This window comes from Bifidobacterium phasiani (assembly GCF_019331775.1).
Lineage (GTDB): Bacteria > Actinomycetota > Actinomycetes > Actinomycetales > Bifidobacteriaceae > Bifidobacterium > Bifidobacterium phasiani.
On record NZ_JAHBBD010000016.1, the window covers coordinates 1 to 57,671 of the forward strand.

Genomic DNA, 57,671 nt, shown 5'->3' on the forward strand with positions numbered 1-57,671 from the left:
ACTGGAACACCAAACGGCGCCAGATACGACTGGAGGGACACACCCCGGAGGAATACCGGAGCATGTCCCTCACAGCCTAGACCCTGTATCCTAATAAACAACGTCCAACAAACGGGACGCAGTTCAGTGCGGACCGGGCGGCCCCTTGATGGAGGGAGAGGGGAGGGAACGACGTGCGCGCCGCGCGTCCGGCGTGTCAGCCGGCGGTCTGCTCGACGGCCCGCTTCAGCGCCGGGGCGACCGAGACGGCCGGGTCGAGCCGCGGGATGAACGTGCACTGCAGCGCGTGGTACAGGTCGGACTTGCCCGGCCAGACCGTGCCGATGACGTGGTTGTCCTTGTCGAGCTGGTGGAACCACGAGCCGTGCTCGTGGTCGATGAGATACTCGTCGATGTACCGCCAGAAGGTGGCGTACCAGTCGCGGTACGTCTGCTTGCCGGTGACGGTGGCGAGCACGGCCGAGGTGTTCACCGACTCGGCCAGCGTCCAGTGCATGCGGTCGGTGACCACCGGGCGGCCCTGCCAGTCGGTGGTGTACGCCAGGCCGATCGTGCCGTCGGCGTTCCACGCGTCGGCCAGGGCGCGGTCGAACAGGTGATCGGCGGCGTCGACGAGCCGGGCCTTCTGCTCGTCGGTGCGGTCGCAGCTCAGCGCGTACTGCGTGATCAGGCGGGCCCACTCGATGCCGTGGCCCGGGGTGGCGCCGTACGGCTTGAACTGGTCGTCGGGCCTGTCGCGGTTGCATTCCAGATCCGGCGTCCAGTCGGCGGTGAAGTGCTCCGGGATGCGCCACTGGTTGGCCGACGCCCAGTCGACCACGTGGTCGACGATGCGACCGGCCCGGCGGCGGTAGGTCTCGTCGCCGGTCACGTCGGCCACGGCGAGGAAGGCCTCGACCGTGTGCATGTTCGCGTTGATGCCGCGGTACGGGTCGAGCTCGGTGAACGCGGTGTCCCAGGTGTCGACGGCCAGGCCGGCCCGCTCGTCCCAGAAACGGCGGTCGTAGGTCTCCAGCGCCTCGGCGAGCAGCCCGTCGGCGCCGGGGCGGCCGATCAGCGTCGCGGAGGCAGAGGCCAGGATGACGAAGGCGTGCGTGTAGCAGATCTTGCCGGGCTCCGGGGTGCCGTCGGCGGCGACGGCGGGGTGCCAGCCGCCGTTGGCGTCGTCGTGCAGCGGGCCGCGCAGGCCGTCGAGCGCCCGGTCGACGAGCTCCCCGGCGCCCGGTTCGCCGACCAGCGCGCCGAGCGTGTACACGTGGGCCATGCGGCAGGTGATCCAGGTCTGGATGCCCTGCGACGGGTCGGGCTCGCCGTTGGCGTCGAGCCAGTACGATCCGCCGTCCGGGGCGGGGAAGCGGTGGCCGAAGCGCAGCAGTTCGCGGCTTTCGGCGTCGAGCAGCGCGCGGTTCTCGGGCGAGCCGAACACATAGGATTCGGGGGAGTATGCGGCGGGCATGACGGTCCTTCCTTGGGTGCGGTGGCGTGGACGGCCACCGTCGCGTCCATCGGCAGCGATGGTAACGTAGTTAATCTATTAACTTCATTAAGTATGATAGAGCTAAAGCGGTTAAGACACGCCGTCGGCACGGTCGCGCGGTGCGGCGGCGTATGGAGGGCGATGGCCGGCTGCGGGAACGGTGTCTGGCGGCGTATGCGGAAACGGCGCGGCGCCGGGGACGCTGCGGTCCCGGCGCCGCGCCGTTCCATGCGTCCGGTCAGCGCAGCCGGATCTCGACGACCGTGTCGATCGGATCGGGCAGGCACGGATCCGGACCCAGGTCGGCGAACAGGATCTCGCCGTAGTCGCTGTGCGTCCAGCTCGTCGACACCGGCACCTCGGCGCCGGTCGCCAGATATCGCATCGACGCCACCTGGTCCCTGCCCACCTCGGGGATCGGCAGGGAGCCGACCGGCCGGTCGTACAGGTGCAGGAACAGCCGGTCGCCGTTGCGCGTCCAGCGGCCGTACTCGGGCCTGGGCAGGCCGGCGCGGCCGCAGCCGACGATGCTGTCGCGGTTCAGGCGCATCCACCGGCCGATCGCCGCGAGTCGCTCCATCGACTCCGGCGGGATCGCGCCGCGGGCGTCGGGGCCGACGTTGAGCAGCATGTTGCCGCCCTTCGACACGCATTCGACCAGCGAGCGGATCAGCATCGAGGCGGGCTTGAACAGATGGTCGTCGGCCGCATAGCCCCAGTTGCGGTTCATCGTCACGCAGGACTCCCAGGCCAGCTCCGAGCCGTCCTCGCCGTGGATGCCGTCCGGCGGGATCATCTGCTCGGGGCTGACGAAGTCGCCGTGGAACGGGGCGGGGTGCGCGGTGGCGAGCGAGCCGTAGCCCTCGCCGCTGACCTCCAGGCGGTTGTCGATGACGACGCCCGGCTGCAGCGAGCGGACCATGTCGATCAGCTCGGTGGCGCGCCATGCCTCGCCGCGCATGTCGTCGTAGGAGAAGTCGAACCACAGGATGTCGAGCGTGCCGTAGTTCGTGCACAGCTCGCGCACCTGCTCGTGCATGTAGTCGAGATAGCGGTTGAAGTCGCGGCGCTCGTTGCCGCATTCCGGGTCGTTGCGCATCGGGTGGTTGCGGTCGCCGTAGTGCGGGTAGTCGGGATGGTGCCAGTCCAGCAGCGAGTAGTACAGGCCGACGCGCAGGCCCTCGGCGCGCGCCGCGTCGACGAACTCGCGCACCACGTCGCGGCCGAGCGGGGTGTTGGTCGACTTGAAGTCGGTGGTGGCCGTGTCGAACAGGCAGAAGCCGTCGTGGTGCTTGGCGGTGAGGACCACGTACCGCATGCCGGCCTCGCGCGCGGCTCGCGCCCAGGCGCGGGCGTCGAAGTCGGGGGCCGCGAACTCGTCGAAGAACGGCAGGTATTCCTCCTCGGGCATCTGCTCGACGCTGCGCACCCACTCGCCGCGGGCGGGGATGGCGTACAGGCCCCAGTGGATGAACATGCCGAAGCGGGCCCTGCGGTACCAGGCGATGCGGCGTTCGTAGGCGGCGCGGTCGAATTGGTAGGTCATCGTTGCTCCTCTTCCTCGGTTCTGCGGGTCGGCGTGCGCGCGGCACCCCGGCCAGCTTATTGCCATCGGCGAACAACCGGAACATACACGCCGAGTTGCGTGTTGCCCTGTATGAGGTTATTCTGAAAAGTCCGGCCTGGTGCCGGGTTGCTTGACAACTGAAAAGGGGCCGATCGGTTTCGACGGTGACCTGTTCGTCGCAGGGAAGCGTGCCGAGAATGCGGGGTCCGCTCGTGGATGTCCCCCGCGAAACAATAAGTGCTAAATCTAACCGCACTGAGTTCGCTCTCGCTGCCTGAGCTTCGCGCCAGATCTAAACCAGCGAGCAGCCGCTCCGTCCACTCTCCCGTGTCTCCGGGGAGAAGCTGGGCGTCGTTGAGGAGACTCGCCTCATACGCCGCACCGCAGGGCGCGTGAGGGACTTGTTCTGCGGATATGCCTGCCACCGGTTGTCCGCGACATAGGTGGAGGCAGAACACTAGCCATCTTGGCCAGCGGACTACGCACGTAGAAGACTGAGGGTACGGTCATCGGACCGGGGTTCGATTCCCCGCGGCTCCACTCACACAGCCCGTCCGGGGTGACCCGGGCGGGCTTTTTCGTTGGCGTTCCGACGGTTCTCGGCGATTACGGTATCGCGGCGACAATGCGAAGGGCATGTGGTTGCCGGCGTTCGCATGGGAAAGCGCGGGCGCGATGCGGGCAAGAATCATGGCGCTAGATGCGAACCCGTTCGTGTCCACCTGCCGAGGCTGCCGTCCCTGACGACGGCACATGACCCGCAGCGGGTTGCGACATGCCGGTTTGCGCGGCTGGGACAAAAAGAATAGGTTAGTGCCTCTGTATAGTTGAAACCACGACGGCGGAAGGAGGATGCCATGACCGCGACCACGAGCGGGCTGAGGCCCATGACGGCATACGCACCCCCGATCGACGGGAAGCCGAGGGATGCCGTCGACGCGAAGTGGATGCGTCTGCATCGGATGCTGGCCGATCGTCCCAACCGCATCACACGCAAGAAGACCGATGGTGCACATCTGCCAGATAAGCAGTCGCGAGATTGAGCGGTCGGACCAGTTCGCGTTGAGGCGCTTTACATGCTGCGAGCGTGGGGCGCCTTCGTATGCGCTGGACGTGCAGCGATATATCCGCGGGCTGAATCTGGGGAGCACGATTCCCGGCGTGCATCGCATGGTCTTGTATTGTCGGGGTGACTCCGACCTCTATGGGTTCTGCGAGTTCGGGTATGATGATTCCCTCGGCGCGGACAGCGGTTACGCCATCTCGTTCGTGGCCACCGGATCGCGGTATCAGGGGCACGGCCTTGGACATATGATCATCGACTGCGTGCTCCGTTGGATTTCCAATGACGCCGCCGTTAGCGGGCGCCGTCCGTATGTCGCCACGCAGATAGACGCGGACAACGATGCGAGCGTGAGATTGTTCTCCGACATGGGCTTCGAGGATGAGGGGGTCGACTCCTACGACCCCGGGTACCATGTGTGGTCGAGAACGTTCGAGCCCGTCGCCCGTGATGATCTGTGGCTGTTCCAGACCGTCATGTTCTAATCGGCTGTGTTTGGGCGTGATGGGTGAATGGCGTGCGCGTTGCGTGGCGCCGGACTGCCGTCGGACGGCCTCAGTCATCCGCGGATGATGCCGCCGTTCGTGGTCGCGGCTTGGCGTCGGTTTTGGTTGATAAACGCGGTATGGACTGTGTGTTGCCCGACACTGGGCCGCGCCCGGCGTCGGCGATGATGCATCGGAATCGTCGACGCCGCTTCGATGCCGACGCTGGTGGGCGGACGGATGCTATCGGGCGTGCGTGGTCCCGGTCCAGCGCCCCGCGGGACCGGGACCACGCACATGGGGAGCCGTGGGTGCGGTCAGTCGCCGTTGATGATATGGCAGTAGTCCGGGATGCCCTCCTGCGGGTACGCCGGCCAGGCGCCCTGCTGCGTGCAGACGAACGCGGAGGTGTTGACGGCGGCGCGGTGCGCCTGGGCCAGCGTCGAGCCGGTCAGGAGCTTGCCGGTGAACGTGCCGGAGAACGAGTCGCCGGCGCCCACGGTGTCGGCGACCTCGACGCGCGGCGTGCGGATCGTGGAGCTCTCGCCGGTCCTGGAGACGACCATGCTGAAGGCCGAGCCGCCGGTGAGGATGATGTAGTCGAGGTCGTAGCGCTCGATGAACCAGCGGCACGCCGCCGCGTCGTCGTCGCCCTCGACCCCGAGCATGTCGCGCATCATGACGAGCTCCTCGTCGTTGATCTTGAACACGGTGGCCAGGCCGAGCAGCTCCTCGATGAGCTCCTTGGAGTAGTGGTCGCCGCGCAGGTTGATGTCGAAGAACTTCATCGCGCCCGGCTTGGCGTGCCTGAGCAGCTCGATGATCGTGTCGTGCGACTCGGGGGAGCGCAGCGCGAGGGTGCCGAAGCAGATGGCGTCGGCCTTCTCGACGGTCGCGATGAGCTCGCGGGTGTACAGGATGTGGTCCCAGGCCACGTTTTTGACGATCGTGTACTCGGGGATGCCGTTCTTCAGCGCGACCTCGACGGTGCTGGTCGGCCAGGCGTTGCGCTGCACCATCGAATCGATGCCGGCGGCCTTGACGGCCTCGACCAGCTCGTCGCCGAGCTCGTCCTCGCCGACGGCGCTGACGGCCACGCCCTCGGCGCCGTTCATCGAGGCGTGGTAGATGAAGTTGACGGGGGCGCCGCCCGCGCGCTTGCCGGTGGGGAGCATGTCCCAGAGCAGCTCGCCGAGGGAGACAACGATGGGCTTGGACATTGGGGTTCCTTTCTGGATGGTGTGTTGGGTTGGTTGGTTGTGGATCCGTTGGCGTCGTCGCCGCGTCCGGGCGTGGGGCCCGGGCTACGGTTGGGAGACGTCGAAGAACATCGAGGGGTGGTCCAGGAACTGGGTGATGGCGACCGCCGCGGCGCCGCTGACGGCCGCGTCCGAGGGCAGCGTCGACAGCGTGATCGTGGTCTCGCGCAGGATGTCGGGGTTGACGTGCTCGCGCGTGATCTCGACGACGCGGTCCAGCAGCCGCTGCCCGGCGCCGGCGACGATGTCGCCGATGACGATGCGCTGCGGGTTGAACAGGTTGCAGATGCTCACGCAGCCGAAGCCGATGTAGCGCGCCGCCTCGTCGAGGATGGCCGTGGCCCGGGCGTCGCCGTCCTCGACGAGGCGGAACAGCGCGTTGCACGCCTCCCGGTGGGTCATCGCCGGGCTGCCGGGGCCGAGCAGGCCCGCCTGGTCGATGGCCTGGTGGATGGCGACGGCCGAGCAGTAGCGTTCGAGGCAGCCGACGTTGCCGCAGTCGCAGGGGCGTCCGTTGATGTCGACGCTGACGTGGCCGATCTCGGTGGCGGTGCCGAGGTGGCCGTTGATCAGCGCGCCGTGGTCGATGACGCCGAGGCCGATGCCCTCGCCGAGCAGGTAGTAGGCGAGGGTGTCGCAGGTGCCGTCGGTGGAGAACAGGCGCTGCGCGAGCGCGCCGGCGCGGGCGTCCTGCTCGACGAACACCGGGACGCGGAAGGCGTGGGCGAACTCCTTGGGGAAGTTGACGTTGCGCCAGCCCTGCATCGAGGAGACGATGGCGGCGTAGCCGATGTCGCGCAGGTACGGGCCGGGCACGGCCATGCCGATGGCCACGATGGCGGGGTCGCCGTCGAGCAGGTCGTCGATGGTCAGGTGGATGGCGGCGATGGTCTGGGGGATGGTGTCGTCGCTGACGGTGGGCAGCTCCTCGATCGACAGCAGCCTGCCGTCGAGGTCGAACACGCCGATCTGGACGAGGCTGCGGGCGAATTTGACGCCGATGACGTGGAACCTGCCGCCGTCGAGGCGCAGGCCGATGGACCGGCGGTTCAGCCGGCCCTCGATGTCTCCGGTCTCCTCGATGACGCCGGCGTCGATGAGCCGGGCGGTGATCTTGGTGATGGCGGCCGGGGTCAGGCCGAGGGCCTTGGCGATCTGGGCGCGCGAGCAGACGCCGTTGTGGTAGAGGTGTTCGAGGATGCGGGAGCGGTTGGATTCCGAAACCGAGGCCTGCGACGCCGCGTGGGCGGGACTGGTCATGCGACACCTCCTCGAGCCGTTGGTTCGCCCTTGAATATGAACGTGATTCATATATTAACGGAGTTAATTTCGGCTGTCAATGCGGTGTCCCAGGCGTGTCGAACCGGTTTGATACCGCGTCGCGACGCCGGCGGATCGCATCCGGCCGTCGTCGGTCCGCAGCGGCCGTGGACGGCCGGCGATCGGCGGGCGGGGTTCCTGTCCGCATCCGCCGGCCGGCTGCCGTCCGTCGTCGTTCCGCCGCCGAGCGGGGCGGCCGCGCCGCGACGCGCCGGCGGGGAAGCCGCGGTGCGCCGGATGCTAGCGTGAATACGTCGGAAGCCATCATGAACGACGAGCATCAAAGGAGATTGCCATGACGCTGGAGATCGCCGTGCAGGACGTCGAGGGCGCGGTCATCGCCCGGGACGAGGGGGCGGACCGCGTGGAGCTGTGCGTGGCGCTCGGCGCCACCGGGGGCATGACCCCCAGCTTCGCGATGATCCAGGCGTGCGCGCACGTCGGGGTCGCCCAGGGGGTGCAGGTGCTGGTGCGGCCTCGCGCCGGCTCGTTCGTCTACGACGAGACCGAGAAGCTCGTGCAGCTGGGCGACGTGCGCTCGGCCATCCTCGCCGGCGCGACGGGCGTCGTCGTCGGCGGCCTGGACGGGCACGACCGCCTCGACGTGCCGTTCGCGCGCGACCTGGTCGAGTGCGCCCGCGACGAGGGCCGGCGCTGCAACCGCCGCGTGCAGGTGACGTTCCACCGCGCCTTCGACATGGTCCCCGACCAGTTCGAGGCGCTCGACACGCTGATCGGCCTGGGCTACGACCGCGTGCTGACCTCGGGCGGCGCGCCGTCGGCGCCGGAGGGCCTCGACCGGCTGCGTCGCCTGGTCGAGCACGCGGCGGGGCGCATCGAGATCCAGGCCGGCGGCGGCATCGCCCCGTCCTCGATCGCGGCGGTGCGCGGGGCCGGCGTGACCGCGATCCACATGTCGGCCCGGTGCGTGGTCGATTCGGAGGGCGGTCCGGGCGGCGGCGGCAGCGCCGGCATCGAGCGGACCGACCGCGCCGTGGTGCGCGAGGCGGTCCTCGCGATGCGTTAGCCGCCCGTCGCACCGCGCCGCAGGGATCGCCGGCGCGGCGCGACGGCGATCCCTGCCATGATTCCCGCAACCGCGGCGATTCACGGCGATTCACGGTGATTCATGACGATTCACGGCGCTCCGCGCGACCCGAGCGGCGCGCCTCCCGCGGCGTGGCGCCGAGCTTCTCGGCGCCCTCCGGATCAGAGCCGTTCGAGATGATCGCGCACCACGGCGATCGACTCGCCGCGCAGCGTGATGTCGCCGCCGCACTGGCAGCGCCGGACCGTGGTGGGGGCGTGGAACGACGAGCCCGTCGCCCGGTCCATGTACTCCTGCGCCGCGTCGATGAAGTCGTCGTTGACGATGTCCGGCGGCCCGTACACGCACACGTCGGCCATGTCCAGCAGGCCGACCGGCATGGCCAGCGCCTGCGCCAGATAGGCGCCCGCGCGCCGCAGCACGGTGCAGCGGCCTGCGGCGTCGAGCCCTTCCATCCGCCGGCGCAGCGCGCTTTCGGAGATCAGCGTCTCCAGGCACCCGCGCTTGCCGCACGGGCATGCGGGCCCGTCGGGATCCAGCGCGATGTGGCCGATCTCGCCGCCGGCATGGCGCTCGCCGGTCACCGGCACGTCGTTGATGAGCACCCCGGCGCCGATGCCGCGCTGCACGCGCACGAACATCAGGTTCGGCCCGCCCTGCCCGTAGAAGCGTTCGGTCAGCATGTCGCAGGTCGCGTCGTTGTCCACGCTGACCGGGATGCCGAAGCGTCGCTCGAGCGGCGTCTTGATGTCGACGTCACGCCAGTCGAGCACGGTGGAGCGCTTGACGACGCCGTCGCTGACCACGCCGGGCGCGGCGACACCGATGCCGATGACCGTGTCGTCCTCGATCAGCCCCTCGATCAGCTCGCCGATGGTCTCGATCGTGACGTGGTTGGCGTAGTCCAGCGTGCGTTCGGCGCGCCGCACCTCCGCGCCGAGCAGGTTCGTGACCGCGCCCTGCACCAGATGCGCCTGCGACAGGTCGACGCTGACGATGCGCAGCCGTTCGGTGTCCACGGCCAGCAGCGTGCCGCGCTTGCCCTTGCCGGGGGTGTGCTCGAGCCCGCTTTCGCGGATCAGCCCCTCGGCGAGCATGTCGCCGACCACGTCGGAGACCGCCACGCGCGACAGCCCGGTGCGCCGCCCGAGCTCGGCCCGGGACATGCTCCCGGAGGGGAACAGCAGGCTGAAGATCAAGGCCCTGTTGCTTCGCCGCACGTCCGAAGGGCTGGCCTTGGTCGTGCCGGGGGCGTGCAGGGACGCTGACAAAGTCGACAGATTCATGGCATGCTCTTCCGGTGGCTGGACGGTCGGTCCGGCGGACGCCGGTGTCGGCCGGACCGACCGTACTGCGGTGTGTCTGTTCCTCCTATTGTAGGGCAGCGCCCATGGACGCCAGCCTGGTGGCGAGTTCCACCGCGCCGACGTTGTACCCGCTGCACGCGTACACGCCGGTCGCCGCCTGGTCGCCCTGCCCGCACGGCGCCAGCGCGGCGGTGAGCGGCAGCTTGCCCGGATCCACGAACAGGATGCGCGCCAGGCGCTCGAAGGTGGCGGGGTCGCAGCCCCAGACGCGCGGCCGGACGGGCAGACGGTCGAGCATGCGGCGCATCGTGGCGCTCGGCTCCACGTCGGCCGGGCAGAACGCCAGCACCGGATCGGCCTGCGGCTCGGGATGGCGCTCCAGCATGTCGCGCAGCTCGTCGAGCACGTGCATGCTCGGCTCGGAGCCGTGCGCGTCGAGCACGAACAGCACCGTCGGGCGCTCGCCGACGATCCCCCTGAGCGGCACGCTCGCGCCCGTCTCGTCGATCAGCGCGCGGTTCTCCACCGGCAGGCGCTCGAGCAGCTCGCTCTCCTCGGGCTCGCGCCAGCGCAGCTCCACTTCGACGGTGCGCGGCCCGTCGGCGTCGGCGGCCGCCGAACGCGTGTCGAAGGTCGTCGTCGCGGCGAGCTGGCCGCCGTTGGGCAGGCGCGTGGTGGTGACCACGCGGTACTCGCCGTCCTCGACGGCGACGTCCATCGTCTCGCCGTCCCAGTCGCGCTCCGACAGGTCCAGCGACACGTAGTCGGGGCCGTGCGGGGTGTCCGCGAGCATGCCGATCGTGTAGTCGACGTAGTAGCGCGGCGCCTCGGCGCGCCCCGGGGCGCTCAGGCGCAGCATCGGCCCGTCCGCCGGCGCCGTGCGGCCCGCGCCGGCAGCCTCGACCCCGCGGCGCGCGACGGTGCGGAAGGCCGCGCCGCGCAGGTACTGCGGCTCGCCGGTCTCGGGGTTGAGCCGGGCCGGGATGCCCAGGGCGCGGCAGATGGAGACGAACGCGGACTCGACGTTGGCCCGCGAGGCGTGGCGGGCGCGCAGCAGCGCCGCGTCGCCGATGTGCAGGGAGTCCTTGTCGGCGTCGTCGATGCAGCGCGCCAGGCGCTCCCACAGCGCGTCCGGATCGGCGCGGAACATGTCGCGGTCGGCGTCGCCGATCATCGACTGCACCCGCATGCGGTCGCCGTTCAGCTCCTCGTAGCGCACGCGCGGGTTGAGCACGTAGCGGCGGTACAGGTCGTCGCGCTCCGGCTCGTCGACCGCGGCGAGCGCGACGCCGTGGACGTGGTCGCGCACGGCGCGGGCGCCCTCCAGCGCGTCGGTCAGCGTGGCCTCGGACGTGTCCGCGAGGTCCTTCGGCGCCAGCGCCTCCAGCAGCGCGACGCCGTCCCCGCCCGCGCCCCGAGCGAACCGCGCGATGGCCGGCCAGTTGCCGCCGGCCTGGGCGAGCAGCGCGTCGAGGCGCGGCTCGCCGGTGCGCGCCTGCTCGGCGAGGTGGGCCAGGCGCTGCGTGCGCGTCCGTTCGGCCTGCTCGGCGCGGCGCGCGCCCGTGGCCTGCTCCTGTTCGCTCAGCGCGGCGTTGCGCGCGTGGCCGCCCTCCGGGGCGGTCAGGGTGAGGGGGCGCCATCCGTCCGCGCCCGCCGGCCGCGCCGCGTCGCCGCCCGCCGGCGCCAGCGTGACCGAGGCGGCGTCGCCGGCCGCGGTGTCGACCACCGTCTCGGCCGCCATGCCGTCCAGCGTGGCGCGCACCAGCAGGCTGCCGCGGCCGACCTCCAGCGTCGCCCGGCCGTCGTCGTCGGCGATCAGCACGGCGACGGGGTAGAACTCGGCCATGTTCAGCAGCTCGAACGCGACGGTCGCGTGCCGGGCCGGGGAGCCGTCGGGGTTGGCGACCGCGACCGTGAACCGGGTGACGGGCGCGTAGGCGGCGGTCAGGTTCTCCAGCAGCATGCCGTGCTCCTCGCCGGCGGCCGCGGACACGTTCACCGAGCCGGTGGAGTAGTCGCAGAACACGCGGGCGTGGATGAGCATCGCGCGGGCCGCCGCGTGGTCGAACCAGCCGCGGTCCAGGCGCTCCTCCGGCTCGCAGGCGCCCATGAACCGCCAGGTGCCGTCGATCAGCGCCTCGACCCAGGCGTGGTTGTCGTCGCAGTGAGCCCAGCGCGGGGTGTACACCTGGCGCGCCGGGATGCCGATGGCGCGCAGGGCGCTGACCAGCAGCGTGGACTCCTCGCCGCAGCGGCCCACGCCGCGGTTCAGCGAGCCGAGCGGCGCCATCGTGCGCCCGTCGGTGGGCGTGTAGGTCATGTGCTCGGCGCACCAGTAGTTCGTCTCGACGGCGGCGCGCTCCATCGCCAGCCCGTCGACGCGGCCGGCGAGGTCGCCGGCGATGCGCGAGCGGCAGGCCTCGAGCCGCTCGTTGTTGATGCGCGGCCAGAACACGTAGTGGACGAACACGTCCTCGGGCAGCGAGGCGGTCCACGCGCGGTCGCGCCGCAGCCCCAGCGCGTGGTCGACGTAGTCGAGCAGCACGGCCGGGTCGCGGTCGAGCAGGTCGGTCAGCGGCAGCGTGCCGGCGAGCAGGCGCATCAGCGCGAGCCGGTCGCCGTCGAGTCCGTCGGGGAGGGCGTAGCCGGCGTCCTCCAGCGCGCCGCGGCGCCGGTCGAACTGCCGGGCGGCGTAGTCGTCGAGGTCGGCGGAGAGCAGACGGTCGTGTGCGGTCATGGGGGTGTTCCTTGGGGTCGTGGCCGGATGGATTACGGCAGTACTCTACGACGGCGGATGTACCGGCGGACCGTGTTGCGGGTGTGTGCGCCGCCGGCGGATGGTAAGGTGCCAAGTACCGTCTTTTCGGCGCCGGGCGATGGTGTCCGGCCGCCGTGGCGGCGGGATGGAAGGAAACCTCACAACAGGCAAGGCAAAGAGAGGACTGCCATGGACAACAGGCAATATGTCGGCATCGACATCGGCGGCACCAAGATCGAGGCGGTGCTGGTGGACGGCGAGGGCAACGTGCTGAACACGGGCCGCATCCCCGCGCGTCCCGGCGCGCAGAACGTGCTCGAGGACGTCATCGCCATCGCGCGTCGGATGGGCGGCGAGCCGGCCGCGGTCGGCGTCGGTCTGCCCGGCCAGGTCGACAGCGTCAACGGCGTGGTGCGCGACATCGTCAACCTCGACATCGTCGAGCTCGAACTGGGCAGGGAGGCCGGCGAGGCGCTCGGCGTGCCCGTGCAGGTCGAGAACGACGTCAACGCCGCCGCGCTGGGCGCCGTGGCGCTCATCGACGACGAGATCGGCGCCGACGACACCGTGGTGTTCCTGAACTTCGGCACCGGCCTGGCCGCCGGCGTGGTGCGCGACGGCAGGGTCGAGCGCGGCCACAGCGGCGCCTACGGCGAGGTCGGCCACATCCCGGTCGACCCGAACAAGTACCTGTGCAACTGCGGCCAGCGCGGCTGCCTGGAGACCGTCACCTCCGGCGGCTCGGTGGCCAAGCTGTGGCCCGAGGGCGATCCGCCGCTGCCCGATCTGATCGCCAAGGCCAAGGCCGGCGACGAGCACGCCCTGGAGGTGTTCGGCATCGTGCAGCACGGCCTGGCCGACACCGTGCAGGTGGTCGCGCAGGCGTACGACCCGCGTCTGATCGTGCTCGGCGGCGGCATGGCCAAGACCGGCCGGCCGCTGGTCGACATGATCGTCGAGGAGCTGGAGCGCCGCGAGGCCACCAGCCACTTCCTCAAGTCCCTGCACCTGCCCGACCGCCTGCGCCTGGCCCCGGTCGAGCAGCCGATCGGCGCGATCGGCGCGGCGCTCGCCGCCCCGCGCGTCTGACGGGCCCGGACGATCACGGGGGCCGCGTGTCCTTTCCGGACACGCGGCCCCCGTCGTATGCCGGCCCGGGCTGCGACACGCCGATGGGGTCCGCGGACTTCGGCCCATGGTCTGCGGGCATCGGCCGAATTTCAAGGTTCTGCGCGGACCATCGGCCGAAGCCTGCGGCGGCGGTCGGCGTGCCGCGCCGCGGCGCCACGACGGGTGGGTATGCCGGGGAGTATCTTCTTTTATGACAAGGAAGTTAACGATTTAACGACAGGTTGAATCGCGAAAAGTCAGGAAGGGCTTGAAACATGCCGGAAATCATCATTGTTAAGAACGAGGACGAAGCGGGTGCGATCTACGCCCGTTGCGTGGCCGACCTGATCAAGGCCAAGCCGGACGCGGTGCTGGGCCTGGCGACCGGCTCCAGCCCGCTGGCCGCCTACCGCGCGCTGGCGGCGACGGTGCGTCGGGAGGGGATCGACATGAGCCGCGTGCAGGGCTTCGCGCTCGACGAGTACATCGGCCTGCCGCTGGAGCACCCCGAGTCCTACCACTCGACGATCCGGCGCACCGTGGTCGAGCCGCTGGGCCTGGATCCGGCCAAGGTGCACGTCCCCGGCGACGTGCTCGACGGCGCCCCGCTGGAGGACGGCGGCCTGATCGCCGGGGCCGGCGCGGCCTACGACGCCGCCATCGAGGCCGCCGGCGGCATCGACGTGCAGATCCTGGGCATCGGCAGCGACGGCCACGTGGGGTTCAACGAGCCGGGCTCCTCGCTGGCCTCGGGCACGCGCATCAAGACGCTGGCCGAGCGCACGCGCATCGACAACGCCCGGTTCTTCGACGACGACATCGACCAGGTGCCCACGCACTGCATCACGCAGGGCATCGGCACGATCCTCAAGGCCCGCCACCTGGTGCTGCTGGCCTTCGGCGAGGGCAAGGCCGAGGCCATCGCCGAGACCTGCGAGGGCGGCGTGTCCTCGTTCTGCCCGGCGTCGGCGCTGCAGATGCACCCGCACGCCACGATCATCGTGGACGACGCGGCCGCCTCGCGCCTGCGCCACAAGGACTACTACAAGTACGCGTACGAGCACAAGCCGGCCTGGCAGGGCATCTGAGCGCGTGCGCGGCGGCGACGTGACCAGTCCGATTCGCAAAGGAGGAGCAATGGACCAGAACCGATGGGAGACGGTGAAGCAGGTGACCGCCGCCATCACGGGGGAGCCGGAGCGCATCGCGATCCGCGGCGCCCGGAAGGTCGACGCCCGGGGCGTGCAGGAGCACTTCTGGGTGACCGCGGCCGACGGGGTCATCACGGCGACCGGCACCGACGAGGAGGCCTTCGAGCACGCCTGCCGGTCGATCGCCGTCGACCCGGCGGACGGGACGGCCATCGTGGACGCCGGCGGCCGGGTGCTCACCCCGGGCTACGTGGACATCCACGCGCACGGATCGTGGGAGCGCTCGTTCGACGACGGCCCCGAGGGCATCGACGTCGCGCGCGCCGGGCACGCCGTGCACGGCACCACGCGCCAGGTGCTCTCGCTGATCACCAATCCGATCGACGTGATGTGCGAGAACCTGCGCAACGTCCGCGCGGCGATGGAGCGCCGCCCCGACGTGCTCGGCTCGCATCTGGAGGGGCCGTTCCTCGCGCTCGCGCGCAAGGGCGCCCACGACCCCGAATGCCTGCGCGACCCGGTGCCCGAGCTGGTCGAGCGGCTGCTGGACGCGGCCGGCGGCACGCTGCGCCAGATCACCATCGCGCCCGAGCTGCCGCACGGCATCGGCGCGATCCGGCGGTTCGCCGAGGCCGGCGTCGTGCCGGCGGTCGGCCACTGCGACGCCGACTACGCCACGGCCAGGCGCGGCTTCGACGCCGGCGCCGGCATCATGACGCACATGTTCAACGCGATGAACGGCCTGCACCACCGCGAGCCGGGCCCGATCCCCGCGGCGGTCGAGGATCCGCGCGTCACCATCGAGATCATCAACGACGGCTTCCACGTCCAGGACCCGATGGTGCGGCTCGGCATGCGCTTCGCCCCGCACCGCACGGCGTTCGTCACCGACGCGATGGCCGCCACGGACTGCCCGGACGGCGCCTACAAGCTCGGCGCCCTGGACGTCAACGTGGTCGACGGGCATGCGCGGCTCGTGTCGAACGGCGCGATCGCCGGCTCGACGCTGCTGCTGGAGGTCGCCGTGCGCAGGGCGGTCACCGAGCTGGGCGTCTCGCCGGTGGACGCGGTCGAGGCGGCCACGCTCACGCCGGCGCGCACCTTCGGCTTCGACCGGCCCAACGCCGTGACCGGCGCACCGCTGGGCCTGGTCTCGCCCGGCTACGCCGCCGACCTGCTGCTGACCGACCCGGCCGACTGGCTGGTGGAGCGCGTGTGGTGCGCCGGACGCGCCCTGAAATGACGCCAGCCTTCTGAGAATCCCCGCAAAGTCCGCATGGTGAGACGATTGTCGATATTGGTCTCACCATGCGGACTTTTGCCGTCATAAATCCTCCATCGTCGAGCATCGTTGGAATCTCAAGGGAACCCAAGCCCGTTCGCCGGACCCGGTCGGATCCGAGACGCCGTCGGCGCCTCCCGCCGGTCATATGACGGGGCGGTTTCCCGAGGTCCCCGGCGACGTGTGCGAGGGAGTCAAAAGCGCCCGAGCGCAGCCGGACCCCGTTGGGGCCGGACGCCGTCCCCGCGGACCGCAGTACGACAGAGAGAGGATTCATCAAGTGAACCGCAAGAAAGTTATCGCCGCCATCGCCTCCGTGGCGGCCGTGGCCTCGCTGGCCGCATGCGGCGTGCGCGACGACGCCGCCACCGACGCCACGACGAACGACTCTTCCACCATCACCATCGGCACCACCGACAAGATCACCAGCCTCGACCCGGCCGGCTCCTACGACAACGGCTCGTACGCCGTGCAGATCCAGGTGTTCCCGTTCCTGTACGCGCAGGACTACAACACCTCCGAGCTCAGCCCGGACATCGCCGCCGACGACGGCACCTGGAGCGAGGACGGCACCCAGTTCACCGTCAAGCTCAAGGAGGGCCTGACCTTCGCCAACGGCAACCCGCTGACGGCCTCCGACGTCAAGTTCTCCTTCGACCGCATCACGGCCATCAACGATCCCAACGGCCCGGTCTCCCTGCTGGCCAACATCACCTCCGTCGACGCCCCGGACGACACCACCGTGGTGTTCAACGCCGCCGTGCCGTTCGACGTGACCCTCAAGCAGGTGCTCTCCAGCCCCGCCGGCCCGATCGTCGACGAGGACGTGTTCAGCGCGGACGCGCTGACCGACGCCGACGCGATCGTCGAGGGGAACGCCTTCGCCGGCCCGTACACGCTGACCTCGTTCACGCTCAACGAGACCGCCTCCTACGCCAGGAACGACAGCTACGAAGGCCTGACCCCGGCGCAGAACGACGCCGTGCAGGTGCAGTACTTCGCCGACACCTCGAACCTGAAGATGGCCATCGAGCAGGGCCAGGTCGACATCGCGTTCCGCTCGCTGACCCCGACCGACATCGAGGACCTGTCCTCCAACGACGACATCAACATCGTCGAGGGCCCGGGCGGCGAGGAGCGCTTCCTGGCGTTCAACTTCAAGATCCAGCCCTACGGCGAGTCCCAGCCCGACGCCGACGCCGACAAGGCCAAGGCCGTCCGCCAGGCCGTCGCCGCGCTGATCGACCGCGAGGACCTCTCCGAGCGCGTGTACAAGGGCACCTACACCCCGATGTACTCCTACATCCCCGACGGCCTCGAGGGCCACGACGACACGCTGAAGGCCGCCTACGGCGACGGCGAGGGCGGTCCCGACGCCGACCAGGCCGCGCAGATCCTGGCCGACGCGGGCGTCGAGACCCCGGTGGCCCTGAACCTGCAGTACAACGGCGACCACTACGGCTCCAGCTCCGCCGACGAGTACGCGGCCATCAAGTCGCAGCTCGAGGACAGCGGCCTGTTCACCGTCGACCTGCAGCAGACCGAGTGGACCCAGTACAGCGAGCAGCGCCTGGTGACCGACGACTCCGACGGCTCCTACCCGGCCTACCAGCTCGGCTGGTTCCCGGACTACTCCGATCCGGACAACTACCTGTCCCCGTTCTTCCGCGACGGCAACTTCGTCATGAACGGCTACACGAACGAGCAGGTCAACACCCTGATCACCGACCAGGCCGGCGAGCAGGACCACGACGCCCGCATCCAGATGCTCGAGCAGATCCAGGACCTCGTGACCGAGGACGTGCCGACCATCCCGCTGCTGCAGGGCGCCCAGACCGCGGCGACCCGCACGAACATCGACGGCGTCGTGCTCGATGCCTCGTTCCGATTCCGCTACGCCTCGGTGACCAAGTCCTGAAGCCATAGCCATCCGTAGGATGCTGGGGGTCCTCCTCTCTCGTCGGGATCCCCAGCATCCTCGTACCTATCACCGTATGACCACATGTCCGCAAGGAGCAGTCGCGTGACGCATCAACACACCCAGGCGGAAGCGGTCGAATCACCCAAGAAGCCGGCCAAGGGCAAGGCCGGGGCCGCCAAGAAGAACAGGCTGTCGGGCGGCTTCTTCCGATTCGTCATCACCCGTTTCCTGCTGATCATCCCCACCGTCTTCATCCTGGTGACCGTCGTCTTCTTCGTGATGCGCGCCACCGGCGATCCGATCACCGCCGCCCAGGGCGGCCGCCTCAGCCCCGACGAGCTGCAGCGGCGCATCCACGAGGCCGGCTACGACCGCCCGCTGCTCGTGCAGTACGTCGAATACCTCGGCAACCTGCTGCACGGCGACCTCGGCACCACGGTCACCGACAACCAGCCGGTGATCTCCATCCTGACCCGCTACGGCGCCGCGACCTTCGAGCTGGCGATCCTGGCGCTCATCGTCGCGCTGGTCGTCGGCATCGTGCTCGGGCGCATCGCGGCCAAGCACCGCGACCGGCTCGCCGACGCCGGCATCCGCACCTTCGCGATCCTGTGCTACGCGACCCCGGTGTTCTTCCTCGGCCTCATGCTCAAGCTCGTCTTCTCGGTGTGGCTCGGCTGGCTGCCGTCCTCCGGGCGCGCGTCGCTGGCCAGCCAGGCGCAGTTCGACCGCCTGATCCGGCCCACCGGCTTCTACATCATCGACGCGCTGCAGCTGGGCGACCCGGCCGTGCTGCTCGACGTGCTGCGCCACGCGGTGCTGCCCGCCCTGGCGCTGGGCCTGCTGACCGCCGGCGTGTTCATCCGCCTGGTGCGCACCAACGTGATCTCCACCTACAACTCCGGCTACGTCGAGGCCGCCCGCTCGCGCGGCGTGAGCGAGAAGCGCCTGCTGTCCAAGCACGCGTGGAAGCCCGCGCTGATCCCGATCATCACCGTGATGGGCATGCAGATCGCCGTCATGCTCGCCGGCGCCGTGCTCACCGAGACCACCTTCGAATGGAAGGGCCTGGGCTTCATGCTCTCGAACTACCTCAAGGCGCGCGACTTCGTCGCCGTCCAGGGCATCGTCATCCTGATCGCGATCATCGTGTCGGTGGCCAACTTCATCGTCGACGTGGTCAGCGCCCTTATCGACCCGAGAGTGAGGTACTGAACATGTCCGACGCAACCAAGGTCACCGTCCCCGGCGACAACCGGCTCGCCGGCCTGAACGTCGGCCGCAGGACCTCGTTCTTCGGCAGGCTGCCGATCGTGCGCGACCTGAGGATCGCGGTCGGCTGGCAGAAGGCCATGCTCGTCGTGGGCCTGGTCATCACGGCGTTCTTCCTGCTCGTGGCGATCTTCGCGCCCGTCATCGCGCCGTACGGCTACTCGCAGATCCGCGGCGACGACGGCACCGCGTTCCCGACGCAGGCTCCGCCCAGCGCCGAGCACATCTGGGGCACCACCGTCGGCGGCTTCGACGTGTTCAGCCGCGTGGTGTGGGGCGCCCGCACCGCGGTCATCGCGATCATCGTGGCCGTGATCCTCTCGATCTTCATCGGCGTGTTCCTCGGCCTGGTCTCCGGCTACTTCGGCGGCTGGATCGACCGCGTGCTCGTCGTGATCGCCGACGCCATCTACTCGTTCCCCTCGCTGCTGCTCGCCATCCTCATGGCCATCATGATCTCGGGCGGCCAGTCCAGCCTGTGGGGCGGCATCCTGGCCTCCGGCATCTCGATCACCGTGGTCTACATCCCGCAGTACTTCCGCACGATCCGCGCCGAGGTCATGCGCATCAAGGGCTCCGCCTACGTGGAGTCCGCCAAGGTGGTCGGCGCCTCGACGTGGCGCATCATGACCAGCCACCTGCTGCGCAACTCGACCCGCACGCTGCCGGTGATCCTGACCCTCAACTCCTCCGAGGCGATCCTGACGCTCGCCGGCCTGGGCTTCCTGGGCTTCGGCATCGAGCCGACCGCCGCCGCCGAATGGGGCTACGACCTGAACCGCGCGGTCGCCGACGTGACCGCCGGCATCTGGTGGACCGCCGTGTTCCCGGGCCTGGCGATCGTGCTGATCGTGCTGGGCATCACGCTGGTGGGCGAGTCGCTCAACGACCTCGCCGACCCGCGCCTGCGCGCCCGCAAGTCCGCGGGCGAGGTCATCGGCTCGATCGAGGACACCTCCGTCGAGCCGAAGGTCGAGCCGAGCGCCGACAACGAGCTGGCCAACGAGCTGATGGCCGCCGAGCATCACGACACGACCGGAAAGGAGCCCGGCAATGAGTGAGCAGACCGCGACGGCGACGACCGCCCCCGGCGGCAACCTCGCCGAGATCAGGGACCTCAGCGTCTCGTTCATGACCGACGCCGGATCGATCAAGGCCGTGGACGGGGTGAACTTCACGATCCCGCGGGGCACCGTGGTCGGCGTGGTGGGCGAGTCGGGCTCCGGCAAGTCCGTGACCGCGCGCTCGATCATCAAGCTGCTGCCCGAGACCGCCACGACCTCCGGCGCCGTGATGCTCTCCCGGCGCGACGGCTCCGGCGAGCTCGACGTGCTGTCGCTGTCAGGCGAGGACCTGCGGCGCATGCGCGGCAGCGAGGCGGCGATGGTGTTCCAGGAGCCGAACTCGGTGCTCAACCCGGTCTACACGATCGGCTGGCAGATCGAGGAGGGCCTGCGCGCCCACGGCATGAAGGACAAGAAGGAGCTGCGCGCCAAGGCCGTCGACATCCTCAAGAAGGTCGGCATCCCGGACGCCGAGACGCGCGTGGACTACTATCCGCACCAGTTCTCCGGCGGCCAGAAGCAGCGCATCGTCATCGCGATGGCGCTGGTGCTCAACCCCGGCCTGATCCTGGCCGACGAGCCGACCACCGCCCTCGACGTGACCGTGCAGGCCGAGATCCTCGACCTGCTGCGCCTGGCCAAGGACGAGTTCGGAGCCAGCGTGCTGATCATCACGCACAACATGGGCGTGGTCGCCGACCTGGCCGACCAGGTGGTGGTCATGTACCGCGGCCATGTGGTCGAGCAGGGCGACGTCGAGCAGGTGTTCTACCACCCGCGGCACGACTACACCAAGCGGCTGCTGGCCGCCGTGCCGCGCATCGGCCAGAAGCTGGTCGTGCGCGACCTGGACGGCCATGTCATCGAGCGCGAGGACGACTGGCGCGACCAGCCGCTCGCCGTCGAGGCCAAGGGTCTGACGATCACGTACCCGGGCCGCCTGATGCAGCCCGACTTCGTGGCCGTCGACGGCATCGACTTCGAGATCCACCGCTCCGAGGTGCTCGGCCTGGTGGGCGAGTCCGGTTCGGGCAAGTCGACCACCGGCCGCGCGATCGCCGGCCTGCAGAAGGTCTCCGGCGGCTCGCTCAAGGTGCTCGGCGTGGAGATGAACGGCGTGCGGGAGCGCGACTTCAAGCCCAAGCGCGCCGACATCGGCTTCGTGTTCCAGGACCCGGGCAGCTCGTTCAACCCGCTGATGACCATCGCGCAGAACGTGGCCGAGCCGCTGATCGTGCACAAGAGGTATCCGGACGCGGCCGCGGCCCGCGACTACGTGGGCGACCTGCTCGAGCTGGTCCAGCTGCCGCGCGTGTACATGAACCGGTTCCCGCACGAGCTGTCGGGCGGCCAGCGCCAGCGCGCCTCGCTGGCCCGCGCCTTGGCGCTCAAGCCGTCGCTGCTGATCGCCGACGAGCCGACCTCCGCGCTCGACGTGTCCGTGCAGGCCAAGGTGCTCGAGCTGTTCAAGCGCCTGCAGGCCGAGATCGGCTTCGCCTGCCTGTTCATCACGCACGACCTGGCCGTCGTCGACATGCTCGCCGACCGCGTCATGGTGATGCACAAGGGCCGGATCGTCGAGCACGGCGACGCCGACGACATCATGCGCCGCCCGCAGCATCCGTACACCCGCAAGCTGATGGCCTCGCTGCCGGTGCCGGACCCGCGCGAGCAGCGGGCGCACCGCGCCGAGCTGCACGCCCTGCTGGCGCAGGAGTGAGCCGGCCGGACGGAACGAACGAATAAACGGTGCCGGGCGTGCGTGGCGCCGATCGCCGATGAGCGGTCGACGCCACGCACGCCCGGCACCGTTCTTGTCGTCGGCGCATGCGAGTCGCGCCGCGCCGCGCATGCGCCCGGGAGAGGGAGGGTCAGCGCCTGACCCGGATGCCGAAGTAGTCCATGACCAGCTCGCAGAACATCATGTTCGACCACGAGAACCATTCGCGCGTGAACCGCGTCGGGTCGTCGACGCACACGCCCTCGTGCATGAGGTGCGTGCCGGCGTCGATGGCGACGAGGTTGTCGAGGATCGCGGCCTTCTCGTCGCGGCTCGTGGAGGTCAGCCCCTGCACCGACAGCGCGATCGGCCACACGTAGCGCGGCGGCGTGTGCGGCGAGCCGATGCCCCTGGCGTGCTCGCCCTCGTAGTAGAACGGGTTCTCCTGGCTCAGCAGCGTGCGCCGGGTCGCCAGGTACAGCGGGTCGTCGGCGGCGCAGTAGCCCAGATACGGCGCGGACATCAGGCTGGGCACGTTGCTGTCGTCCATCAGCAGCGCGTGCCCGAGGCCGTCGACCTCGTAGGCCCAGACGGTCTCGCCGGCGGCGTTGCGCGTCGTGCCGTGCCCGCGCAGTCCGGCGTCGATCGACTCGCGCAGCGCCCTTGCCCGCGCGGCGATGCCGGCGTCGTCGAGGATGTCGGTGAAGATGCGCTCGACGTAGCCCATCACGACGACCGCGAACATGTTGGCCGGCACGAGGTAGTGGTAGGTGCAGGCGTCGTCGCTGGGGCGGAAGCCGCTCCAGGTCATGCCGGTGCGCCCGACCGCCGAGCCGCGCCCGTCGGCGCCCAGGCTTTCGGTGGGGATGTCGCAGTCGCGGATGAAGAAGTACGGCGAGTCCTCATGGTGCCGCTCGAGCTCGAGCACGTCGAGGATGCGGCGGATGCCGGCGACGAAGACGTCGTCGAACTGCGAGACGCGGCCGGTGTTCGCGTGCAGCAGCCATGCCAGCTGGATCGGGTAGCACAGCGAGTCCAGCTCGTACTTGCGTTCCCAGAGCCAGGGGCTGGAGAAGTCGGAGCGGTCGCCCGGATCCCAGGTGCGCCCGTTGGGCTCCTCGTTGAAGGCGTTCGCGTACGGGTCGATGGCGATGTAGCGGAACTGGCGGCGCACCAGCCCCTCGATCATCGCGGCGAGGTCGTCGTCCTCGGCGGCGATCGGCAGATAGGGGCGCACCTGCGCGGTCGAGTCGCGCAGCCACATCGCGGGGATGTCGCCGGTGAGCAGGAACGTCGTGCCGTCCTCGTGGCGGTTGACGGTGGTGGTGAGCGTGTTGGCGAACGCGGCGTTGAAGTCCTCGGCCCAGTTCGCGTGCTCGTCGCCGCACAGTGCGGTGATGCGGTCCATGAACCGCTGGACGGATTGCGGGACGGATTCGTATGGCATGGTGATTGGCTCCTTTGCGGCTGGCGACGCCGGCATGACCCGTACAGGACAATCGTAGCGGCGTGGCGGGATGCAGTGTCGCGTTCGTGACCGTTCCATTCTAAACCGATTTAGTTTTAACGGGGAGATGTCGGGGGTGTCGTGCGTCGCCGACGGCTCCGTGTGGTTTGTTTAACGTTGTTAACACGCTGAAAAAACATTGGAATAGAGCCAAATCAATGGCATTTTTCCGTTTGCGGCATCGTGGCGGCCGCTTTCGTGTATGATGAACTAAAGCGATTTAGTTCACAACGGTTATGGAGCCGTCGTGCAGACAGGGCCAGGCAGTGGTCTCGCGGGCGCGGTCGCCCGTGGCCGCTCCCAGGCGTCCGCGCCCGGACCACGAGGCAAAGGAGCACGTATGTTCTTGCACATCGACCAGCAGCTCGAACGCTGCACGCGGGTCATCCGCCAGCGCGTGCGTCCGCGCGTCCACCCCGTCCTGGCGCATCTGGGCGTGCGCGCCTTCGACATCCCCGGCGAGCCGATGCCCGCCGACGGGTTCTTCGCGCGCCTGCGCGACGGCGGCGTCGCCTTCGAGCCGTTCGCCGTCGGCGGGCCGTGGGGCACCACCTGGGGCACCACCTGGTTCGAGCTCACCGGCCGCATCCCGCAGGACGCGCCCGAGGGCATGCCGCTGGAGCTGATGATCGACCTGGGCTGGTACGACCACTCCTGCGGCGGGCACATCGAGGGCCTGGTCTACCGCGCCGACGGCACTGCCATCAAGGCCGTCCACCCGCTCAACCACTGGGTGCCGCTCGTCGCCGCCGACGGCACGCCGCAGGTGGACGTCGACGCCGACGGCCGCTTCGTCGTCTACCTGGAGGCCGCGTCGAACCCGCTGCTGCTCGGCGTGCCGCCGTTCATCGAGACCGAGCTGGGGGAGCGGGCCACCGGGCGGCCCGACGAGCCGTACGTCTTCCGTTCGGCCGACCTGACCGCCTATGACGCCCGCTTCGAGGAGTACTGGACCGACCTCGACGTCGTCTCGACCGTCATGGCCGAGCTGGACAAGGACTCGCCGCGTTACTGGCGGATGGCCAAGGCGCTGCAGCGCTCGCTCAACGCCTTCGACGAGCAGCGGCCCGACACGGTGCGGGAGGCGCGCGCCGCGCTGGCCGACGTGCTCGCCAAACCCGCCAACGCCTCCGCGCTGGACGTCGGCGCCATCGGCCATGCGCACATCGACTCGGCCTGGCTGTGGCCGGTGCGCGAGACCCGCCGCAAGGTCGCCCGCACCGTCGCCAACGCTCTGGCGCTGATGGACGACGACCCCGAGTTCCGGTACGCGATGAGCTCCGCGCAGCAGTACGCCTGGCTGGAGCGGGACCATCCCGACCTGTTCGCCCGCATGAAGGCGCGCATCGCCGAAGGCCGGTTCATCCCCGTGGGCGGCATGTGGGTGGAATCCGACGGCATGCTGCCGACCGGCGAGTCGCTGATCCGCCAAATCAGCTACGGGCGCCGCTATTTCGAGGAGCGCCTCGGCGTGGAGCCCAAGGGCGTGTGGCTGCCCGACAGCTTCGGCTACACCGGCTCCTGGCCGCAGATCGCGCGCCGCGCCGGCTACGAGTGGTTCCTCACGCAGAAGATCTCCTGGGGGGACACCACCAAGTACCCGCACCACTCCTTCCTGTGGGAGGGCATCGACGGCACGCGCATCTTCACCCACTTCCCGCCCACCGACACCTACGCCGCCTGGATGACCGCCAAGGAGCTCGCCTACGGCGAACGCAACTTCCGCGACAAGGACCTGTCCGACAGGGCGCTGATGCTCTTCGGCTTCGGCGACGGCGGCGGCGGGCCCACGCGCGAGATGATGCACCACATCCACCGCTTCCATGACCTCGAGGGCGTCAGCCGCGTGCGCATCGAGGCGCCGGACGACTTCTTCCGCGAGGCCCGCGAACGCATGGAGGCCGAGGCCGGCGAGGAGATGCCGGTGTACAAGGGCGAGCTGTACCTCGAGCTGCACCGCGGCACGCTCACCTCCCAGCAGGCGATGAAGCGCGGCTGCCGGAGCGAGGAGTCGATGCTGCGCACGGTCGAGTACCTGTGCGCCTGCGCCGCGATCGCCGACCCGTCGTACGCCTACCCGCGCGCCGAGCTCGACGGGATCTGGACGACGCTGCTGCTCAACCAGTTCCACGACATCCTGCCCGGATCCGGCATCGCCTGGGTGCACCGCGAGGCCCGCGAGGACTACGCGCGCGACCTGGACCGTCTGCGGGGCATCGTCCGCGCCGCCTGCGACGCGCTGCACGCCGCCGACCCCGTCGCCGACCTGCTGGACGGGGCGCGCATCGCCCAGTACCGGATCGACGGCCGCGCCTGGACGCCCGTGGCCGACGCGCCGGCCGACGGCGCGGACGTGACGGCCGAGCGCGGGGCCGACGGCGGCGTCACGCTGCGCAACGGCCTGCTCACGGTCGTCGTCGACCCCGACGGCGCCGTGCGCTCGATCCTGGACGAGACCCGCGGCCGCGACGTGGTGCCCGCCGGCTCCCGGCTCGGCGTCTACGAGCTGCTCAGGGACGAACCCTCGGTGTACGACGCCTGGGAGATCGAACGCGACGCGCTGCTCATGCACACGGCCATCGACGGCGGGCGCATCGTCGAGGTCGCCTGCGACGGGCGGTCCGCCCGCGTCGCGGTGCGCACCACGTTCGGCGCCAGCGCCATCGACACCGTCATCGCCCTGCGCCGCGGCGCCATGGCCCTGGACTTCGAGTGCGCCGTCGACTGGCACGAGCGCGAGCGCTTCCTCAAGGTCGACCTGCCGATCGGCACGGTGGCGACCACCGCGCAGTACGACAGCCAGTACGGTCTGGTCGGCCGGCCGATCGCCAAGAGCACCGCCAGCGAGGAGGCGAAGTTCGAGAGCTGCACGCAGCGCTTCGTGCTCGTCGCCGAACCCGACTACGCGGTCGCGGTCGTCAACGACTCGATCTACGGCTCGGACCTCGCCCCGATCGCCGCCGACCCGGCCGCGGGGCGCGACGCGGGCACGATGGTCCGCCTGTCGCTGCTCAGCGCGCCGGTCTACCCCGACCCGCGCACCGACATCGGCGCGCACCGCTTCGCCTGGAGCGTGCTGGCCGACGCGACCCTCGAGCGCACGCTCGAGACCGCCGCGACCGTCAACGCGCCCGCGCTCGACGGGGTGCCCGCCATCGAGCCGCCGGTGCGGTTGGACGTGCACGGCGGCGTCGCGGTCATCGACTGGATCAAGCTCGCCGACGACGGCTCCGGCGATCTGATCGTGCGCCTGTACGAGGCGGCCGGCGGCCATGCCGAGGCGAGCCTGCGCGTCGCCGGCGCGCTGCTCGGCGCCGACGTGCGCGAGACCGACGTGCTCGAACGCGACGCGCTCGCCGCCGACCTGCCGGTGAGCCTGCCCGGCCGCGGCCGGTACGCGGCCGACGGCGCGCCGATCCGCCTGAACCCCTTCCAGATGGCCACGCTGCGCATCTCGCGCTGACCCCGTGGCGCCGCACATCATACGCAGTCAAGGAGAACCGTCATGTTCCTGATACCCGACCAGCAGCTCAGCCGCTGCGACCGCGTCATGCAGCAGCGCGTCGAGCCTCATCTGTACGAGACGCTCGCGCACTGCACGCTGCGCGCCTTCGACAACCCCGGCGAGCCCGAGCCCTCGGCCGACGTGCTGGCGCGCATCCGCGCCGGCGAGGTGGAGTTCCGCCCCTTCGACGTGCCCGGCGTGTGGGGCACCACCTGGGGCACCACCTGGTTCGAGGTCCGCGGCCGCGTCGACCTCGCCGCGGCCGCCGGACGCAAGGTCGACCTGGTCGTCGACCTCGGCTGGCTGCACCACCGCGGCCCCGGCTTCCAGGCCGAGGGCCTGGTCTACCGCGCCGACGGCACGGCGATCAAATCCGCCAACCCGCGCAACTGCTGGGTCCCGCTGGTCGCCGCCGACGGCACGCCCAACGTCGACCTCGACGCCGACGGACGATTCACCGTCTATGTCGAGGCCGCGGCCAACCCCTTCGTCGAGGGGCCGACCCCGTACTCGCCGACCGAGCTGGGCGAGGAGGCCACCGGCCGCCCCGACTTCCCGTACACGCTGGGGCGCATGGACGTGTGCGCGTTCAACCAGGACGTGTTCGACTACATGATGGACCTGGAGACCGCCTCGTCGCTGATGCGCGAGCTGAACGACGACGACCCGCGCTACTGGCAGCTCGCCAAGGCCCTGCAGCGCTCGCTCAACGCCTACGACGAACGCGATCTGGACACCGTGGCCGCGGCGCGCGCCGCGCTCGCCGGCGTGCTGGCCGAGCCGGCCGCCTCCAGCGCGATCGACCACATCGCCGTCGGCCACGCGCACATCGACTCGGCCTGGCTGTGGCCGGTGCGCGAGACCCGCCGCAAGGTCGCCCGCACCGTGTCCAACGTGCTCGCGCTGATGGACGAGGACCCGGACTTCACGTACGCGATGAGCTCGGCCCAGCAGTACGCCTGGCTGGAGCGGGAGCACCCCGACCTGTTCGCGCGCATGAAGGCGCGCATCGCCGAGGGCCGGTTCATCCCGGTGGGCGGCATGTGGGTCGAATCCGACAACATGATCCCCACCGGCGAGTCGCTGGTCCGCCAGATCACGTTCGGCAAGCGCTACTTCCGCGAGCGGCTGGGCGTCGACCCGCGCGGCATCTGGCTGCCCGACAGCTTCGGCTACTCCGGCGCATGGCCGCAGATCGCGCGCCGCGCCGGCTACGAGTGGTTCCTCACGCAGAAGATCTCGTGGAACGACGCCACGAAGTTCCCGCACCACTCGTTCCTGTGGGAGGGCATCGACGGCACGCCGATCCTCACGCACTTCCTGCCGTCGGACACCTACTGCTCGTCGATGTCGATGCACGAGCTCATGTACTCGCAGCGCAACTTCCTGGACAAGGACCTGTCGCGCAACGCGATCCTGCTGTACGGCTTCGGCGACGGCGGCGGCGGCCCCACGCGTGAGATGACCGCGCGCATCCGCCGCGACCACGACCTGGCGGGCGCGCCGAAGGTCTCCTTCGGCACCCCGGACGAGCTGTTCGACCGGGTGCGCAGGGACATCGTCGACGGCGCCGACGGCGAGACCCCGGTGTACCGCGGCGAGCTGTACCTCGAGCTGCACCGCGGCACGCTCACCTCCCAGCAGGACATGAAGCGCGGCTGCCGGAACGAGGAGTCGATGCTGCGCGCCGCCGAGTACCTGTGCGCCGCCGCGTCGCTCAAGGACGGCTCCTACGTCTACCCGCGCGCCGAGCTCGACGGGATCTGGACGACGCTGCTGCTCAACCAGTTCCACGACATCCTGCCCGGCTCCGCCATCGCCTGGGTGCACCGCCAGGCGCGCGCCGAGTACAGGCGCGACATCGCCCGGCTGAAGGCCATCGCCGAGGAGGCCGGCCGCGTCATCGCCGCGGCCGAGCCCGGCGACATGCTGGTCACGCACGCCGCGATCCGCCCCTTCGCCGCGGACGCCGCGCAGGCGTGGACCGTGCGCCCCGCCGCCGGCGGTCCCGCGGGCGAGCCGGTCGCGGTCCGCCATGACGGCGGACGCGTCACGCTCGACAACGGCAGGCTGCGCGTCGCCGTCGAGCAGGACGGCACCGTCTCCTCGATGCTCGACCTGGCCGCCGACCGCGAGCTGGTGCCGGCCGGCGCCCGGCTCGGCCGCTACGAGCTGCTCGACAACGAGCCGTACCAGTGGGACGCTTGGGAGATCCAGCGCGACGCCCTGCTCACCGCGCACGGCCTGCGTTCCTCGCACGTCGAAAGCGTCGACTCGCTCGAGGACGGCTCGGCCGTCGTGCGCGTCGTCGCCCGCAACGACGACGTGACGATCGTCACCTGCATCACGCTGCGCCCGGGCGCCGCCGCGCTCGACTTCGCCGCACAGGTCGACTGGCGCACCGAGGAGGAGTTCCTCAAGGTCGACGTGCCGCTGGCCGTGCAGGCCCGCAACGCCCAGTACGAATGCCAGTACGGCATGGTCGAGCGCCCGGTGCAGAAGAACTCGCGCGGCGAGGAGGCCATGTTCGAAAGCTGCACGCACCGCTTCGTGCGCGTCGCCGACGCCTCCTACGCGGCCGCCGTCGTCAACGCCTCGACCTACGGCTCCGACGTGACGCCGATCCACGGGCAGGGGGCTGCCGCCTGCGGCACGATGGTCCGGCTGTCGCTGCTCAGCGCGCCGCTGTACCCCGATCCGCGCACCGACCAGGGCGAGCACGAGTTCGCCTGGAGCGTGCTTGCCGACGCCGGCATGCCGTCCGTGCTCGACGAGGCGGCGCGTCTGAACTCCGCGACGCTCGACGGGATCCCGGCCTTCGAGCCGCTCGTGCGGCTGCGGCCCGCCGAGGGCACGGCCGTGCTCGATTGGGTCAAGCTCGCCGACGACGGCTCGGGCGACGTCGTCCTGCGCGTGTACGAGGCCGCCGGCGGCCGCGCGGTCGCCGCGCTGGAGACGTGCGAGGAGCTGAGGGGCGCCACGGTGCGCGAGACGAACGTGCTGGAGGACGGTCCGCTCGATGCGGGCCTGGCGCGCGCCCTCGGCGACGACGGGGCGCACCCGGCCGACGGCGCCGTGCTGAGGCTCGGCCCGTTCCAGATGGCCACGCTGCGCGTGAGCCGCCAGTAGATGTCCCCGCCCCGACGGGCGGGCCAAACCAACAAAGGAAACAGAACAGGAAAGGAAATCACCATGGTTTCGTCCATGAAGAAAGCCCTCGCGCTGACCGGCGCGGCAGCGATGCTGCTGACCGTGGCGGCCTGCGGAGGCAACGACACCGCGAGCGACGGCGGCAAGAAGGAGATCACGTTCCAGACCTGGAACCTCAAGAACGACAAGTACACGCCGTACTTCGAGGGCCTGATCGCCGCGTACGAGGAGGAGCACCCGGACGTCAAGATCAACTGGGCCGACCAGCCCTCCGACGGCTACGAGGACAAGCTGTCCACCCAGGCCGCGTCCGGCGAGCTGCCCGACATCGTCGACGGCGGTTCATCCATCCTGTACGGCCTGGCCAAGGCGGGCGCGCTGCTCAACCTCTCGCAGGAGGTTCCCGACGCCCAGTCCGACTACTACGAGGGTGCCTGGGAGGGCGCCACGATGAAGGGCAACGGCATCGAGGAAGGCGCGTACGGCTTCCCGTGGTACGTCAACGACGGCCCGACCTACTGGAACACCGAGCTGATGCAGCAGTGCGGGCTGGACCCGAACAACGTGCCCACCACCTGGGACGAGTACTTCGAGGCCGGCAAGACCATCACGCAGAACTGCCAGGGCGTCTACCTGGCCACCACGATGGGCTCGAACACCGAGGACTACGTCACCGCCGGCGCCACGTGGATGAACGACGACCACAGCGCGTACACCTTCAACGACGAGGCCGGCGTCAAGCAGCTGCAGAACTTCATCGACCTGTACAACGAGGGCGGCATCCCGCCGGAGGCCCTGGACTCCTCGTGGAGCCAGCAGTCCGACTTCTTCCAGCGCGGCACCCTGGTCGCGATGGCGGGCTCGGCCTACTCGGCCGCCGGCTTCAAGCAGAACTCGCCGGATCTGTACGAGCACCTCACCGTCGGCCCGCGCATCACGAACGACGGCCGCTCCGCCTCGGTGTCCTACGAACTGCTCGGCATCAGCTCGCAGTCCAAGCACCCGGACGTCGCCATCGACTTCGCGCGCTTCGTGACCAACGCCGAGAACCAGGTCGAGTTCGCCAAGCAGGCCTCGGTGTTCCCGTCGGCCCAGGGCGGTCTCGAGGACGAGTACTACCAGGACATCGACACCAGCACCCTTGAGGGCAAGGCCCTGCAGATCACGCTGGAGCAGGTGAAGGACGGCTACTCGTCGCGTCCGGCGGAGTTCACCGACGCCAACGGCTACAAGTACCTCCAGCAGCAGGTCGCGCTCGCCATGCAGGGCGAGCAGACCGCCCAGGAGGCCCTGGACAAGACCGTCGAGTACGCCAACGAGAGGCTGACCCGATGACGTCGACGGCCGATGCCGCGACCAGGCCGGAGGCCGGCAAGGCCTCCGGCCGGCCTGGACGGACCAATACCAAGCACGCGTCGCAGCGGATCGGCGGCGGGCTGGGGACGAGGATAGCCCCGTACCTGTTCGTCGCGCCCGCGTTCATCGTCGTGTTCGTATTCGTCATTCTTGCGGCGATCAACACGTTCAGGCTTGCCTTCACCGACTCCACCCTGCTCAAGCCGGGCAAGTTCGTGGGGTTCCAGAATTTCATCGACCTGTTCCACGACGAGTACTTCCTCACGGCGCTGCTGAACTCGTCGCTGTACGTGGTGTGCGTCGTGCCGTTCATGGTCATCCTGCCGCTGATCCTGGCCAACCTGGTCAAGGGCAACGGGCGGATCATGGGCTTCTTCCGCACCGCGTTCTACATGCCGGTCGTCATGTCCGCGGTCGTCGTGGGCATGATCTGGACCAACCTGCTCGACTCGCAGGGCCTGATCAACTCCATCCTCAAGGGCGCCGGCATCATCAACGACGCCATCCCGTTCCTGACGAACCGCTGGGGCATCCTGTTCAGCTCGATGTTCGTCACCATTTGGCTGGGCCTGGGCTACTACATGGTCATCTACCTGACCGCCCTGGCCAACATCGACGAGTCGCTGTACGAGGCGGCCTCGCTCGACGGCGCCGGCCCCGTGCGGCAGTTCGTCTCGGTGACGATGCCGGGCGTGCGCTCCACGATGGTGCTCATCATGATGCTGTCCACGATCTCCGCGTTCCGCGTGTTCAACGAGGTCTACGTGCTGACCAACGGCACGGCCGGCCCCGGCGGCATGGACATGACGATGTCGATGCTCATCAAGAACGAGGGCACGGGCATCCAGGCGCGCACCGGCTATGCGAGCGCGATCTCCCTGGTCGTCCTGGTCATCGTCGGCGCGCTGCTGGTCATCCAGCAGATCATTCAGAAGAGGGGTGAGGACTGATGAGGAACCATAGGAGGATCACCGTCGGCAAGGTGGTCCAGTACGTGGTGCTGATCCTGATGTTCGTGCTGCTGGTCGGCCCGTTCATCTGGGAGCTGTCGCTGTCCCTCAAGGGCCCCGGCGACAACGTCTACGCCGTGCCGCCGTACATCATCCCGAAGACGCCCACGCTGCAGAACTACATCGACGTGTTCCGCCAGGTGCCGGTGCTGCACTACATGCTCAACTCGCTGATCGTCGCGCTGATCTCGATCGCGGGCAACATCTGCCTGTCCACGATGGCCGGCTATGCGCTGGGACGTCTGAAATGGAAGGGCCGCGGCCTGGTGTTCGCGCTGTTCATGGGCACCATGGTCATCCCGGTCGAGGGCGTCATGATCTCGCAGTTCCTGATCATCAAGGGCATGGGCCTGCAGAACACCCTGCTGTCCGTGGCGCTGCCCGGCCTGGTCACCGCCATGAACATCCTGCTGATGACCAACGCCTTCAAGTCCATCCCGATGGAGCTCGAGGAGGCGGCCATGGTCGACGGCGCGAACCTGTGGCAGCGGTTCTTCCGCATCTGCGTCCCGCAGGTCAAGGGCACGATGACGGTCGTCGGCATCTTCGCGTTCGTCGGCGCATGGAACGACTTCCTGTGGCCGTTGATCACGATCTCCGACGAGTCGCAGTACACGCTGACCCTGGGCATGAACCGACTCAAGGGCATGTTCATCCAGGACCCGCGACTCATCGCCGCAGGCGCCCTCGTTTCGCTCATCCCGATCATCATCTTCTTCTGCTGCTTCCAGCGCTACTTCTTCCAGGGCCTGGAACAGGGCGGACTGAAGGGCTGACCGTAGCAAGAGAAAGGCTCAACTATGCGATTCGGTGTCAACTACACGCCGTCGAACGGCTGGTTCCATGCATGGCTGGATCCCGACTGGGACAGCATCGACCGCGATCTGGAGCAGATCGCGCGCCTGGGCATGGACCATGTCCGGATCTTCCCGGTGTGGCCGTACCTGCAGCCCAACCGCACCTGGATCAACCGCAGGGGCGTCGCGGACGTGCGGCGCATGGTCCACATCGCCGGCGAACATGGGCTCGACGTCTACGTGGACGTATTCCAGGGGCACCTGTCGAGCTTCGACTTCCTGCCCAGCTGGCTGGTCACGTGGCACACGGGCAACATGTTCACCGATCCGGACGCGGTTGCCGCCGAATGCGAGCTGATCCGCACGCTGTCCGGCGAGCTGTCGCAGGAGCCCGCGTTCCGCGGCATCACGGTGGGCAACGAAGTCAACCAGCTGTCCGACCGTCCGCATCCCACGCGGATGGCTGCGTCCCCCGAGCAGATCGACCGCTGGCTGGACGCCACGCTGCGGGCCGCCGGCTCGGACGGACGGCTGTCGCTGTACAGCGTCAACGACGGTGTCTGGTTCCTTGACGGCCACCCGTTCACGCCGGTGCAGTCCGGCAACAAGGGCGATCTGACGACCATCCACTCCTGGGTGTTCAACGGCGTCGCCCAAGGCTACGGTGCGACGAGCGGGGAATGCACGGCGTACGCGCTGTATCTCGCCGAGCTTGCCAGGGCGTTCTCGGCCGACCCGCACCGACAGGTGTGGCTCCAGGAGGTCGGCGCGCCCGAGAACGTGATGGATGCGGCGGACACCCCCGAGTTCTGCCGGCGCACCGTGACCACGGCGCTGGACTGCCCGAACCTGTGGGGTGTGACCTGGTGGTGCTCGCACGACGTGGGCTCCGCGATGTCCGACTTCCCCCCGTTCGAGCATGCGCTCGGTCTGTTCGACGAACACGGCGAGCTCAAGCCGATCGGCCGGGAGTTCGCACGGCTCGCCGCGGAGCACCGCGGCGACGCGCCGGCCCCCGCTCGCGGCACGGCGGTCGTCGTGGACGTGGACGACGCCGGCAACCCGGTCAGCCGCAGCGAATGCGGCCCCGGCGGCTCGGTGTTCGACATGTGGATGTCGCTGCATGCGGCCGGCGAACGCCCCACGCTCATCGCCTCGAACCTGGCGGCGGACGGGCGGGCGCTCGCGGCCCGCGGCATCACGCGGCTGGTGCGCTGCGACGAGCATTACGGCGCGCGGTTCTACACCGCGGTCTCCGATCCGGCGTTCGACGAGGTCGAGGCCGCATAGCGGGCCGCAGGGCGTGGACCGGCGGCGGCGCATCCGGCGATGGGCCGGACGCGCCGCCACGGCGTCACCGCGTGCGGGACGCGGCGGTGCTTCCGTCCGTGAACGGAAGAGGGAGGATGCCGGGCTGACCGGCGACGACGGGGTCGACGAAGGGACGGATGGGAATATGGTGCATGCGGCATCGCGGACGCAACGGAGCGCGGTGGTCGTGGACCGGCTGCTGGCCGGCATGACGTTCGACGAGAAGATCGGTCAGCTCAATCAGCGGCTGCTGGGTTGGAAGGCCGTAAGACGGCGGGGCGACGGGACCCTGGCCGCCAGCGATGAGCTCAAGCGCGAGATCGACAGGTGGGGCGGCCTCGGCGTGCTGTACGGCCTGTTCCGCGCCGACCCATGGTCGGGCAGGGATTGGGGCAACGGCATACGTCCCCAGGAACGGGGCGAGGCCGCGGCCGTCGTCCAGGAGACGGTGCTCGCGCGCGGCGCCCACGGCATCGGCGCGCTGCTCAGCGAGGAGGCGCCCCATGGCCACCAGGCGCTCGGCGGCACGATCCTGCCCACGAACCTTGCCCTGGGCGCCACCTTCGACCCCGACACGGTGCGCGAGGCGGAGGCCGCGGTGGCGGCCGAGCTCGCCGCCAGCGGGGTGCACATCGCGCTGGTGTCGGGGCTGGACATCGCCCGCGACCCGCGGTGGGGCCGGTGCGAGGAGTGCTTCGGAGAGGATCCGCTGATGGCCGCGCGGATGTGCGGGGCGATCGTGGAAGGCATGCAGGGCGAACAACGCAGCCGTATCGGCCACGGTGGCGTGGCGGTGGTGCTCAAGCATCTGGCGGCGCAGGGCGAGGCCGTGGGCGGGCGCAACGGCCAGTCCGCGATCATCGGCGTCCATGACCTGCGTGAGATCCACCTGCCGCCGGTCGAGGCCGGGGTGCGGGCCGGCGCCCTGGGGTTCATGGCGGCGTATAACGACATCGACTCGATGCCCTGCTGCGCGAACCCGTGGCTGCTACGCGAGTATCTGCGCGACGAGCTCGGCTTCGACGGCATCGTCATGGCCGACGGCCTGGCCGTCGACCGGCTCGAAACGATGACCGGCTCGATTCCGGCGGCCGGCCGCGCCGCGCTGCTCGCCGGCGTCGACGTTTCGCTGTGGGACCAGGGTTTCGCCTCGTTGGGGCGGTATGCGGACGACGAGCGCGTGGTGGCCGCGGTGGACCGGTCGCTGCGTCGCGTGCTGGATCTCAAGGCCCGGTTCGGTCTGCTGCCGTGCATGGCGGACGACGGGGCGGGCGGAGCCATCGTCGTGGACTCCTGCGGCGACGCGGCCGAGGATACGGGTCACGGCGATGCGCGAGCCGAAGACGGTCGTGCGCCCGAGCATGCAGGGGGACGCGCGCGCATCGTCATCCCCGACGGCGCTGCGCTGGATGCGGCCGTCCGCCATACCCGAGCCTTGTCCAGGCAGCTGGCTCGGCGATGCCTCGTCCTGCTCGCCGGCGTCGACTCCTTGCGTCTGGCGGGCCGTGCGCTGGCCGACGGGCAGGCCGGTCCGGTCGTCGTAGCCGGGCCGTTCGCCGATGACCAGGCGTGCTTCCTCGGCGACTACACCGCGCCGTTGCCCGACGGCGAACGGACCACGGTGTATTGGGAGCTGCGTCGCCGCCTTGGCGGCGACCGCGTGCTGCTGACCGAGGACGGAACGGGCCTGGACGCCGACGCATGGCGCAGGGCCGTCGTCGTCGTCGCGGTGGTGGGCGGCACCAGCGAACGCAGCTATGACAGCGCGTTCGCCGACAACGGCGCCGCGGCGGCCGTCGCCGAACACGGCGCGACCTGCGGGGAGGGCGTGGACCTGTCCCGGATCACGCTGCCGTGGGACCAGGACGGCCTGCTCGCACGCCTCCGGGAACGGACCGACGCGCCGATCGTCACCGTGGTGGTCTCGGGACGCCCGCATGTGCTGACGTGGGTCATGGAGACGTCGTCGGCGACGCTGTGGGCCGGGTACGCGGGGCCGTTCGGTCCCGAGGCCGTGGTCGACGCGCTGCTTGGGCAGGGGCCGATGCCCGGCCGTCTGCCGGTGACGCTGCCGGCAAGCCCCGGCGCGATACCCGTGCGGTACAACGACCGCCAGAGCGCCGCCGACGTGTACCGGGACGCCGAGGAACCGGTGCTGCTGCCGTTCGCCCACGGTCTGGGAGCGTTGGACGGCGTGTCGGTCGAGTCGTTCGACGTCGCGGTTGCCGGTATGGCCGTGCGAATCTCGGCGCGTCTGAAGTGCGGCGTCGAGCCGGCGCAAGGGGCGGTGACCGTGTTCGCCCGCCGGATCGGCGGCACGCGCATCCCGCGGCTCGCCGAATTGGTCGCCAGCGCCTACTGCGTTCTGGAGGCCGGTCGGACCTGCGAGTTCCATGCCGAGATCGGAATCGACCGGCTGATGGATCCCGGCGACGACGAGACGCGCGTGCATCTGTGGATCGGGGGAGAAGCCGCCCGACTGGAACGCGAGGTCATGATACGGCGTCCGGGCATATGACTGCGTCTACGTGTATATCGCGATATTCTAGAAACTACGGCAGTGCGGGCGGTGTGACGGCGATGAACCCGCACGCCGACGGAAACAGATCGGTGGGAGGAACCATGTCACGCCCGGGAAAAGCAGGCCAATCGGATTCGCCGTCACGCGGCCAGCGGGTCAGCCTCAAGGACATCGCCGACGAGCTCGGCATCTCCCAGACCGCCGTCTCCTTCGCCATCAATGATCGTCCGGGCGTGTCCGCGGAGACCAAGCGCCGTGTCAAGGAGACCGCCGCCAAGCTCGGCTGGAGCCCGGTGTACGCCGCGCAGGCGCTCGGCTCGTCGAAGACGATGACCGTGGGGTTCGCCCCCGCCCGCGCCCGCAACGGCATCCAGAACGACAACTTCATGATGCAGTTCATGGCCGGCATCCACCAGTCGCTCAGCCGCAAGGGCTACGGCCTGCTGTTCCGCCCGTGCGGCTCGGACAAGGAGGCGATCGCCGTCTACCGGGACTGGGCGCGGCGCAAGCGCGTCGACGGCGTGATCCTGGCCGACCTGTACGCCGACGACCCGCGTCCGTCCCTGATGACGGAGCTGGGCCTGCCCGCCGTGCTCGCCGGCGGCCCCGACCCCTCGAACCACGTGCCGTCGCTGTCCATCGACGACTCGGCCACGATGCGGACGATCCTCGAGCACCTCAGCCTGCTCGGCCACAAGCGCATCGCCTACCTGTCCGGCGACGGATCGCTCGACTACAGCCGCACGCGCGTGGCCGCCCTGCAGGAGTTCGGCAAGCGCGGCGACTTCGAGCGCATCTGGGTCGAGTACACCGGCTTCGACTCCGCCACCGGCGTCGAGCTGACCCAGAAGCTGCTGACCGAGCGCCGGCCGCCGACGGCGTTCATCTACGAGACCGACACGATGGCCGCCGCCAGCCTGCGCGCGCTGAGCGAGCTGCTGCTGTTCAGCGAGAGCGTCGCCGCCGGCGCCGACGGTCCCAAGGGCCGCGGGTTCCCGTACGACCTGCCGGCCATCGTGAGCTTCGAGGACAGCATCATGTGCGAGACGGCGTTCCCCTCGATCACCGCGGTGCATCGAGACGCGAGCCTGTACGGCACCAAGGTCGCCAACCTGCTGCTCAAGGTCCTGGCGGGGGAGTCCGTCGCGGGCAACCGCAGGATCCTGACGCCGAGGCTCATCGTCCGCGAGAGCACCAGAACGGTCTTCCCACGGCAACGGTAGGCCGGGACCGCAGGCCTCGCCTTGTCATGACCGGCATATGCCAAGGGCGCGCGTCCCGGAAACCCGGAACGCGCGCCCTTGGCGTTCGTGCGTTTCACGTGCGTGCGGCTCATACCATGCGGCCGTCCGCCATGAACATCGCATGGGCGTCGCCGCGCGCCTTGGCGTCCAGGTACCGGCGGAACCGCGCGAGCCGCTCGACGGTGCTGGCGGCCAACGGCTCGGGGAGCGCATCGGGCTCGAACCATCCGACGCCCAGGCTCTCCTCGTCGCCGACGTACGGCTCGGCGTTGCCGCCGGGCCTGAGCTCGCACAGGAACGAGTGGTCCATGTACATCGTCCGGTCGCCGTTGCCGTACACGGTCTCGCGCTCCGCGGAGACGACCGCCACCAGGTCGGTGACCACGGCGTCGACGCCCGTCTCCTCCTTGATCTCGCGCACCACCGTGTCGGCGGGCTGCTCGCCCGGCTCGTTGATGCCGTAGACCAGCGCCCATTCGCCGGTGTCCGACCGGCGGCCGAGCAGGATGCGGCCCTCGCCGTCGCGCACCAGGCCGGTCACGCCGACCAGCCAGAGCAGATCATGGCCGATCTTTTCGCGCAGCTTGAGTACGAATTCTGGAGTTGGCATGGTCTCACCTTCCGTCCGGCCATGATCCTTCGCGGCCTTGGCGGCCGCTCACCTCGCCTACGGACGGTCCACCGGACCGTCCGCTTGACGGCTCGGCATGGCCGATCTTCTCGCGCAGCTTGAGTACGAATTCGGGGGTCGGCATCGCGTCTCACTCCGCCCGTCCGGCGGCGGCCATCGCGGCCATCCAGGCCTCGACGCCCTCGACGGTCTTCGGGATGTCCTTGGAGATCCACTCCGGGCCGTCCTCGGTCATCAGCACGTCGTCCTCGATGCGCACGCCGATGCCGCGGAACTCCGGCGGCACCAGCAGGTCGTTCTCCTTGAAGTACAGGCCCGGCTCGATCGTGAAGATCATGCCCGGGCGGATCCGCGCGCCCTGGTACGACTCGTAGCGGGCCTGCGCGCAGTCGTGCACGTCCAGGCCGAGGTGGTGGGCGCAGCCGCAGGCGTGCCAACGGCGGTGCTGCTGGCCCTCGGGGGAGAGCGACTCCTCGACGCTCACCGGCAGGATGCCCCAGTCGTGCAGGCGCTCGGCCAGCACGCGCATGCACGCGTGGTGGATGTCCGAGTACGTGGCGCCCACCTGCGCGGCCTCGAAGCCGGCGGCCTGGGCGCGCAGCACGGTCTCGTAGATGTCGCGCTGCAGCTCGGTGAAACGCCCGTTGACCGGGAACGTGCGGGTGATGTCGGCCGTGTACAGGCTGTCGGTCTCCACGCCCGCGTCGATGAGCAGCAGGTCGCCGTTGCGCACGACGCCGGTGTTGCGCATCCAGTGCAGGATCGGCGCGTGCGGGCCGGAGGCGATGATCGTGTCGTAGCCGACCTCGTTGCCCTCCTCGCGCGACACCGAGTTGAACGCGCCCTCGAGCATGCGCTCGGAGCGCTCCTTGCCGACGACGCGCGGCAGCGTGCGCAGGATGCGGTCGAAGCCCTTCTTCGTGGCGGCCACGGCCTTGCGCATCTCGCCGACCTCGTAGGCGTCCTTGATCATGCGGGCCTCGGCGGCGACCTCGTGCAGCTTGTCGTCGGCCGCGGCGTTGTCATCCGGGTCGGCGAAGCCGTTGGCCTCGCGCACGCCCTCGACCAGCGAGGTGATCGCCGCGTCGGTCTCGCGCACCACGCGCACGCGCACCGCGCCGGCCTCGGCGCCGACGTCCTTGCCGATCGCGTCGGCCAGCTGCGCGATGTCGTGCGTCTCGATGCCGGTCATCGCGGCCAGCTCCTTGAGACCGGCGCGCGGGCCGACCCAGTATTCGCCGTACTGCGCGGAGGTGTAGTACTCCTCGGTGCTGTTGTCGGCGCGCGGCGCCACGAACAGTTCGGCGGTATGGGTCTTGCCGGCCTTGGCCTCCTCGGAGTCCGGGTCGACCGGGTCGAGCACGAGCACCGCGCCCGACTCGTAGTCCTGGCCCAGGCCCGTGTAGTAGGCGAACGTGGTGTCGGGGCGGAACGCGTAGTCGCAGTCGTTGGCGCGCACCTTCGGCGTGCCCGCCGGGATCACGATGCGCTCGCCCGGGAACTGCGCGCCCAGCGCGTCGATGCGGGCCTGGATGTATGCGCTGGACTCCAGCGGCGCGATCTCGGGCTCCTGGTCGTCCCAGCCGGTGGTCATGAACTGGCGGAACGTCTCGCCGGTCGGCCGCAGCGTGCGGTTGTTCACGCGGTCGGCGTTCGGCTGCTCGTCGCCCGGGGCCACGGCCGCCTCGCGGGCCTCGTACTCCTTGTCCTTGTCGGTGATGACTTCGCTCATCGAAAACTCCTCGTTGATGATGCGGACGGATGATCCGCTCCCATCGTAGTCCGTGCGGCGGTCCGCCTCCCGGCGCGGCTCGCTGCCGGCCCCCTGCGGCGCCACCCGTGTCGCGTCCGCGGCGGCGGGCCGGCCCGTCCGCATCGAATCGGTTGCCCCGTCCGCCTAGAATGAGGGGAGCTTTGCACCGCCGAGAGGAACGCGAGGGAACACACAGCATGTCATTCGAGCATCCGAACCAGGGCAACCGGTCCATCCGCGAGGTCGAGCGCGAGATCATGCGCCGGCCGCCGGAGCACAACACCACCAACCTCGACCTCGACCGGATGAACCTGATGCTCGACATCCTCGGCCACCCCGAGGACTCGTTCCGCGTCATCCACGTCACCGGCACCAACGGCAAGGGCTCGACGGCCCGCATGGCCGAGGCCCTGTGCCGCGCCTACGGCATGCGCACCGGCCTGTACACCTCGCCGCATCTGGAACGCATCAACGAGCGCATCGCCATCGACGGGCAGTCGCTGGGCGACGACGACTTCGTCGACGCCTGGGACCAGGTCCGCGACCTCGTCGACCTGGTCGACGCCCGGATGGAGGAGCAGGGCAAGCCGAAGATGAGCTTCTTCGAGGTGCTCACCGCGATGGCGATCTGGAAGTTCGCCGACGCCCCGGTCGACGTGGCCGTCGTCGAGGTCGGCATGGGCGGCGCCTGGGACGCCACCAACGTGCTCGACGCCGACGCCGCGATCATCGGGCCGGTCGACATGGACCACATGCAGTGGCTCGGCGACACGGTCGAGCAGATCGCCGAGGAGAAGGCCGGCATCATCAAGCCGGGCTGCACGGCCGTCATCGGCCCGCAGCCGCACGAGGACGCCGTCATGCCGATCATCGAGCGGGCGGCGGAACGCAACCGCGCCACGCTGGTGCGCGACGGCCACGAGATGGAGGTCGTCGCCCGCGTGCCCGCGGTCGGCGGCCAGCTGGTCACGCTGCGCACCCCCAACGGCACGTACGCGGAGGTCCCGGTCGCCAAGTTCGGCCGCCACCAGGCGCACAACGCGCTCGCCGCGCTCGCCGCCGTCGAGGCGGTCGTCCCGGCCAACGGCCCGCTCGACGGCGAGGTCGTCGCCGAGGCGCTGGGCGGCGTGAAGGTGCCCGGCCGCATCGAGCAGGTGCGCACCTCGCCGACCATCATCATCGACGGCGGCCACAACGTCAACGCCGCCGAGGCGCTGCGCGACGCCATCGAGGAGAACTACGACTTCCAGCAGCTCGTCGGCGTCGTCGCGATGATGGGCGACAAGCAGGTCGAGGAGTACCTCGGTGTGCTCGAGCCGCTGCTCAGCCATGTCGTGGTCACCGAGAACTCGTGGCGCGAGCGCGTGATGCCGGCCGACGAACTGGCCGAGGTCGCCGCGCGCGTGTTCGGCCGCGACCGCGTGACCTGCGTGCCCGACCTGCCCGACGCGATCCAGACCGCGGTCGACATGGTCGACGCCGCCGACGAGCTCGGCGTCGGCTACGGCCACGGCGTGCTGATCTGCGGCAGCTTCGTCACCGCCGGCGACGCGCGCACCCTGCTCAAGGAGCAGGTGGCGCAGGACCTGACCCGGCCGAAGGCCGAGCGCGCAACGTCGCCGGCGGCCGCGGGCCCCGCCGGCGGCGCCTCCGCCGACGGGCAGGGCGGACCGGACGCGCCCGCCGTCGACGCCGAGGCCGACTTCGAGTCGGACGCGAACCCGGACTTCGACGAGGGCGACTTCGGCATCTTCGACCTGCGGCAGGCGGCCGCCTCGATGCGCGATCTTGCGGACCGCGCCGCCAAGGGCGCGGCCGAGGTGCTGGGCGACGACGACGGCGCCGATGCGGCCGACCCGGCCGACGTGGACGCGGCCGATACCGACGACGCGGCCGGTTCCGTCGACGACGCCGCGGCGCCCCCGGCGGGCAGGGCCTGAGCCGCCATGTACCTCAAGGAGCTCACGCTGCGCGGATTCAAGTCGTTCGCCTCGGCGACGACGCTGCGCTTCGAGCCCGGCATCACCGCGGTCGTAGGCCCCAACGGCTCCGGCAAGTCGAACATCGTCGACGCGCTGACGTGGGTGATGGGCGAGCAGGGCGCGAAGAACCTGCGCGGCGCCTCGATGGAGGACGTGATCTTCGCCGGCACGTCGAGCCGCCCGCCGCTGGGCCGCGCCCAGGTGAGCCTGACCATCGACAACTCCGACCGCACGCTCGACATCGACTACACCGAGGTCACGATCTCGCGCACGATCTTCCGCAACGGCGGCTCCGAATACGCGATCAACGGCTCGCAGTGCCGTCTGCTGGACATCCAGGAGCTGCTCAGCGACACCGGCCTCGGCCAGCAGATGCACGTCATCGTCGGGCAGGGGCGGCTCGACTCGATCCTCAAGGCCGACCCGAGCGGCCACCGCGCGTTCATCGAGGAGGCGGCCGGCATCCTCAAGCACCGCAAGCGCAAGGAGCGCGCGCTGCGCAAGCTCGCCAACACCGAGGCCAACCTGGCGCGCCTCGACGACCTGCTCGGCGAGATCCGCCGCCAGCTCGGCCCGCTGGGCCGCCAGGCGCGCATCTCCCGGCGCGCCGAGAGCATCCAGGTCAGCCTGCGCGACGCCCAGTGCCGCATCTGGGCCGAGGACGCGCTCGCCTCGATGACGCGCCGCGAGCAGCTGCGCCGGGAGCTCACGCAGGTGCGCGGCGAACTGAACGCGGCCCGGCACGACCTCGCCCAGGTCAAGGTGCGCATCGAACAGGTCGAGGCGCTGAGCTCGCAATCCAGCCCGGCCATCGCACGGGCCAACCAGACCTTCCACGAGCTCTCGCGCATCGAGGAGCGGCTGCGTGCGCTCGCCCAGCTGGCGGGGGAGCGCGGCCGCTCGCTGCTCGGCCAGGTGGTCGCGAACCTCGGCGAGGACCCGGACCTGCTCGAGCGCCGCGCCGCGGAGCTCGATGCGCAGGCCGAACGGCAGCGCGGCGCCGCCGCCGACGCCCGGCTCACGCTCGACAAGGCCACCGAACGGCGCGCCGACGACGAGAGGCGGCTCGCCTCGGTCCGCCAGACGCTCACCGAGCTGCGCCGCACGGCCCAGCAGCGCGACCGGCGGATCGCGAACCTGCGCGAGCTGATCGCGCGCGAGGAGTCGGCGGTCCAGCTCGCCGACACACGGCTGCACGACTTCGCCGCCCAGCGCGAGGGGCTGGTCCGCCAGCACGACGACGCCGAACGCCAGCGGCAGGCGCTGGAGCGGGAGGCCGAGACCGTGTCCGACGACGGCGGCGAGGCGCTGGAGACCGCCCGCGCCCGGCTGCAGGAGCACCAGGACGCGCTGAACGACCTGGAGCGCCGCCACCGCGAGCTCGACGGCACCATCATCTCGCTGCGGGCCAAGGCCGACGCGCTGTCGGACACGCTGGACAGCCGCAACGCCGCGGGCGCGCTGGAGCACGACGCGCATGTGGGGGCGCTGGGCCGGCTCGCCGACTTCATCCGCGTCGACGAGGGCTGGGAGGAGGCCGTCGCGCACGCGCTCGACGCCTTCGCCGGCGCGATCGTCGTGCCCGGCGAGCCGAACATCGTGCATGCGCTTGACAGGGCGCGCGACGACCGGCTCGGCAAGGCCGTCGTCATCCGCGCCGACGCGCCGGAGCCGGAGCGTCCCGTCGCGCCGGCAGGGGAGACCGCCTCGCCCGACGGGGCGCCGACCCTGGTGGCCGCGCTGGTGCACGCCAATCCGCACGCCGCCGACGCCGCGACGTCCGAGGGCGTGGTCCGCGCGGTGCGCTCGCTGCTCGACGGCGTCGCCGCGGTCCGCGACATCGAGGAGGCGCGGCGCGCCGTCGCCCACGGGTGGCGCCGCGCCGTCACGATCGACGGGGAGACCTATGCCGGCGTCGCCGCGGTCGGCGGCTCGTCGCTGTCGCAGAGCGACCTGTCGCTGGCCGCCCGGCGCGACAAGGCGCTGCAGCAGGTCGCCGAACTCTCGCAGCGCCTGGAGGACGTGGACCGCCAGGTCGCGCAGGCCCGCGGGGAGCGCGACCGGGCGCGCCTCGAGGTCGACGCCGCGGCGCAGCGGCGCACCGAGGCGCGGCTCAAGGCGCAGCAGGCCGAGCGTTCGCTGCGCTCCGCCGCCGACCGCGTGGCCGGGTTCGCCCGGCAGATCGCCGCACTGGACGAACGGACCGCCTCGACGCGCGACGACGGGCGGACGCACCGGCTCAAGCTCGAGGACCTGAACCGCGCCCTGGACTCCGCGCAGCACGCGACGGACGAGCATGACGACCTCGACGAGCTCAACGGGCGCGAACGCGAGCTGGAACGGTCGCTGAACGCCGCGCGCGAGCAGGAGATGGCCGCGAAGCTCGCTTGGAACGAGACGAACCGCAAGGCCGAATCGCTGGCGCGGCAGGCCGGGCTGCTGCACGACCAGGCGCGCGAGGCCGTGGAGCGCCGCGCCCGCATCGAACGGCTGAACGAACGCCGCCGCGAGCAGGCCGCCCGCACCGAACGCATCGCGTCGGACGCGCTGCGGACCGCGCGGTACGTCGCCGCGAGCATCAGCGGGGTCGTCGCCGAACGCGAACGGCTGCAGGCCGAATCCTCCGGGCACGACGAGACGCTCAAGGGGCTGCGCGCCCGCCGCAACGAGATCGAACCGCAGGTCGCCCGGCTGCAGGAGCGCGAGCACGAGCTCGACGTCGAGCGCGAACGGCGGGCGGCGGCCTACGGCCAGCTCACGCAGAAGGTGGCCGACGAGCTGGGGCTCACGCCGGAGGAGCTGACCGCCGATTACGCGCCCGACAAGCCCGTCCCGGTGCTGGACGACGACGGCCGCCCGGTGCCGCTGCTCGACGAGGACGGCAACCCGGTGCGTCGCGCCCGCGGCGGCGGGCCGACGGTCGGGGAGGGGACCGACGGGACCGCGGAGGCCGGCGGCGGACAGGCCCGTGACGGGGATGCCGGGGCTGCCGGCGACGCCGACGACATCGTGTACCGGACCGTGCCCTACGTGCGCGCCGAGCAGGTCAAACGCCTGGAGAAGGCGAGGCGCGACCTGGCTGCGCTGGGCAAGGTCAACCCGCTGGCCACCGAGGAGTACGACGCGCTGCAGGCGCGCAACCAGTACCTCAACGACCAGCGCGGCGACGTGGCGAAAAGCCGCGACGACCTGATGACGCTGATCAGGGACCTCGACGCCACGATGGTCGAGGTGTTCCGCAGCGCGTTCGAGGACACGGCCGCCGCGTTCGAGCGGGTGTTCGCCACGCTGTTCCCCGGCGGCAAGGGACGGCTGCGGCTGGAGGACCCGGACGACCTGCTGACCACGGGCGTGATCGTCGAGGCGAGCCCGGCGGGCAAGCGCGTCAAACAGCTGAGCCTGCTGTCGGGCGGCGAACGGTCGCTGACCGCGCTGGCGCTGCTGTTCGCGATCTTCACCGCGCGCCCCAGCCCGTTCTACGTGATGGACGAGGTCGAGGCGGCGCTCGACGACGTGAACCTGACCCGCCTGATCAACGCGTTCAACGAGCTGCGCACGCACGCGCAGCTCATCATCATCACGCACCAGCAGCGCACGATGTCGATCGCCGACGCGCTGTACGGCGTGACGATGCGCGCCGACGGCGTGACCGCGGTCGTCAGCCAGCGGCTCGACCGCGACCGGCCGTGATCCGGGCCGTCGCCTTTATAGAATCGAGGTGGATGTCGTCGCCGACGGCGGCGACGTGACGGACGGCGAGAAAGGATACGACATGGACCTGCACGAGTTCCAGTGGACGCGCGAGCCGGAGCGGTACGCGATCGGCGACGATGCGATCGAGATCACCACCAGGCCGCACACCGACCTGTGGCAGCGCACCTACTACCATTTCCGCAACGACAACGCGCCGGTGCTGCAGATGGCGACGGACGAGCGGTACTTCAGCTTCGTCGTGCGCACCGACTTCTCGGAAAGCCACCACCGCTTCGACCAGTGCGGGATCGTGATGTACCTGGATTCCGAGAACTGGCTGAAGGGATCGGTCGAATACGAGAACGACCGGTTCCAGCATCTGGGCAGCGTGGTGACGAACCACGGGTATTCCGACTGGGCGACGACCGAGATCGACGCCTCGGTGAAGTCGATGTGGTACCGGCTCAGCCGGCGCGGGGACGACTACCGCATCGAATGCTCGAGGGACGGCGAGCGTTTCTCGCAGATGCGGATCTGCCACATGCTCGAGGGCGCCGGGCCGATCCGGTTCGGCGTGTACGCCTGCTCGCCCGAGGACTCGTCGTTCACCGCGCGGTTCACCGACATGCGGATGACCGAATGCCAGTGGGCCGCCCACGACGGCCAGCAGCCCGACGCCGCGTAGCCGGCGGGCGCCGGCTGCCGTGGCGGCTGACGGGCTTTGACCGGTGTTCTGCCCGACAGGCTCTGGCCGCGTGTTCCGATCCGCAAGGTTCGGTCATTACCTTGCGGGAAATGGCGCAATGACGCCGATTCCCGCAGAGTATCGGCCAAACCCTGCGGACCGCTTCGGCGTGTCGCGCCTTGCCGCAGTCAATCGTGTGGGAACCTCCCGGCGCCGGCCTACCGCCGCAGCGCCTTGGCCCGCGCCACGGTGTCCTCGACCAGCACCGCCTGCGCGTCGATGACCGGCAGATCCGGCCGCGGGAACGCCTCGTCGAGCACGCTCAGCTCGGTGCACCCCAGGATCAGCGCGTCGCACCGGCATGCGCCCTCGGGGTCGAGCATCGTATGCAGCACCGCGTCGTACCGGCCGGCGTCGAGCGTCCCGGAGCCCTTCACATCGTCGTAGATCAGCGAGGTGATGCGCTCCTGCAGCGCGTCGTCCGGCTCGACGAACGTGTATCCGGCCTCCTCGACGGCCCTGCGGTACACGCCGGAGGCGCGCGACCCCTCGGTGCCCAGGAACCCGACGCGCGGGTACCGGTCGGCGGGGTACCGGTCGGCCAGGCGCGCGACCGCGCCGCGCGGCATGTGCAGGATCGGCACGTCGGTCAGCGCCTGGAACCGGTCGTAGAAGTAGTGCGCGGTGTTGCACGTCAGCACGATGAACGAGGCGCCCATCGCGCTCGCCTTCCCGATGTCGTCGGCGATCACGGGGAACGGGTCGTCGGCGCTGTCGCCGAGGATGAACGCGGTGCGGTCGGGCACCGAGGCGTCGTTGAACACCACGTAATCGAGATACTCCTGATCGGAGCGCGCGCCGGCGGCGCGGTTCACCAGCCGGACGAAACTCTCGGTGGCCAGGGTGCCCATGCCGCCCAGCACGGCGAAGAACGGTCGTCTCATCACACTACCTTGCTTCGGAAAACGGTTCCCGCGATTGTACCTCGCGGTCCATGGAGCCGGGGGTCGGCCATGGGGGCCGACGCTACTGGGCCTTCTTACGGAACCACGTCGCGTAGTTCTTCTCGTAGATCGAGAACATATGGCGGATCATGAGCCAGCGCAGCGGGTTCATGTCCTTCCTGTACTCCAGCGTGGTGCCCCAGTCGCCGTCGCGCAGCATGGCCAGGCCCTGGTCCTTGTCCGGGCCGGGCTCCACGTAGTTCTCGAAGATCGAGCGCGGGATCTCCAGCCACAGCTTGGATCCGCGGCCGAACAGCGTCTCGCCGTCGAACGGCGTGTCCTCGACGAGGTCCTCCACGAAGTAGCGGGCCAGGTTGAAGCCGTTGAGCGTGACGAAGTAGCTGGAGCGGCCCTGCCGCAGGTTGATCTCGAACAGCTTGTACTCGCCGTCGCGCTCGTCGTACTTCATGTCGAAGTTGGCCACGCCCTCGTATTCGATGGCCTCGAGGAACGCCTTGATGCGCCGGAACACGCCCTCGTCGTAGTCGGGGATGATCGCCGCGTAGTTGCCGACCGCCACGGGGGAGGGGTCCTCGAGCAACGGATGGCCGAGGAACATCATGCGCACGCGATGGTGCCTGTCCACGTAGGCGTTGAGCACGCGCATGCGCGAGTCGTCGCCGGGGATGAAGTCCTGGATCACCATCTCGGAGGAGTATCCGGCGTCGTAGGCGCGGCGGATGATCGTCTCCAGCTGGTCGGGGGTGTCGAGGATGTACGCCTTCTTGCGGCCCTCGAAGTCGATGTCCAGCCATTCGACGCTGTTCGCCGGCTTCATGGCCACCGGGTAGCCGAACGGCAGCTCGCGGTACGCGCCGGCACGCACCTGCTCGGCGGTCAGTGACACGGTCTTGGGGTGCGGCAGCCCGTACTGCTCGCACATGCGGTAGAACGTCGACTTGTAGGAGAGCCGGCGCGCCAGCCGGATGTCGAGCGTGTTGTACACGTAGTACCGCTTGAGGTCGTCGCCGCACTGGCTGAGCAGGTTCGCGTACACGTCGCCGCACGGGATGAGCAGCAGCACGCGGTCCGGGTCCTCCTGCTTCATGCGCCGGCCCTCGGCGAGCATCGTGTCGCGGAAGGTGACGAAGTTGTTGAAGTCGGGCACGATCTTCACGTCGACGATCTTGCTGAACTTGGTCGGGCTGAGCTGGAAGTACGCGTACGCCTTCGAGACGATGCCGTACGCCTCGTGGAACGCCCTGGCCATGCCGTAGACGTTGATGTCGCTGCCCAGCAGAATCGGTTGGAATCGTGTCATGGTACCTCACCTTAGCGCGTGGTGGCTACGTGGCCGCATGGCCGGGACCCGGCCGGTCGGCCTGCGGACGGGTCTCAGCCGGCCACGCCGAGCGCCCGGCGGGCGATGACGGCGTCGCCCTCGTAGGGGACGGGCCTGCCGTCGATGATGTTGCGCAGCTCGTGGCCCTTGCCGATGAGCAGCACGATGTTGAAGCGGTCCGCGTGGGCGCGCGCGTCGGCGATCGCGGCCTCGATGGCCCGCTCGCGCGGGACGATCACATGCGTCTCGGCGTTCGGGTCGGTCACGTACGAGCGCATCTGCTCGGCGATCTCGCGCGGGTCCTCGAAGTTCGGGTCGTCGAGCGTGAAGTAGAACGACTCCGCGCGGCCCAGCGCGCCCCGGACGATGCCCTCGCGCCGGTCGATGGCCTTGCCGCCGGTCGACCCGGCGACCAGCGTGATGCGCGGGTTCCTCGCCCCGTAGACGCGCACGATCTCGTCGACCAGCGTCTTGCAGGACAGGTAGTTGTGCGCGAAGTCGACGTAGACGAGCAGGTTGTCGCCGCCGACGATGCGCTCCATGCGCCCCGGCACCTGCACCCGTTCGATGGCGCGCACCGCCGGGTCGTCGGCCGGCACGCCGGCGCGGACGGCGATGGCGACGGCCGCCGCGGCGTTGACGATGTTGAATGCGCCCGGCATCGTCAGTTCGAACGAGCCCAGGTCGCGGCCATCGACGGCCATCCGGAACCCGGCGGGGTTCCCGGGGTCGATGCGGGTCTCCACCAGCGCGCGGCGATCGCCGGCGGCCGCCGCGCCCGTGCCGTCCGCGTCGGCCGCACCGTCCGGGCGGAAGTCGAACAGCGACACGTCGACGCCCGCGGCCGCGGCGTCCTGCTCGATGAGGCCGCGGTGCGCGCAGTCGGCGCCGAGCACCAGCGTCCGGCTGTTGCGCACGATCTGCCGCTTGCAGCGGAAGTAGTCCTCGAAGGTGGGGTGTTCGATGGGGCTGATGTGGTCGGGGGAGATGTTCAGGAACGCGCCGACGTCGAAGGTCAGGCCGTGGACGCGGTGGACCTTGTAGGCCTGGGAGGAGACCTCCATGACCAGGTAGCGCATGCCTTGGTCGACCGCCTGGCGCATCATGCGGAACGCGTCCAGCGACTCGGGCGTGGTGAGCTTGGACTGGACGTACGTATGGCCGTCCAGGCAGGTCTGCTCGGAGGAGAAGAGCGCGGCGTGGCCGTCGGAGTAGTCGTTGAGGATGGCGTGGGCGAGGTAGGCGGTGGTGGTCTTGCCCTTGGTGCCGGTGATGCCGACGACGGTGAGCCGGTCCTGCGGGCGGCCGTAGAACTCCGCCGACAGCAGGCTCATCGCCTGGTGCGCGTCGTCGACGATCAGCCCGACGGCGCGCGTGCGGTCCGAATGGTCGGCCTCCGCCACGTAGGCGGCCAGGCCGCGCCCGTCGATGCCGTCGAGGAACTCGTCGCGGAACCGGCCCTTGACGAACAGCAGCGAGCCGGGCGTCACCGTGCGCGTGTCGTAGGTGATGGCCGGGATCGCCTCGTGCGCGCCGGGCACCTGCTCGGCGTCCAGCGTCCAGCGTCCGTCATGGATGATCTCGCGCAGCAGATGGTGCTCGTCGAGCAGTCGTGCCGCCGATGCGATGGTAAGCGTCGCCGACAAGGTGTGCATAGTCCCCTGACCTCTCATCGTCCGAAGGGGACCGTCCGGCCCCCATACCATCAGACGATGCTACCGCAAGGGCTCGCTCAGCAGGCGTTTCACCACACAATCATCACCCTCGTAGGGCACGTGGCGGTTCAGGTCCTTGATCCAGCGTTCGTCGCCCTTGCCGATCACCAGCACGACGTCGGTGCGCCCGGGGTGGCTGCGGGCGTCGCGCAGCGCGTCGCGGATCGCCTCGACGCGGTCGACGACGACCGCCGTCTCGACGCCCGGTTCGGTGACGTGGCGCAGCATGTCGTTGCAGATGTCGAGGTACGGCTCGGTGTCCGTATCCTCGGCGGTGAACACGAAGCGGTCGATGCGCCGCTGCGCCGCCTCGACGATCTCCTGGCGGCGGTCGATGGCCTTGTTGCCGGCCGCGCCGGTGACCAGCGTGATGTGCGGGGCCGCCGCGCCGTAGCGCCGGTCGACGTGGTCGAGCAGCGCTACGACGCTGGAGTGGTTGTGCGCGTAGTCGACGATGACGGTGGTGTCGCTCGCCTCGTCGGTCTCGACCTCCATGCGCCCCGGCACGCGCACCCGTTCGATGGCGCGGAACGCCGTGTCGTCGGCCGGCACGCCGGCCTGCAGGGCGATGGCGGTGGCCGCCGCGGCGTTCGCGACGTTGAACGCGCCCGGGATCAGCAGGCGGAACGCCCCCAGGTCGCGGCCGTCGGCGGTCAGGCGGAACGCGTCGTCGGCGCCGTCGATGCGGGCGGTCACGCGGCCGGCGCGCGGCGCCTCGGCCGCGGGGACTCCGGGGATGTCTTCGACGCCGGCCCCGCCCTGCGCCGGCGCGACCTCGAACTCGGCGAGCGCGGCCCCGGCGCGGGCGGCATCCTGCCGGATCAGGTCGGCGTGGTCGCACGCCGTGTTGAGCACGAGGGCCCGGGCGTTGTATGCGAGGCGGCGTTTGCAGTACAGGTAGTCCTCGAAGGTGGGGTGTTCGATGGGGCTGATGTGGTCGGGGGAGATGTTCAGGAACGCGCCGACGTCGAAGGTCAGGCCGTGGACGCGGTGGACCTTGTAGGCCTGGGAGGAGACCTCCATGACCAAGTAGCGCATGCCGTTGCCCACCGCCTGGCGCATCATGCGGAACGCGTCCAGCGACTCCGGGGTCGTCAGGTCGGATTCCTCGTAGGTGCGCCCGTCGAGGCAGTTGTCGACGGAGGAGAAGAGCGCGGCGTGGCCGTCGGAGTAGTCGTTGAGGATGGCGTGGGCGAGGTAGGCGGTGGTGGTCTTGCCCTTGGTGCCGGTGATGCCGACGACGGTGAGCCGGTCCTGCGGGCGGCCGTAGAACTCCGCCGACAGCAGGCTCAGGGCCTTGCGGGCGTCGGTGACGATCAGCCCGGGCGCGGCGGTGCGCTCGGACAGGTCGGTTTCGGCCACGTAGGCGGCCAGGCCGCGTTCGTCGAGGCCGTCGAGGTATTCCGGGCGGAAGCGGCCCTTGCACACCAGCAGCGCGCCGTCGGCCACGGTGCGCGTGTCGTAGGTGATGGACGCGAACGGCCGGTCGGAGTCGGCGACGTCGGCGGCGTCCATCGTCCAGGTGCGGCCGTCGATGATCTCATCGAGCAGACCGTGCTCGTCAAGGATCCGTGCGGCGGATTGCAGCGTCAGTGTCACGGCGGGTCTTCTTCCTGTTGCGGCGGGCAAATACGGTAATCAAAGACCCATAAGCTGAAAAATTCCTGAATGCCGTCGTTGTAGATGTGGAATCGTCGGAAAAATTACTGCGAATATTTCGGTCGGGTGGTGGCCTCGGGGACTTCGCTTCCCCGCCGAAGCGCCGTCGGGACCGTCATGGTCGGACGGCGCTTCGGGGGCTCCATCCGACCGCGGACGTCACAGCCAGGAGTCGCGCACCGGACGGCGGCCGCGCTGCTGCAGCCAGCGGTTGTACGAGTCGCGCCAGGCGTCGTGCGCCTCGCGCTGCCAGGCCATCAGCCCGTCCAGCGTGATGCGCCCGACCTGCGGGTACAGCGTCGTCATCGGGCGGATCAGATCGACGGCGGCGATGGTGTCGCTGGTCGCCTCGTGGAAGTCGCCGCTGGGCTCGACGCCGTAGTATTCGGTCGTGTACGTCAGCGTGCGCTTGCCCGAGCGCCGCGACACCGAGCGGTCGATGACCAGCGGGTCGACCACCAGCATCTCGGCGCCCTCGCCCATGCGCTCCTCGACCGAGCGCAGCCGCCAGCGGGCCAGGTCGGCGGCCAGCATGCGCACGTCGAACGGGGCGTTGTAGGCGAGCAGCGGGATGCGCTTGCGCTGGGCGGCGGCGATGACGGCGGCGATGCGCTCGAGCGCGTCGACCGGCTCCTCGCCGTGTTCGGCCAGGAACTCGTCGGTGAACCCGTTGATCTCGCTGGCCTTGGCGCTCATCCGGCGGTGCGGGTTGACGATCCACTCGCCGATGACATCCGCCCCGCCTCCGGCGGCGGGGTCGCGCAGCACCAGCGTGGCCGAGACGATGGCGTCGCGGCCCGCGTACGTGCCGGTGGTCTCGGTGTCGAAGCCGAGCAGCCAGGACTCGGCAAGCGTGGTGTCGGTGGACTGTGCGGGGGCGGCGCCGATGGCGTCCAACAAATTCGTCATGGCCTCCATTGTCGTGATGGTTCAGACAACCGGCGCGATGCGGGGGCGTGCCGCCGGGGCGCGGGCGGCCGGTACAATGGGGAGCTGTGACTGACGAGCATACGGAGACGATGGCGGAGCGGCGCGAGCGCTTCGAGCGGCTGGCCATGCCCGCGGTCAACGCGCTGTACCGGCAGGCGATGAAGCTGACCAACAATCCCGACGACGCGCAGGATCTGGTGCAGGACACCTTCGAGCGCGGCTTCAAGGCCTTCGACTCGTTCCAGCCCGGCACGAACTTCGAGGCGTGGATGACCACGATCGAGCGCAACGCCTACTTCAACCAGTACGCCAAGGCCAAGCGGCGCCCGCAGCGGGCGAACGACTCGACCGGCGAATACGACGACTGGGACATCTACTCGGCCTCCGAGCACACGTCGGAGGGACTGAAGTCGGCCGAGCAGGAGTACCTGGACACCTTCGCCCCGGAGGAGATCATGGCGGCGCTCGCCAAGCTCAGCCCCGAGCGGCGGCAGGTGTTCATCGACGCGGCCATCGACGGCAAGTCCTATCAGCAGGTCGCCGACGAGCAGGGCGTCAAGATCGGCACGGTGATGAGCCGGCTGAACCGCGCCCGCACCCAGCTCAAGAAGGAGCTGGCCTCCTACGCCCGCGACCGCGGGTACGGCGTGGGCCGTGGTTCCGCGAACCGCGAACTCGCCGGGAGCGGCCATAATGGAGGTATCGATGGGAAGGAGCAGGCATGAGCCAGAAGATCGAACGGCATAGCCGCATCTCCATCACACGACAGACCGCGGCCGGCGTGACGCACACCGACGTGCACATCACCGAGGTCGGCGCGGACGAGTGCTTCGACCCGGAGTCCTGTTGCGACGAGCGGGAGCGCGCGCTGATCGCCGCGCTGCGCGCGTATCTGCGGCCCGAACAGGCCCCCGAATGCCTGGTGCGGCGGCTGCGGGCCACCCTGGACCACTGCTGCGACGAATACCGGCGCTGACCGCTTCCGGTCGCGACCCGGTTGGCGAGCCCGGCTTTGTGGTCCGGTTTTCTGCGGTCCGGCCGCCACGGCTCGGATGCCATGGTCCGGTTTCCTTGGTCTGGTCTTCGTGACCCCTCTGCACCCCGGCTGCGGTGGCATGGCTGCCATGGCCTGGGTTCCGTGATTCGACTGTCGTGACGTGACCGTCGCGGGTCGGTTTCCGTGGTTTTGGCTGTTGTGGCATGGCTGTGATGGTTTTCCGTGATTCGGCCGTCAGTTTGGTTGCTGCGGCCCGGTTGGTGTACCCTGGCTCCTCCATGGCATGACCGCCAATCCTGGGTTTCGTGACTCGGTTCCGTGACTCGGGTTCCTTGGTCCGCTCTCCTTGGTCCGGCCGTTGCCAGCGTCGGTTTTGGTTGATAAACAACGGGGCGACTGCGTTTTAGCAGACGCTGGGCGATCCCCAGTGTCGTTTCGGTAGCACAGGTGCCGCCGCAAGTGCTACCGAACCGACGCTGGAACAGAAGACGGCCGCGTAGCGCGCATAACACGCCCGGACAACGCCGATGACACCGACACCGGACACACTCTGGCCTATTGGCCCATAACTCGCCGGACGACCATGACACACCTGACATGACTGGTAAGACCCACTTTTCTTTACTTAACCCGTCGGTTCTCGGGCGCCCTGCGCTCATTGCCCCCATGCGCATATGAAAGGGCCCGCACCGACCGGCGGTGCGGGCCCTCGGCTGCCCACGACTCAGGCGTTCGGCCTCTTGCCGTGGTTCGCTGCCTTTTTGCGACGCGCCTTGCGCTTACGTCCGCGCATGCCCATGATGGACTCCTTTACTGAACAATTGACAAGCCTACGGGATTATCGCACATCCGTGCGACGTTCACAAATCCGGGCGTGGGAGCTCAGGCCTCGACCATGCGGATGAACAGGTCGGTGGAGGAGGTCTCGCCCGGCGCGATGACGATGAGGTCGGCGCCGGTGTTGAACGCGTTCGCGTAGGCGGTCTGCGGCTCGACGGCCACGCCGGAGGGGTGGTTGTCCGGGGCGAAGCCGGTGGCGGTGCACACCTGGAACGAGGTGATCGTCTCGTCGCCGCCGACCTCGACGGCCATGCCGTCGGGACGGCGGAACACGGCGGTCACCGTGCCGTCCTCGGCGTGGCGCAGGTCGGTCCACGCGTCGTCGTACGGCTGCTCGGTGAACAGGCGCGGCTCGCGGAAATCGTACTTGGTGCCGTCCACCGGCTCGGTGCCGGTCGGCAGCAGGCGGTCGTCGACGGTCACATGCGTGTCGGCGGGCAGGGTCAGCGAGCACTGCGCGTTCTGGCCGTCGATCTCGTCGCCGTAGCCGTCGAAGCCGTTGTCGAGCCACGGATGGATGGCCAGCGCCCACGGGGCGTTGACGTCGCCGTGGTTGGTGGCCGCGATGGTGATGGACAGGCCGTCGTCGCCCAGCGTGTAGGTGGTGGCCACGGTCAGGTCGAAGGGGTAGCCGGCCATGTTCGGCGAACGCCACGACAGCGTGACGCTCGATTCGGTCAGCGATTCGAGCGTCCAGTAGGCGCGGTAGCCGTAGCCGTGGATCGCGTTGTTGCGGTCGTGCTCGTCGATCGGCAGCTCGTAGGTCGCGCCCTCGAAGGTGTAGACGCCGTCCTCGATACGGTTCGGGTAGGGGATCAGCTGCTGGCCGCTGCTGGCGGGGGCCACCTGGTTCTCGCCGAACGGGACGATGACGTTGCTGCCCTTGTAGGTCAGCTTGCGCATCGCGGCGCCGAGCTCGGTGATGACGGCGACGTAGTCGCCGTGCATGATGGTGTACTGGTGCCCGGTGCGCGGGGTCAGGGTGTGGGACATATGCATCACTCCATAGTGAAAGCGTGGGTGTTACCGTTCACCATCGTACTGCCGATCGCGGCGTGCGGCAGAGGCGCGTCGAGGGCCCGTCCGGCGTGTCGCGGCGGTGAGGGGCGGCGTGGCGGGCGGCGGGCACGATGGCGTGTCGCCGTGCGCCACGGGCCGTCCGGCGCCCCCGTCCGCCCGAGGCCGGGGGCGCCGGGCGCGGCGGACCGGTAGGATGGCGGGCAGGGCAACGCGACCATGTCGGAGGTGTACGGTGACGAATACGGCTCAGATGCAGGGGACCGACGGATCGGGGGCGGCGGCCGGGCGCATCGTCCTGGCGGACCCACGGGGGTTCTGCGCCGGGGTGGACCGCGCCATCCTGACCGTGCAGACGATTCTGAGGTCCGCCGGTGCGGTCCGGGGCGACGGGCTGCCTCCGGTGTACGTGCGCCGGCAGATCGTGCACAACCGGCACGTCGTCGAGGAGCTCGCGGCGCAGGGCGCGGTGTTCGTCGAGGAGCTCGCCGAGGTCCCCGACGAGGCCGTGGCGGCGGGCGTGCCGGTGGTGTTCTCCGCGCACGGCGTCTCGCCCGAGGTCAAGGCGGAGGCCGAACGGCGCGGCATGCACGTGGTCGACGCGACGTGCCCGCTGGTCAGCAAGGTGCACCGCGAGGTGCTGCGGTTCGTGCGCGAGGGGTACGAGATCGTCTACATCGGCCACCGCGGGCACGACGAGGCCGTCGGCGTGGTGGGGGAGGCGCCCGGGCACGTGCACCTGATCGAGCACGAGTCGGACGTGGAGCTGCTGGACTTCCCGCCGACGACCAGGCTCGTCCTGCTGACGCAGACCACGCTGAGCGTCGACGAGACGGCCGGGACGATCGCCGCGCTGAAGCGGCGCTTCCCCTGGCTGCAGATGCCGCCCAGCTCGGACATCTGCTACGCCACGTCGAACCGGCAGGCCGCGGTGAAACTGGTGGCCGAGCAATCGGACTGCGTGGTCGTCGTCGGATCGGCCAACTCGTCGAACTCGGTGCGGCTGATGGAGGTCGCGCAGGAGGGGCTCGCCGGGCGGGGCCGGGCCTGGCGTGTGGACGACGCCTCCGAGCTGGAGCGCGGGTGGTTCGAGGGGGTCTCGACGGTCGGCGTCTCGTCGGGCGCGTCGGTGCCCGACGAGCTGGTGCGCGGCGTGGTCGACGCGCTGCGCGGCTTCGGGTTCACCGAGGTCTCGACGGTGGGGACCGTCAAGGAGAACATGCACTTCGTGCTGCCGGCGGAGCTGCGGCAGCGCGCGTCCGCCCGCGGCTGAGACCG

Annotated in this window: 41 protein-coding genes and 1 other RNA gene; 26 read left to right on the forward strand and 16 right to left on the reverse strand. The window is 69.8% G+C overall.

Going from position 1 to position 57,671, the window contains the following annotated elements; translation table 11 throughout:
* On the forward strand, window positions 1-80 hold an 80-nt coding region (locus KIH73_RS11100; protein WP_338023972.1), incomplete at its 5' end, for an IS3 family transposase.
* A 116-nt stretch (window positions 81-196) separates the two neighbouring features.
* Here KIH73_RS11100 and KIH73_RS07295 read toward each other — a convergent pair.
* On the reverse strand, window positions 197-1,456 hold the full coding sequence (locus tag KIH73_RS07295; protein WP_219082050.1) for an AGE family epimerase/isomerase: 1,260 nt from the start codon (window positions 1,454-1,456) through the stop codon (window positions 197-199).
* A gap of 259 nt (window positions 1,457-1,715) precedes the next feature.
* Window positions 1,716-3,023, reverse strand: a complete 1,308-nt coding sequence (locus tag KIH73_RS07300; protein ID WP_219082052.1) for an alpha-L-fucosidase — start codon at window positions 3,021-3,023, stop codon at window positions 1,716-1,718.
* A gap of 165 nt (window positions 3,024-3,188) precedes the next feature.
* Between KIH73_RS07300 and ssrA the strand changes: the two genes are divergently transcribed.
* From ssrA to KIH73_RS11060, 3 genes are all read left to right on the forward strand, one after another.
* Window positions 3,189-3,587, forward strand: a transfer-messenger RNA (tmRNA) gene (ssrA, locus tag KIH73_RS07305).
* Window positions 3,588-3,901: 314 nt separating this feature from the next.
* Window positions 3,902-4,087, forward strand: coding sequence for a hypothetical protein (locus KIH73_RS07310; protein ID WP_219082055.1), 186 nt, complete (start codon window positions 3,902-3,904; stop codon window positions 4,085-4,087).
* 127 nt (window positions 4,088-4,214) lie between these two features.
* Window positions 4,215-4,592, forward strand: coding sequence for a GNAT family N-acetyltransferase (locus tag KIH73_RS11060; RefSeq protein WP_274608174.1), 378 nt, complete (start codon window positions 4,215-4,217; stop codon window positions 4,590-4,592).
* Window positions 4,593-4,909: 317 nt separating this feature from the next.
* Here KIH73_RS11060 and KIH73_RS07320 read toward each other — a convergent pair whose 3' ends face one another.
* Both KIH73_RS07320 and KIH73_RS07325 read right to left on the reverse strand, forming a co-directional pair.
* Window positions 4,910-5,812, reverse strand: coding sequence for a carbohydrate kinase family protein (locus KIH73_RS07320; protein ID WP_219082059.1), 903 nt, complete (start codon window positions 5,810-5,812; stop codon window positions 4,910-4,912).
* 84 nt (window positions 5,813-5,896) lie between these two features.
* Window positions 5,897-7,111 carry an ROK family transcriptional regulator gene (locus tag KIH73_RS07325; protein WP_219082061.1) on the reverse strand — a complete coding sequence of 405 codons (1,215 nt, stop codon included), beginning with the start codon at window positions 7,109-7,111 and terminating at the stop codon, window positions 5,897-5,899.
* Between the two features lie 355 nt (window positions 7,112-7,466).
* Here KIH73_RS07325 and KIH73_RS07330 point away from each other — a divergent pair, with 355 nt between their 5' ends.
* Complete coding sequence (locus KIH73_RS07330) at window positions 7,467-8,198, forward strand: copper homeostasis protein CutC (protein WP_219082063.1); 732 nt, start codon at window positions 7,467-7,469, stop codon at window positions 8,196-8,198.
* A gap of 182 nt (window positions 8,199-8,380) precedes the next feature.
* Here KIH73_RS07330 and KIH73_RS07335 read toward each other — a convergent pair whose 3' ends face one another.
* A complete protein-coding gene (locus KIH73_RS07335) occupies window positions 8,381-9,505 on the reverse strand; it encodes an ROK family transcriptional regulator (RefSeq protein WP_219082065.1) in 1,125 nt (374 codons plus the stop codon).
* Window positions 9,506-9,590: 85 nt separating this feature from the next.
* A complete protein-coding gene (locus tag KIH73_RS07340; protein ID WP_219082067.1) occupies window positions 9,591-12,263 on the reverse strand; it encodes a transglutaminase-like domain-containing protein in 2,673 nt (890 codons plus the stop codon).
* A gap of 210 nt (window positions 12,264-12,473) precedes the next feature.
* On the opposite strand from KIH73_RS07340, the gene KIH73_RS07345 reads away from it, so the two are divergent.
* From KIH73_RS07345 to KIH73_RS07375, 7 genes are all read left to right on the forward strand, one after another.
* On the forward strand, window positions 12,474-13,373 hold the full coding sequence (locus KIH73_RS07345; RefSeq protein ID WP_219082069.1) for an ROK family protein: 900 nt from the start codon (window positions 12,474-12,476) through the stop codon (window positions 13,371-13,373).
* Window positions 13,374-13,669: 296 nt separating this feature from the next.
* Window positions 13,670-14,482, forward strand: a complete 813-nt coding sequence (nagB, locus tag KIH73_RS07350; RefSeq protein ID WP_219082072.1) for a glucosamine-6-phosphate deaminase — start codon at window positions 13,670-13,672, stop codon at window positions 14,480-14,482.
* 49 nt (window positions 14,483-14,531) lie between these two features.
* Entirely contained in the window at window positions 14,532-15,788 is a 1,257-nt protein-coding gene (gene nagA / locus KIH73_RS07355) for an N-acetylglucosamine-6-phosphate deacetylase (protein ID WP_219082075.1), read from the forward strand.
* A gap of 319 nt (window positions 15,789-16,107) precedes the next feature.
* Window positions 16,108-17,745, forward strand: a complete 1,638-nt coding sequence (locus tag KIH73_RS07360; RefSeq protein ID WP_219082077.1) for an ABC transporter substrate-binding protein — start codon at window positions 16,108-16,110, stop codon at window positions 17,743-17,745.
* 192 nt (window positions 17,746-17,937) lie between these two features.
* A complete protein-coding gene (locus tag KIH73_RS07365; RefSeq protein WP_236022655.1) occupies window positions 17,938-18,963 on the forward strand; it encodes an ABC transporter permease in 1,026 nt (341 codons plus the stop codon).
* Between the two features lie 2 nt (window positions 18,964-18,965).
* Window positions 18,966-20,081, forward strand: a complete 1,116-nt coding sequence (locus tag KIH73_RS07370; protein ID WP_219082081.1) for an ABC transporter permease — start codon at window positions 18,966-18,968, stop codon at window positions 20,079-20,081.
* On the forward strand, window positions 20,074-21,804 hold the full coding sequence (locus KIH73_RS07375) for a dipeptide ABC transporter ATP-binding protein (protein WP_219082083.1): 1,731 nt from the start codon (window positions 20,074-20,076) through the stop codon (window positions 21,802-21,804). Before KIH73_RS07370 ends, KIH73_RS07375 begins: the two co-directional genes overlap by 8 nt.
* Before the next feature lie 151 nt (window positions 21,805-21,955).
* Here the strand turns inward: KIH73_RS07375 and KIH73_RS07380 are convergent, their stop codons facing one another.
* Entirely contained in the window at window positions 21,956-23,251 is a 1,296-nt protein-coding gene (locus KIH73_RS07380; protein WP_219082085.1) for a glycoside hydrolase family 125 protein, read from the reverse strand.
* 400 nt (window positions 23,252-23,651) lie between these two features.
* On the opposite strand from KIH73_RS07380, the gene KIH73_RS07385 reads away from it, so the two are divergent.
* From KIH73_RS07385 to KIH73_RS07420, 8 genes are all read left to right on the forward strand, one after another.
* Window positions 23,652-26,774, forward strand: a complete 3,123-nt coding sequence (locus KIH73_RS07385) for an alpha-mannosidase (protein ID WP_219082087.1) — start codon at window positions 23,652-23,654, stop codon at window positions 26,772-26,774.
* Window positions 26,775-26,816: 42 nt separating this feature from the next.
* Window positions 26,817-29,945, forward strand: a complete 3,129-nt coding sequence (locus tag KIH73_RS07390) for an alpha-mannosidase (protein WP_219082089.1) — start codon at window positions 26,817-26,819, stop codon at window positions 29,943-29,945.
* A gap of 63 nt (window positions 29,946-30,008) precedes the next feature.
* On the forward strand, window positions 30,009-31,301 hold the full coding sequence (locus KIH73_RS07395) for an ABC transporter substrate-binding protein (RefSeq protein ID WP_236022651.1): 1,293 nt from the start codon (window positions 30,009-30,011) through the stop codon (window positions 31,299-31,301).
* Window positions 31,298-32,272 (forward strand): carbohydrate ABC transporter permease, encoded by a 975-nt coding sequence (locus KIH73_RS07400; RefSeq protein WP_219082090.1) that lies wholly within the window; start codon window positions 31,298-31,300, stop codon window positions 32,270-32,272. The genes KIH73_RS07395 and KIH73_RS07400 overlap by 4 nt, the downstream gene beginning before the upstream one ends.
* Window positions 32,272-33,108 carry a carbohydrate ABC transporter permease gene (locus KIH73_RS07405; protein ID WP_219082092.1) on the forward strand — a complete coding sequence of 279 codons (837 nt, stop codon included), beginning with the start codon at window positions 32,272-32,274 and terminating at the stop codon, window positions 33,106-33,108. The genes KIH73_RS07400 and KIH73_RS07405 overlap by 1 nt, the downstream gene beginning before the upstream one ends.
* Before the next feature lie 24 nt (window positions 33,109-33,132).
* Window positions 33,133-34,419: a glycoside hydrolase 5 family protein gene (locus KIH73_RS07410; protein ID WP_219082094.1), complete on the forward strand. Its 1,287-nt coding sequence runs from the start codon at window positions 33,133-33,135 to the stop codon at window positions 34,417-34,419.
* A 166-nt stretch (window positions 34,420-34,585) separates the two neighbouring features.
* The gene (locus tag KIH73_RS07415) at window positions 34,586-36,958 is read left to right on the forward strand and encodes a glycoside hydrolase family 3 protein (RefSeq protein ID WP_219082097.1); all 2,373 of its coding nucleotides are present in this window, start codon (window positions 34,586-34,588) and stop codon (window positions 36,956-36,958) included.
* A 104-nt stretch (window positions 36,959-37,062) separates the two neighbouring features.
* Window positions 37,063-38,184, forward strand: a complete 1,122-nt coding sequence (locus KIH73_RS07420) for a LacI family DNA-binding transcriptional regulator (protein ID WP_219082099.1) — start codon at window positions 37,063-37,065, stop codon at window positions 38,182-38,184.
* 109 nt (window positions 38,185-38,293) lie between these two features.
* Here KIH73_RS07420 and KIH73_RS07425 read toward each other — a convergent pair whose 3' ends face one another.
* Window positions 38,294-38,815: an NUDIX hydrolase gene (locus KIH73_RS07425; protein ID WP_219082101.1), complete on the reverse strand. Its 522-nt coding sequence runs from the start codon at window positions 38,813-38,815 to the stop codon at window positions 38,294-38,296.
* Between the two features lie 151 nt (window positions 38,816-38,966).
* Window positions 38,967-40,568, reverse strand: coding sequence for an aminopeptidase P family protein (locus tag KIH73_RS07430; protein ID WP_219082103.1), 1,602 nt, complete (start codon window positions 40,566-40,568; stop codon window positions 38,967-38,969).
* 218 nt (window positions 40,569-40,786) lie between these two features.
* Between KIH73_RS07430 and KIH73_RS07435 the strand changes: the two genes are divergently transcribed.
* The 3 genes from KIH73_RS07435 to KIH73_RS07445 are packed head-to-tail and all read left to right on the forward strand — an operon-like array spanning window position 40,787 to window position 46,949.
* A complete protein-coding gene (locus tag KIH73_RS07435) occupies window positions 40,787-42,529 on the forward strand; it encodes a bifunctional folylpolyglutamate synthase/dihydrofolate synthase (RefSeq protein ID WP_219082105.1) in 1,743 nt (580 codons plus the stop codon).
* A gap of 6 nt (window positions 42,530-42,535) precedes the next feature.
* Window positions 42,536-46,261 carry a chromosome segregation protein SMC gene (smc, locus tag KIH73_RS07440; protein WP_219082107.1) on the forward strand — a complete coding sequence of 1,242 codons (3,726 nt, stop codon included), beginning with the start codon at window positions 42,536-42,538 and terminating at the stop codon, window positions 46,259-46,261.
* A gap of 28 nt (window positions 46,262-46,289) precedes the next feature.
* Entirely contained in the window at window positions 46,290-46,949 is a 660-nt protein-coding gene (locus KIH73_RS07445) for a DUF1349 domain-containing protein (protein WP_338023976.1), read from the forward strand.
* A gap of 218 nt (window positions 46,950-47,167) precedes the next feature.
* Here the strand turns inward: KIH73_RS07445 and KIH73_RS07450 are convergent, their stop codons facing one another.
* From KIH73_RS07450 to KIH73_RS07470, 5 genes are all read right to left on the reverse strand, one after another.
* Window positions 47,168-47,893, reverse strand: a complete 726-nt coding sequence (locus tag KIH73_RS07450) for an aspartate/glutamate racemase family protein (RefSeq protein WP_219082109.1) — start codon at window positions 47,891-47,893, stop codon at window positions 47,168-47,170.
* Window positions 47,894-47,975: 82 nt separating this feature from the next.
* Entirely contained in the window at window positions 47,976-49,214 is a 1,239-nt protein-coding gene (locus KIH73_RS07455) for a carboxylate--amine ligase (protein WP_219082111.1), read from the reverse strand.
* Between the two features lie 74 nt (window positions 49,215-49,288).
* Window positions 49,289-50,890 carry a UDP-N-acetylmuramoyl-L-alanyl-D-glutamate--2,6-diaminopimelate ligase gene (locus KIH73_RS07460; protein ID WP_219082113.1) on the reverse strand — a complete coding sequence of 534 codons (1,602 nt, stop codon included), beginning with the start codon at window positions 50,888-50,890 and terminating at the stop codon, window positions 49,289-49,291.
* Between the two features lie 60 nt (window positions 50,891-50,950).
* Entirely contained in the window at window positions 50,951-52,549 is a 1,599-nt protein-coding gene (locus KIH73_RS07465) for a UDP-N-acetylmuramoyl-L-alanyl-D-glutamate--2,6-diaminopimelate ligase (protein ID WP_219082115.1), read from the reverse strand.
* Between the two features lie 219 nt (window positions 52,550-52,768).
* On the reverse strand, window positions 52,769-53,518 hold the full coding sequence (locus KIH73_RS07470; protein ID WP_219082117.1) for an exonuclease domain-containing protein: 750 nt from the start codon (window positions 53,516-53,518) through the stop codon (window positions 52,769-52,771).
* 110 nt (window positions 53,519-53,628) lie between these two features.
* Between KIH73_RS07470 and KIH73_RS07475 the strand changes: the two genes are divergently transcribed.
* Complete coding sequence (locus KIH73_RS07475) at window positions 53,629-54,264, forward strand: sigma-70 family RNA polymerase sigma factor (protein ID WP_236022656.1); 636 nt, start codon at window positions 53,629-53,631, stop codon at window positions 54,262-54,264.
* Complete coding sequence (locus KIH73_RS07480) at window positions 54,261-54,515, forward strand: hypothetical protein (RefSeq protein WP_219082121.1); 255 nt, start codon at window positions 54,261-54,263, stop codon at window positions 54,513-54,515. The genes KIH73_RS07475 and KIH73_RS07480 overlap by 4 nt, the downstream gene beginning before the upstream one ends.
* Window positions 54,516-55,260: 745 nt before the next feature.
* On the opposite strand, the gene KIH73_RS11220 is transcribed toward KIH73_RS07480, so the two are convergent.
* Window positions 55,261-55,335 carry a 50S ribosomal protein bL37 gene (locus KIH73_RS11220; protein ID WP_369803150.1) on the reverse strand — a complete coding sequence of 25 codons (75 nt, stop codon included), beginning with the start codon at window positions 55,333-55,335 and terminating at the stop codon, window positions 55,261-55,263.
* 83 nt (window positions 55,336-55,418) lie between these two features.
* Complete coding sequence (locus tag KIH73_RS07485; RefSeq protein ID WP_219082123.1) at window positions 55,419-56,369, reverse strand: aldose 1-epimerase family protein; 951 nt, start codon at window positions 56,367-56,369, stop codon at window positions 55,419-55,421.
* A 277-nt stretch (window positions 56,370-56,646) separates the two neighbouring features.
* On the opposite strand from KIH73_RS07485, the gene KIH73_RS07490 reads away from it, so the two are divergent.
* The gene (locus tag KIH73_RS07490; protein ID WP_219082149.1) at window positions 56,647-57,666 is read left to right on the forward strand and encodes a 4-hydroxy-3-methylbut-2-enyl diphosphate reductase; all 1,020 of its coding nucleotides are present in this window, start codon (window positions 56,647-56,649) and stop codon (window positions 57,664-57,666) included.
* The last annotated feature ends 5 nt before the right edge of the window (window positions 57,667-57,671 follow it).

Excerpts from the sequence above, each read along its gene's own strand:
- KIH73_RS07295 (WP_219082050.1), bottom strand. The coding sequence starts at position 1,456 with ATGCCCGCCGCATACTCCCCCGAATCCTATGTGTTCGGCTCGCCCGAG.
- KIH73_RS07300 (WP_219082052.1), bottom strand. The coding sequence starts at position 3,023 with ATGACCTACCAATTCGACCGCGCCGCCTACGAACGCCGCATCGCCTGG.
- KIH73_RS07310 (WP_219082055.1), top strand. The coding sequence starts at position 3,902 with ATGACCGCGACCACGAGCGGGCTGAGGCCCATGACGGCATACGCACCC.
- KIH73_RS11060 (WP_274608174.1), top strand. The coding sequence starts at position 4,215 with ATGGTCTTGTATTGTCGGGGTGACTCCGACCTCTATGGGTTCTGCGAG.
- KIH73_RS07320 (WP_219082059.1), bottom strand. The coding sequence starts at position 5,812 with ATGTCCAAGCCCATCGTTGTCTCCCTCGGCGAGCTGCTCTGGGACATG.
- KIH73_RS07325 (WP_219082061.1), bottom strand. The coding sequence starts at position 7,111 with ATGACCAGTCCCGCCCACGCGGCGTCGCAGGCCTCGGTTTCGGAATCC.
- KIH73_RS07330 (WP_219082063.1), top strand. The coding sequence starts at position 7,467 with ATGACGCTGGAGATCGCCGTGCAGGACGTCGAGGGCGCGGTCATCGCC.
- KIH73_RS07335 (WP_219082065.1), bottom strand. The coding sequence starts at position 9,505 with ATGAATCTGTCGACTTTGTCAGCGTCCCTGCACGCCCCCGGCACGACC.
- KIH73_RS07340 (WP_219082067.1), bottom strand. The coding sequence starts at position 12,263 with ATGACCGCACACGACCGTCTGCTCTCCGCCGACCTCGACGACTACGCC.
- KIH73_RS07345 (WP_219082069.1), top strand. The coding sequence starts at position 12,474 with ATGGACAACAGGCAATATGTCGGCATCGACATCGGCGGCACCAAGATC.
- nagB (WP_219082072.1), top strand. The coding sequence starts at position 13,670 with ATGCCGGAAATCATCATTGTTAAGAACGAGGACGAAGCGGGTGCGATC.
- nagA (WP_219082075.1), top strand. The coding sequence starts at position 14,532 with ATGGACCAGAACCGATGGGAGACGGTGAAGCAGGTGACCGCCGCCATC.
- KIH73_RS07370 (WP_219082081.1), top strand. The coding sequence starts at position 18,966 with ATGTCCGACGCAACCAAGGTCACCGTCCCCGGCGACAACCGGCTCGCC.
- KIH73_RS07375 (WP_219082083.1), top strand. The coding sequence starts at position 20,074 with ATGAGTGAGCAGACCGCGACGGCGACGACCGCCCCCGGCGGCAACCTC.
- KIH73_RS07380 (WP_219082085.1), bottom strand. The coding sequence starts at position 23,251 with ATGCCATACGAATCCGTCCCGCAATCCGTCCAGCGGTTCATGGACCGC.
- KIH73_RS07385 (WP_219082087.1), top strand. The coding sequence starts at position 23,652 with ATGTTCTTGCACATCGACCAGCAGCTCGAACGCTGCACGCGGGTCATC.
- KIH73_RS07390 (WP_219082089.1), top strand. The coding sequence starts at position 26,817 with ATGTTCCTGATACCCGACCAGCAGCTCAGCCGCTGCGACCGCGTCATG.
- KIH73_RS07395 (WP_236022651.1), top strand. The coding sequence starts at position 30,009 with ATGGTTTCGTCCATGAAGAAAGCCCTCGCGCTGACCGGCGCGGCAGCG.
- KIH73_RS07400 (WP_219082090.1), top strand. The coding sequence starts at position 31,298 with ATGACGTCGACGGCCGATGCCGCGACCAGGCCGGAGGCCGGCAAGGCC.
- KIH73_RS07405 (WP_219082092.1), top strand. The coding sequence starts at position 32,272 with ATGAGGAACCATAGGAGGATCACCGTCGGCAAGGTGGTCCAGTACGTG.
- KIH73_RS07410 (WP_219082094.1), top strand. The coding sequence starts at position 33,133 with ATGCGATTCGGTGTCAACTACACGCCGTCGAACGGCTGGTTCCATGCA.
- KIH73_RS07415 (WP_219082097.1), top strand. The coding sequence starts at position 34,586 with ATGGTGCATGCGGCATCGCGGACGCAACGGAGCGCGGTGGTCGTGGAC.
- KIH73_RS07420 (WP_219082099.1), top strand. The coding sequence starts at position 37,063 with ATGTCACGCCCGGGAAAAGCAGGCCAATCGGATTCGCCGTCACGCGGC.
- KIH73_RS07425 (WP_219082101.1), bottom strand. The coding sequence starts at position 38,815 with ATGCCAACTCCAGAATTCGTACTCAAGCTGCGCGAAAAGATCGGCCAT.
- KIH73_RS07430 (WP_219082103.1), bottom strand. The coding sequence starts at position 40,568 with ATGAGCGAAGTCATCACCGACAAGGACAAGGAGTACGAGGCCCGCGAG.
- KIH73_RS07435 (WP_219082105.1), top strand. The coding sequence starts at position 40,787 with ATGTCATTCGAGCATCCGAACCAGGGCAACCGGTCCATCCGCGAGGTC.
- smc (WP_219082107.1), top strand. The coding sequence starts at position 42,536 with ATGTACCTCAAGGAGCTCACGCTGCGCGGATTCAAGTCGTTCGCCTCG.
- KIH73_RS07450 (WP_219082109.1), bottom strand. The coding sequence starts at position 47,893 with ATGAGACGACCGTTCTTCGCCGTGCTGGGCGGCATGGGCACCCTGGCC.
- KIH73_RS07455 (WP_219082111.1), bottom strand. The coding sequence starts at position 49,214 with ATGACACGATTCCAACCGATTCTGCTGGGCAGCGACATCAACGTCTAC.
- KIH73_RS07460 (WP_219082113.1), bottom strand. The coding sequence starts at position 50,890 with ATGCACACCTTGTCGGCGACGCTTACCATCGCATCGGCGGCACGACTG.
- KIH73_RS07470 (WP_219082117.1), bottom strand. The coding sequence starts at position 53,518 with ATGACGAATTTGTTGGACGCCATCGGCGCCGCCCCCGCACAGTCCACC.
- KIH73_RS07475 (WP_236022656.1), top strand. The coding sequence starts at position 53,629 with ATGGCGGAGCGGCGCGAGCGCTTCGAGCGGCTGGCCATGCCCGCGGTC.
- KIH73_RS07480 (WP_219082121.1), top strand. The coding sequence starts at position 54,261 with ATGAGCCAGAAGATCGAACGGCATAGCCGCATCTCCATCACACGACAG.
- KIH73_RS07485 (WP_219082123.1), bottom strand. The coding sequence starts at position 56,369 with ATGTCCCACACCCTGACCCCGCGCACCGGGCACCAGTACACCATCATG.
- KIH73_RS07490 (WP_219082149.1), top strand. The coding sequence starts at position 56,647 with ATGCAGGGGACCGACGGATCGGGGGCGGCGGCCGGGCGCATCGTCCTG.